Source organism: Pseudomonas atagonensis (genome assembly GCF_011369485.1).
Taxonomy (GTDB): domain Bacteria; phylum Pseudomonadota; class Gammaproteobacteria; order Pseudomonadales; family Pseudomonadaceae; genus Aquipseudomonas; species Aquipseudomonas atagonensis.
Map to the genome: position 1 here is coordinate 4,108 of NZ_VXCA01000031.1, position 55,360 is coordinate 59,467.

The 55,360-nt window shown below is 58.9% G+C and carries 55 protein-coding genes and 2 pseudogenes; 35 read left to right on the forward strand and 22 right to left on the reverse strand.

Features of this window, described 5'->3' with window-relative positions:
* The 5 genes and pseudogenes from F2P67_RS21825 to F2P67_RS21845 all read left to right on the forward strand — a co-directional run.
* Window positions 1-377 (forward strand): annotated as a pseudogene (locus F2P67_RS21825) (hypothetical protein); the annotation flags it as partial.
* Window position 378: 1 nt separating this feature from the next.
* Entirely contained in the window at window positions 379-1,320 is a 942-nt protein-coding gene (locus tag F2P67_RS21830; protein ID WP_166223551.1) for a PoNe immunity protein domain-containing protein, read from the forward strand.
* A gap of 327 nt (window positions 1,321-1,647) precedes the next feature.
* Window positions 1,648-2,382: a YcxB family protein gene (locus F2P67_RS21835; protein WP_166223554.1), complete on the forward strand. Its 735-nt coding sequence runs from the start codon at window positions 1,648-1,650 to the stop codon at window positions 2,380-2,382.
* A gap of 306 nt (window positions 2,383-2,688) precedes the next feature.
* Window positions 2,689-2,958 (forward strand): DUF2790 domain-containing protein, encoded by a 270-nt coding sequence (locus tag F2P67_RS21840; RefSeq protein ID WP_166223557.1) that lies wholly within the window; start codon window positions 2,689-2,691, stop codon window positions 2,956-2,958.
* Between the two features lie 89 nt (window positions 2,959-3,047).
* Entirely contained in the window at window positions 3,048-3,446 is a 399-nt protein-coding gene (locus F2P67_RS21845; protein ID WP_166223560.1) for a hypothetical protein, read from the forward strand.
* On the opposite strand, the gene F2P67_RS21850 is transcribed toward F2P67_RS21845, so the two are convergent.
* Window positions 3,443-3,712, reverse strand: a complete 270-nt coding sequence (locus F2P67_RS21850) for a DUF1652 domain-containing protein (RefSeq protein WP_166223563.1) — start codon at window positions 3,710-3,712, stop codon at window positions 3,443-3,445. The two genes, F2P67_RS21845 and F2P67_RS21850, sit on opposite strands and share 4 nt — an antisense overlap.
* 370 nt (window positions 3,713-4,082) lie before the next feature.
* Between F2P67_RS21850 and eco the strand changes: the two genes are divergently transcribed.
* The gene (gene eco, locus F2P67_RS21855; protein ID WP_166223566.1) at window positions 4,083-4,568 is read left to right on the forward strand and encodes a serine protease inhibitor ecotin; all 486 of its coding nucleotides are present in this window, start codon (window positions 4,083-4,085) and stop codon (window positions 4,566-4,568) included.
* Between the two features lie 21 nt (window positions 4,569-4,589).
* The gene (locus F2P67_RS21860) at window positions 4,590-4,895 is read left to right on the forward strand and encodes an NIPSNAP family protein (RefSeq protein WP_166223569.1); all 306 of its coding nucleotides are present in this window, start codon (window positions 4,590-4,592) and stop codon (window positions 4,893-4,895) included.
* A gap of 24 nt (window positions 4,896-4,919) precedes the next feature.
* On the opposite strand, the pseudogene ilvA reads toward F2P67_RS21860, so the two are convergent.
* Window positions 4,920-5,915, reverse strand: a pseudogene (gene ilvA / locus F2P67_RS21865) (threonine ammonia-lyase, biosynthetic); the annotation flags it as partial.
* Window positions 5,916-6,167: 252 nt separating this feature from the next.
* On the opposite strand from ilvA, the gene F2P67_RS21870 reads away from it, so the two are divergent.
* Window positions 6,168-6,503 (forward strand): DUF2834 domain-containing protein, encoded by a 336-nt coding sequence (locus tag F2P67_RS21870; RefSeq protein ID WP_166223574.1) that lies wholly within the window; start codon window positions 6,168-6,170, stop codon window positions 6,501-6,503.
* A gap of 146 nt (window positions 6,504-6,649) precedes the next feature.
* Here F2P67_RS21870 and F2P67_RS21875 read toward each other — a convergent pair whose 3' ends face one another.
* Both F2P67_RS21875 and F2P67_RS21880 read right to left on the reverse strand, forming a co-directional pair.
* On the reverse strand, window positions 6,650-7,573 hold the full coding sequence (locus F2P67_RS21875) for a magnesium transporter CorA family protein (protein ID WP_166223577.1): 924 nt from the start codon (window positions 7,571-7,573) through the stop codon (window positions 6,650-6,652).
* Window positions 7,574-7,580: 7 nt separating this feature from the next.
* Window positions 7,581-9,155, reverse strand: a complete 1,575-nt coding sequence (locus tag F2P67_RS21880) for a RimK family protein (RefSeq protein WP_166223580.1) — start codon at window positions 9,153-9,155, stop codon at window positions 7,581-7,583.
* 92 nt (window positions 9,156-9,247) lie between these two features.
* On the opposite strand from F2P67_RS21880, the gene rimI reads away from it, so the two are divergent.
* A complete protein-coding gene (gene rimI, locus F2P67_RS21885) occupies window positions 9,248-10,348 on the forward strand; it encodes a ribosomal protein S18-alanine N-acetyltransferase (protein WP_166223583.1) in 1,101 nt (366 codons plus the stop codon).
* Between the two features lie 56 nt (window positions 10,349-10,404).
* On the opposite strand, the gene F2P67_RS21890 is transcribed toward rimI, so the two are convergent.
* Both F2P67_RS21890 and F2P67_RS21895 read right to left on the reverse strand, forming a co-directional pair.
* Complete coding sequence (locus tag F2P67_RS21890) at window positions 10,405-11,556, reverse strand: PQQ-dependent sugar dehydrogenase (RefSeq protein WP_166223586.1); 1,152 nt, start codon at window positions 11,554-11,556, stop codon at window positions 10,405-10,407.
* Between the two features lie 52 nt (window positions 11,557-11,608).
* A complete protein-coding gene (locus F2P67_RS21895) occupies window positions 11,609-11,950 on the reverse strand; it encodes a hypothetical protein (RefSeq protein WP_166223589.1) in 342 nt (113 codons plus the stop codon).
* Window positions 11,951-12,140: 190 nt separating this feature from the next.
* On the opposite strand from F2P67_RS21895, the gene ku reads away from it, so the two are divergent.
* Entirely contained in the window at window positions 12,141-12,989 is an 849-nt protein-coding gene (ku, locus tag F2P67_RS21900) for a non-homologous end joining protein Ku (protein WP_166223592.1), read from the forward strand.
* A gap of 126 nt (window positions 12,990-13,115) precedes the next feature.
* Here the strand turns inward: ku and lpxO are convergent, their stop codons facing one another.
* Window positions 13,116-14,015, reverse strand: coding sequence for a lipid A hydroxylase LpxO (gene lpxO / locus F2P67_RS21905; RefSeq protein WP_166223595.1), 900 nt, complete (start codon window positions 14,013-14,015; stop codon window positions 13,116-13,118).
* A gap of 380 nt (window positions 14,016-14,395) precedes the next feature.
* Here lpxO and F2P67_RS21910 point away from each other — a divergent pair, with 380 nt between their 5' ends.
* Both F2P67_RS21910 and F2P67_RS21915 read left to right on the forward strand, forming a co-directional pair.
* Window positions 14,396-15,982, forward strand: coding sequence for an ABC-F family ATPase (locus tag F2P67_RS21910; RefSeq protein ID WP_166223598.1), 1,587 nt, complete (start codon window positions 14,396-14,398; stop codon window positions 15,980-15,982).
* A gap of 207 nt (window positions 15,983-16,189) precedes the next feature.
* The gene (locus tag F2P67_RS21915; RefSeq protein WP_166223601.1) at window positions 16,190-17,383 is read left to right on the forward strand and encodes an MFS transporter; all 1,194 of its coding nucleotides are present in this window, start codon (window positions 16,190-16,192) and stop codon (window positions 17,381-17,383) included.
* 119 nt (window positions 17,384-17,502) lie between these two features.
* Here F2P67_RS21915 and F2P67_RS21920 read toward each other — a convergent pair whose 3' ends face one another.
* Both F2P67_RS21920 and F2P67_RS21925 read right to left on the reverse strand, forming a co-directional pair.
* Window positions 17,503-18,540, reverse strand: coding sequence for an alpha/beta hydrolase family protein (locus F2P67_RS21920; RefSeq protein WP_166223604.1), 1,038 nt, complete (start codon window positions 18,538-18,540; stop codon window positions 17,503-17,505).
* A gap of 237 nt (window positions 18,541-18,777) precedes the next feature.
* The gene (locus F2P67_RS21925; protein WP_166223607.1) at window positions 18,778-19,389 is read right to left on the reverse strand and encodes an FMN-dependent NADH-azoreductase; all 612 of its coding nucleotides are present in this window, start codon (window positions 19,387-19,389) and stop codon (window positions 18,778-18,780) included.
* 127 nt (window positions 19,390-19,516) lie between these two features.
* On the opposite strand from F2P67_RS21925, the gene F2P67_RS21930 reads away from it, so the two are divergent.
* On the forward strand, window positions 19,517-20,425 hold the full coding sequence (locus tag F2P67_RS21930) for a LysR substrate-binding domain-containing protein (protein ID WP_166223610.1): 909 nt from the start codon (window positions 19,517-19,519) through the stop codon (window positions 20,423-20,425).
* Window positions 20,422-20,781 (forward strand): MmcQ/YjbR family DNA-binding protein, encoded by a 360-nt coding sequence (locus tag F2P67_RS21935; protein WP_166223613.1) that lies wholly within the window; start codon window positions 20,422-20,424, stop codon window positions 20,779-20,781. The genes F2P67_RS21930 and F2P67_RS21935 overlap by 4 nt, the downstream gene beginning before the upstream one ends.
* A gap of 115 nt (window positions 20,782-20,896) precedes the next feature.
* On the opposite strand, the gene F2P67_RS21940 is transcribed toward F2P67_RS21935, so the two are convergent.
* Together F2P67_RS21940 and F2P67_RS21945 are read right to left on the reverse strand one after the other, a co-directional pair.
* Entirely contained in the window at window positions 20,897-21,325 is a 429-nt protein-coding gene (locus F2P67_RS21940; protein WP_166223616.1) for a DUF1294 domain-containing protein, read from the reverse strand.
* A complete protein-coding gene (locus F2P67_RS21945; RefSeq protein ID WP_166223619.1) occupies window positions 21,322-22,152 on the reverse strand; it encodes an undecaprenyl-diphosphate phosphatase in 831 nt (276 codons plus the stop codon). The genes F2P67_RS21940 and F2P67_RS21945 overlap by 4 nt, the downstream gene beginning before the upstream one ends.
* Before the next feature lie 302 nt (window positions 22,153-22,454).
* On the opposite strand from F2P67_RS21945, the gene F2P67_RS21950 reads away from it, so the two are divergent.
* From F2P67_RS21950 to F2P67_RS21990, 9 genes are all read left to right on the forward strand, one after another.
* Window positions 22,455-24,089: a methyl-accepting chemotaxis protein gene (locus tag F2P67_RS21950; RefSeq protein ID WP_166223622.1), complete on the forward strand. Its 1,635-nt coding sequence runs from the start codon at window positions 22,455-22,457 to the stop codon at window positions 24,087-24,089.
* A gap of 242 nt (window positions 24,090-24,331) precedes the next feature.
* Window positions 24,332-24,895, forward strand: coding sequence for a nicotinamide riboside transporter PnuC (gene pnuC, locus F2P67_RS21955; protein ID WP_166223625.1), 564 nt, complete (start codon window positions 24,332-24,334; stop codon window positions 24,893-24,895).
* Window positions 24,892-25,416 carry an AAA family ATPase gene (locus F2P67_RS21960; RefSeq protein ID WP_166223629.1) on the forward strand — a complete coding sequence of 175 codons (525 nt, stop codon included), beginning with the start codon at window positions 24,892-24,894 and terminating at the stop codon, window positions 25,414-25,416. The genes pnuC and F2P67_RS21960 overlap by 4 nt, the downstream gene beginning before the upstream one ends.
* A 345-nt stretch (window positions 25,417-25,761) precedes the next feature.
* On the forward strand, window positions 25,762-26,211 hold the full coding sequence (locus F2P67_RS21965) for a hypothetical protein (RefSeq protein WP_166223632.1): 450 nt from the start codon (window positions 25,762-25,764) through the stop codon (window positions 26,209-26,211).
* 1 nt (window position 26,212) lies between these two features.
* Entirely contained in the window at window positions 26,213-26,785 is a 573-nt protein-coding gene (locus tag F2P67_RS21970) for an adhesin (protein ID WP_166223635.1), read from the forward strand.
* A 71-nt stretch (window positions 26,786-26,856) separates the two neighbouring features.
* A complete protein-coding gene (locus F2P67_RS21975; protein WP_166223637.1) occupies window positions 26,857-27,861 on the forward strand; it encodes a heme utilization protein in 1,005 nt (334 codons plus the stop codon).
* A gap of 63 nt (window positions 27,862-27,924) precedes the next feature.
* The gene (locus F2P67_RS21980; protein ID WP_166223640.1) at window positions 27,925-28,605 is read left to right on the forward strand and encodes a C39 family peptidase; all 681 of its coding nucleotides are present in this window, start codon (window positions 27,925-27,927) and stop codon (window positions 28,603-28,605) included.
* Between the two features lie 44 nt (window positions 28,606-28,649).
* Window positions 28,650-29,396 (forward strand): hypothetical protein, encoded by a 747-nt coding sequence (locus tag F2P67_RS21985; protein WP_166223643.1) that lies wholly within the window; start codon window positions 28,650-28,652, stop codon window positions 29,394-29,396.
* 45 nt (window positions 29,397-29,441) lie between these two features.
* On the forward strand, window positions 29,442-30,749 hold the full coding sequence (locus tag F2P67_RS21990) for a transporter (protein WP_166223646.1): 1,308 nt from the start codon (window positions 29,442-29,444) through the stop codon (window positions 30,747-30,749).
* A gap of 65 nt (window positions 30,750-30,814) precedes the next feature.
* Here F2P67_RS21990 and F2P67_RS21995 read toward each other — a convergent pair whose 3' ends face one another.
* Window positions 30,815-32,140: a sigma-54 dependent transcriptional regulator gene (locus tag F2P67_RS21995; RefSeq protein WP_166223648.1), complete on the reverse strand. Its 1,326-nt coding sequence runs from the start codon at window positions 32,138-32,140 to the stop codon at window positions 30,815-30,817.
* 344 nt (window positions 32,141-32,484) lie between these two features.
* On the opposite strand from F2P67_RS21995, the gene F2P67_RS22000 reads away from it, so the two are divergent.
* The 3 genes from F2P67_RS22000 (at window position 32,485) to nhaB (ending at window position 35,902) form a co-directional block, all read left to right on the forward strand.
* Complete coding sequence (locus F2P67_RS22000) at window positions 32,485-32,751, forward strand: hypothetical protein (protein WP_166223651.1); 267 nt, start codon at window positions 32,485-32,487, stop codon at window positions 32,749-32,751.
* A 284-nt stretch (window positions 32,752-33,035) separates the two neighbouring features.
* Entirely contained in the window at window positions 33,036-34,325 is a 1,290-nt protein-coding gene (locus F2P67_RS22005) for a hypothetical protein (protein ID WP_166223654.1), read from the forward strand.
* 74 nt (window positions 34,326-34,399) lie between these two features.
* Window positions 34,400-35,902: a sodium/proton antiporter NhaB gene (gene nhaB / locus F2P67_RS22010; protein ID WP_166223657.1), complete on the forward strand. Its 1,503-nt coding sequence runs from the start codon at window positions 34,400-34,402 to the stop codon at window positions 35,900-35,902.
* A 138-nt stretch (window positions 35,903-36,040) separates the two neighbouring features.
* Here nhaB and F2P67_RS22015 read toward each other — a convergent pair whose 3' ends face one another.
* The 3 genes from F2P67_RS22015 to gnd are packed head-to-tail and all read right to left on the reverse strand — an operon-like array spanning window position 36,041 to window position 39,359.
* The gene (locus F2P67_RS22015) at window positions 36,041-36,862 is read right to left on the reverse strand and encodes an HAD family hydrolase (RefSeq protein ID WP_166223660.1); all 822 of its coding nucleotides are present in this window, start codon (window positions 36,860-36,862) and stop codon (window positions 36,041-36,043) included.
* The gene (zwf, locus tag F2P67_RS22020; RefSeq protein ID WP_166223663.1) at window positions 36,859-38,382 is read right to left on the reverse strand and encodes a glucose-6-phosphate dehydrogenase; all 1,524 of its coding nucleotides are present in this window, start codon (window positions 38,380-38,382) and stop codon (window positions 36,859-36,861) included. Before zwf ends, F2P67_RS22015 begins: the two co-directional genes overlap by 4 nt.
* Window positions 38,379-39,359, reverse strand: a complete 981-nt coding sequence (gene gnd / locus F2P67_RS22025) for a phosphogluconate dehydrogenase (NAD(+)-dependent, decarboxylating) (RefSeq protein ID WP_166223666.1) — start codon at window positions 39,357-39,359, stop codon at window positions 38,379-38,381. The genes zwf and gnd overlap by 4 nt, the downstream gene beginning before the upstream one ends.
* A gap of 274 nt (window positions 39,360-39,633) precedes the next feature.
* Here gnd and F2P67_RS22030 point away from each other — a divergent pair, with 274 nt between their 5' ends.
* The 4 genes from F2P67_RS22030 (at window position 39,634) to F2P67_RS22045 (ending at window position 44,544) form a co-directional block, all read left to right on the forward strand.
* Window positions 39,634-39,816 carry a DUF6026 family protein gene (locus tag F2P67_RS22030; RefSeq protein ID WP_103302099.1) on the forward strand — a complete coding sequence of 61 codons (183 nt, stop codon included), beginning with the start codon at window positions 39,634-39,636 and terminating at the stop codon, window positions 39,814-39,816.
* A 213-nt stretch (window positions 39,817-40,029) separates the two neighbouring features.
* Window positions 40,030-41,778 carry a phosphoethanolamine transferase CptA gene (locus tag F2P67_RS22035; RefSeq protein ID WP_166223669.1) on the forward strand — a complete coding sequence of 583 codons (1,749 nt, stop codon included), beginning with the start codon at window positions 40,030-40,032 and terminating at the stop codon, window positions 41,776-41,778.
* A 147-nt stretch (window positions 41,779-41,925) separates the two neighbouring features.
* Window positions 41,926-44,172 carry a TonB-dependent siderophore receptor gene (locus F2P67_RS22040; protein WP_166223672.1) on the forward strand — a complete coding sequence of 749 codons (2,247 nt, stop codon included), beginning with the start codon at window positions 41,926-41,928 and terminating at the stop codon, window positions 44,170-44,172.
* 162 nt (window positions 44,173-44,334) lie between these two features.
* Window positions 44,335-44,544 (forward strand): hypothetical protein, encoded by a 210-nt coding sequence (locus F2P67_RS22045; protein WP_166223675.1) that lies wholly within the window; start codon window positions 44,335-44,337, stop codon window positions 44,542-44,544.
* Window positions 44,545-44,630: 86 nt separating this feature from the next.
* Here F2P67_RS22045 and F2P67_RS22050 read toward each other — a convergent pair whose 3' ends face one another.
* From F2P67_RS22050 to F2P67_RS22070, 5 genes are all read right to left on the reverse strand, one after another.
* A complete protein-coding gene (locus F2P67_RS22050; protein ID WP_166223678.1) occupies window positions 44,631-45,128 on the reverse strand; it encodes a GNAT family N-acetyltransferase in 498 nt (165 codons plus the stop codon).
* 121 nt (window positions 45,129-45,249) lie between these two features.
* A complete protein-coding gene (locus tag F2P67_RS22055; protein ID WP_166223681.1) occupies window positions 45,250-45,831 on the reverse strand; it encodes a DinB family protein in 582 nt (193 codons plus the stop codon).
* An 18-nt stretch (window positions 45,832-45,849) separates the two neighbouring features.
* Window positions 45,850-46,968 (reverse strand): cell division protein ZapE, encoded by a 1,119-nt coding sequence (gene zapE, locus F2P67_RS22060; protein ID WP_166223684.1) that lies wholly within the window; start codon window positions 46,966-46,968, stop codon window positions 45,850-45,852.
* Window positions 46,969-47,056: 88 nt separating this feature from the next.
* Window positions 47,057-48,016 (reverse strand): agmatinase, encoded by a 960-nt coding sequence (speB, locus tag F2P67_RS22065; RefSeq protein ID WP_166223687.1) that lies wholly within the window; start codon window positions 48,014-48,016, stop codon window positions 47,057-47,059.
* A gap of 38 nt (window positions 48,017-48,054) precedes the next feature.
* On the reverse strand, window positions 48,055-49,146 hold the full coding sequence (locus tag F2P67_RS22070) for a polyamine ABC transporter substrate-binding protein (protein WP_166223690.1): 1,092 nt from the start codon (window positions 49,144-49,146) through the stop codon (window positions 48,055-48,057).
* A gap of 99 nt (window positions 49,147-49,245) precedes the next feature.
* On the opposite strand from F2P67_RS22070, the gene F2P67_RS22075 reads away from it, so the two are divergent.
* The 4 genes from F2P67_RS22075 to F2P67_RS22090 all read left to right on the forward strand — a co-directional run bounded on the left by F2P67_RS22075 (window position 49,246) and on the right by F2P67_RS22090 (window position 53,027).
* Window positions 49,246-50,139 (forward strand): LysR family transcriptional regulator, encoded by an 894-nt coding sequence (locus F2P67_RS22075; RefSeq protein WP_166223693.1) that lies wholly within the window; start codon window positions 49,246-49,248, stop codon window positions 50,137-50,139.
* Window positions 50,140-50,420: 281 nt separating this feature from the next.
* Window positions 50,421-51,887 (forward strand): nucleobase:cation symporter-2 family protein, encoded by a 1,467-nt coding sequence (locus tag F2P67_RS22080; protein ID WP_166223696.1) that lies wholly within the window; start codon window positions 50,421-50,423, stop codon window positions 51,885-51,887.
* 67 nt (window positions 51,888-51,954) lie between these two features.
* Complete coding sequence (locus tag F2P67_RS22085; RefSeq protein WP_166223699.1) at window positions 51,955-52,428, forward strand: LEA/WHy family protein; 474 nt, start codon at window positions 51,955-51,957, stop codon at window positions 52,426-52,428.
* Between the two features lie 53 nt (window positions 52,429-52,481).
* Window positions 52,482-53,027, forward strand: coding sequence for a GNAT family N-acetyltransferase (locus F2P67_RS22090; RefSeq protein WP_166223702.1), 546 nt, complete (start codon window positions 52,482-52,484; stop codon window positions 53,025-53,027).
* Window positions 53,028-53,159: 132 nt separating this feature from the next.
* On the opposite strand, the gene F2P67_RS22095 is transcribed toward F2P67_RS22090, so the two are convergent.
* Window positions 53,160-54,083, reverse strand: a complete 924-nt coding sequence (locus F2P67_RS22095; protein ID WP_166223705.1) for a carbon-nitrogen hydrolase family protein — start codon at window positions 54,081-54,083, stop codon at window positions 53,160-53,162.
* Between the two features lie 84 nt (window positions 54,084-54,167).
* Between F2P67_RS22095 and F2P67_RS22100 the strand changes: the two genes are divergently transcribed.
* Complete coding sequence (locus F2P67_RS22100; RefSeq protein WP_166223708.1) at window positions 54,168-55,082, forward strand: LysR family transcriptional regulator; 915 nt, start codon at window positions 54,168-54,170, stop codon at window positions 55,080-55,082.
* Window positions 55,083-55,089: 7 nt separating this feature from the next.
* Here the strand turns inward: F2P67_RS22100 and F2P67_RS22105 are convergent, their stop codons facing one another.
* Window positions 55,090-55,344 (reverse strand): hypothetical protein, encoded by a 255-nt coding sequence (locus tag F2P67_RS22105; protein WP_007917411.1) that lies wholly within the window; start codon window positions 55,342-55,344, stop codon window positions 55,090-55,092.
* Window positions 55,345-55,360: the final 16 nt, after the last annotated feature.

The window sequence follows — 55,360 nt, forward strand, 5'->3', positions numbered from 1 at the left end:
CAAAAGCAAAAGCAAAAGCAGATACCACGAAAGACTCAGCAACAAATCAGCCAACTGAAAAGACCGGAAAAGTTGTACTGGTGCAGATGAGCATTGAATGGATTCACCAAAATATAGACAAATCAGTCACTGAAGGACTTTCGTCATTGGTTCTCAATTCATTCAGCCGGCACATATTTTTTACTCCTCTCTATAGCGTTCTAAAAGGCCCCCGCGATCACGCCAAAGCGCGCAAGGAAAGTACTGGGCCAGAAACGCATTTGGAGCACGAAGCCATTCACTACAAAGAGAACAAAGTAAAAGAAGCCGTAAATAAGAAAAAAGAATCACTAACCAAGAAATACGGCAACCTAGACTCCCTCAAGAAAGAGAAATAACATGAATAGACGGCAGCAATTTTTGAGCGAGGCACGCTACAGTAATTTTTTTAAAAACAAGGAAAAAACAACAGTTTTCTTCGAAGAAAATACTTTTCAGGCAGAATCTGATAGCCAAGAAAAGTCTCTGAGAGCTCGTCACTTCCAAAAATTAATACTCAAAGAAATACTTATCCGGTACACAGCCGGAAATGAGATAGAGACTCTAATCCCATTGGTGGAGAGTCTTGTCGACAGCTACGAAACACTTCAAGAAAAACTGGCTATCTATGAAGGCATCCCGAACATAACGCCATTAACGATTGATGACTGGCTAGATCAGTACGAAGAATGCATCCAGGTGTTTAGTTTATGCATACTTCTCCATCGCACCGATTTACTAAAACGCTTTGTTGCACTTATTGATCCTGCAGGGTACGCCGGCGACGATACACTGTACGAAGACCTTCTTTGCAAGCTTCTACCCGATCGATACGATGTTGACCGTTGGTACCACGATGTCTACACCCCGCTCGTCCTTGCCATCTACGAAGAAGATAAAGACGAAGCATCAAATCTATTAAGAAAATACTGCGAAAGTTGGTATCCGGCATTCAAGCAAGCTCCATGGCATGATTCGCACAAACAAGGTGACGAAGGAAGTTACTGTGGTTATTGGGCTCTGGAAGCTGGAGCTGCAGCGTTTCTGTATGGCATTGATGACCAAGGCGTAGACCACATGGTTTACCCGAGGGACTTGGTTGAATACGCACGAAACCATAAACCATCTGATAAGTCTCAGATTGGACGCATTGATTCCGGTCAGCCATGCAGTAAAACAGGATACTGGTTTACTCCGGCTGAAGCAGACTCCCGTCGCCACTTCCTACAAGGTGAAATCATGCCGAGGTATGAAGAGTCCACTTGGGGCGACACGATCTGGTATTGGTCAGGCGAAGAATAAAATGCTTAAACTTTCGCTCAGCACTCACTTTTAAACGCTGAGCGAAAAAACTTTAAGTCTAAGAATGGGCTATCGATCAGCGAAAACCTGGCTGTTTCTGAACTGGACAAAACCTCAGTCATCACCGTGCTAGCCGCCTCCCGCGAAAAAATCCCGGCCATGGTCGGGATTGTTGAAATGGGAAGGCTTGCAACGCAACAGTTCGGCGGCCAGCTCTGGCTCCAGCCAACCAAATCGATCATATGGTTTATCCAAAAGACTTGGTTGAGTACGCCAGACGCAAAGTAAATACGTAAACTCTGCTCTCCCCAGAAAAAGGATTTCGGAATGAGTACGATGGAATTGCAATACACCATCAACCCCGAACACACACAAGCCAGAATCGGCAAACTGATTGAGCAGGAGATTCTTAAGGATGATCAACTGAGGGCTCGGCTACTTGGCAAGGTGGCTCGCGTCGAGGATCGTCTGCTCACGCCGCTATTTTTTCTCTTGGGGCTGGTTGCCGGCATGCTTGCCATCTATTTCCCCGCACGCGAGTTGAGCCCGGAGAAGCTCGTCGCCATGGTGTTCTTCGCGCTGGCATACGCAGTGTGCTGGCGGTTCTACTCTGAACGCCTGCTAAAACGCTTGCGCAAGCGTATCGACGACAGCCGTGCAAAACCGCGCAAGCCTTTTCCAAAGGTAAACCAACGTCTGATCGAATCGACAATACGAGCCAGGCTCAAGGCTACCGAAGGCGGTTATCGCCTGGTGTTTGATGACCATGGTTTTACTTTGATCTTTACCAAGGGCAAAAGCACCAAAGTCACACTTGCCTGGTCTCAGATTGTACGGTTGAAGGTCACACCCGACTTCTACTCCGTTGCGTGCGCCAAACTGGACAGTAAAGGCAAGGCCTATTACATCCCCAGAACTAGCGATGTGATGGACGCGGACTCGTATCAGCAAGGTCTGGAACTGTTTTTGAGCCGGGTGCCTGTTTCCGTATTTGAAGGCAATACCTTAATGGCCTGCAATATGGGTACCGCTCTTGACTCAACAGGGGAACCTCAGCAGTGAATAAGCGCAAACAGTTTTTTACTGTGACCAAACCCGAACCACTGATTTTGCAGCGGTACCTGACGATATCCGCCCCGCGCCACCCGCCGAAAGCAGACAAGGCACCGGCATTTGTAGGAATTCGCCAAACCTTGCAAAGAAAAGCCCCGCACTCCCTGACAGCCGGCGTTCAGCTCGGTTAACCATCGCTTAACGCCGTGGTCAAAAACTCTACTGAACCGCACACCTCAGCCCAGGCTGACGCCCAGTGCGGCAGGTTCGGCTCGCGTGACGCCGAACTCCTTTCCGTCGCACGGGAGTCCTTTCATGAATATTCGTCCTTTGCTGCTGACCACCGCCCTCGCCTGCACCGCGTTTGCCGGGCTTGCCCAGGCCAATGACACGTCGGCCACGTCCAAAGCCGTGCCTTATGAGTACGGCATGCCGCTGCAGGTGGCGAAAGTAGTGTCAATGACCGAACCGCCAACACAGCAGTGCAAGGTCATTACCGCCGACATGAAGTACATCGACAACGCCGGTAAACCCGAAGAAATCAGTTACCGGAAATTGTCTGACGCGTGCAACTTCCAGAACTGACAGAAACGTCTGATTTGCGGCTTTGCGGTAGGCGCGCAGGTTCTGCGGGGTTATGCTCGTGGCCCTCCTCACTGCCGCAAGGATTCGCCATGCAGTTGTCGTTTCGCACGTTGTCGAGCATCACTTCTTTCGTCTGTTTTCTGCTGGCTCTGGTCTGGGGCTTTTTCCCGGAATTGATTCTGGCGATCTGGAGCATTGAATATTCGACCAGCGCGGGTTTTGTCGCACGGCGCAGTGCAGTGCTGTTTGCGGCGTTGGGGCTGATGTTTTATCTGGTGCGCAGGGCGCCGGTGTCGATTGCGCGCAATGCGCTGAGCAACGGCTTTATCGTCGGTAGTTTTGGCCTGGCGGTGTTGGGTTTCGCTGAATGGCTAAACGGCCACGCCGGCCCCGGGATTTTGCTCGCGGTGCTGGTCGAGTTCGCGCTGGGCCTTGGCTTCGTGCAGGCCCGGCGCGTGACAGTCGAACTGGGTGAAACGGTCGGTTAAATAGCTCGGGATCGCGGAATGTAGTGATGCGGCGTTGCTTGTTGAGCCAGATCCGATCGCAGCCCTGCAATCAGTTCATTGATCTCGCGACAGCCGTTGAGGTGACTGGCGTCGATGCCGCTGACGTGCAGATCGACCTGGTCGGTCTGGTGGTCGCCGAACACTTTGACAGTCATCGACAAATCCGGTGACAGCGTGCATTGGCAACGTTTAGGCAGAAAACTGCTTTCAATGATGTTACGAAGTTCCAAGGCAGACAGAAACATGGCAAACCCTCTCCTTACTGTGAGACCGCCAATCAAGTATTCACGTTGACCGCTTTTGCTGCCCCTGCACGGGTGTGTCCCCGCTGTTTCCCTGGGTGCGGCAAGCGGTTGTACTGCGAAATGCCCATTGGAGTGTAGGCGCCCGAACGTGGTGCGCCGCACTAAAAGGACGCATAAAGCGTGCCTTTCATCGGTTCATTTTGGCCCTTTGAAAATCAAGCACTTGGCGCGATGGCCAGTATCTTGCCAGTTGCAAAATGCAAGAAAGCCTCTCCCGGACCCTGCAATTTGCAAGTCGACGCCGGTTTGCATTCGTCGCTCGTGGGGGTAAGAATGCTGTCCACTACCTTACACCCGCCAGGAGGCTTCAATGGGTTCTCTACGCGTTTACGCGACCACCGGGCTGATCATCGCCAGCCTGTCCACCCTCGCCCACGCGGCCAAGCTCGAAGATGTCGCGCCGTACCCCAAGGCTGAAGCCGGTTTTACCCGCCAGGTCATCCATCTGCCCAAACAGGATCAGGAAGAAAACTTCCAGGTGGAAATTCTTGCCGGCAAAACCCTTGAAGTGGATTGCAATCGCCAGCGCCTCGGCGGCGTTCTGGAAGAAAAGAATCTGCAAGGCTGGGGTTATCCGTTCTACCGCCTGGAGAAAGTCATCGGCCCGATGAGCACGATGATGGCCTGCCCTCCCGGCTCTCAGAAGAAACGGGCTTTCGTGCCTGTCGTCGGTGACGGCTTCATGCTGCGCTACAACAGCAAATTGCCGGTTGTGGTGTATGCCCCTTCGGACGTCGAGGTGCGTTATCGCGTCTGGTCGGCCTCGGACAAAGTCGGCACCGCCATTGCGCAATGACCTGAGCAAGGAGCGCTGGATTTGATTACCTGCCACGTCCGATACGTCATCGATCCCTATCAACTGAGCGAATTCGAAGCCTACGCCAAGGCCTGGCTCGGCATTGTCGAGCGCCTCGGCGGTACGCATCACGGGTATTTCCTGCCATCCGAGGGTGCGAGCAACATCGCCTATTGCCTGTTCAGTTTTCCGTCGCTGGCGGATTACGAAAGCTATCGCCACATCGCGATGACCGATCCGGAAAGCACCGCGCTGGTCGAATCGCTGGTCGAGAAGAAGTTCATCATCAGTTACGAGCGCAGCTTTCTGCGCCCGTTGCTGCCCTGAACGTTAACACGCCGGCACGCCGCACAATGCGGCGCGTTCGGCGACGTGACGCAGACTGTCGAAATTGATGTTGGCGCCGGAATCGATGGCGATGAAGGTCTGATCGCGAACTCCGGTCCGGGCGACGTATTGCTTGATACCGGCAACCGCCAACGCGCCGGAAGGCTCGGTGATCGAGCGGGTATCGTCGTAGATATTCTTGATGGCGGCGCAAAGGTCGTCATTGCTGACAGTGATTACTTCGTCAACGCAAAACCTGCACACCTCAAAACCAAACGCGCCGATTTGCGCAACCGCCACGCCGTCGGCGAAGGTTCCAACGTTGGCCAGCACCACGCGCTCGTCCGCTTGCAACGCCGCTTTCAGGCACGCCGAATGCTCAGATTCAACGCCGATGATCCGCACTTCAGGCCGCAAGTATTTGACGTAAGCGGCGATGCCGGCGATCAGGCCACCGCCGCCCACCGGGACGAAGATCGCATCCAGCTCGCCCTGATGCTGGCGAACGATTTCCATGGCCACCGTGCCTTGCCCGGCGATCACCTCGGGATCGTCGAAAGGTGACACGAAGGTGCGTCCGGTCTGCTCGGCCAGTTGCAGCGCATGGGCCAGCGCAAAGGGAAAGCTCTCACCTTGCAGCAAGGCTTCGGCGCCGCGACTGCGCACACCAAGCACTTTCAGTTCCGGCGTGGTGGACGGCATGACGATGGTGGCGGCGATCCCCAGTTCCCGTGCTGCCAACGCGACGCCTTGTGCATGATTGCCGGCGGACGCGGTGATCACCCCACGCCCCTTCTGTTTGTCGTTCAGTTGCACTAGTTTGTTGTAGGCGCCACGGATCTTGAATGAGAACGTCGGTTGCAGATCCTCACGTTTGAGCAGGAGGCGGTTGCCCAGCGCTTCGGACAGCGCCGGTGCCGCTTGCAACGGTGTGCGCACGGCAATGTCGTACACCGGCGCAGCCAGGATTTTTTTCACGTAATGCTCAAGCAGGGCTTGCTGGTCGGGGCTGTGCGGCATGGTCGTCTCCTGACGTTTTGATCAGAACCCCGGAGACAGAAAGTAAAAACCCGCCTCTAGGGCGGGTTGGGTGCTGCAGTCGTGAGCTAGCCCGCCAAATGAGGAATGGCGGTAATAATGCTTGGCTGGCAGCGCAGTACGGTAGAAGTCATGGCCTGAAAATTAGCCCGGGCAGCGCTGGCAAGTCAATGGCCAATTTTAAGTGGGGTCTGTAGGCTGGCGACTCTGCTCATCATCTCAAGGAACGAATACATGATGTCTGTCGCCCTGCCCCTCACGGCTCTGCTCGGGTTCTGCGCTTACACCGTTTCAGTGATGCTCCAGGCTGAGCAGTCGTTGATCGACTTCGGCATCAGCCTGATGTCGCGGCCGGATACCGCGCAGGTGGTGATCGATCTCTATCTGCTGGCAACCCTGGCAGGCATCTGGATGTACAAAGATGCACGCCAGCGCGGGCAGTCGGCCTGGTCGGTGGTGCCTTACCTGTTGCTGACGGCGGTGTTTGTGTCGGTTGGGCCGTTGTTGTATCTGGTGGTGCGTGGGATTCGCGAACGCAAGCAATCAGTAGTGGCGAATCCTGTGAGCTGATCCAGATCTTCGGGTGTTGCCTGGATAGCTTTCGCAAGCAAGCCCGCTCCCACAGGGGATAGATGTCGAACACAATATTTGTGTTCGCTGAAGATCAATTGTGGGAGCGGGCTTGCTCGCGAAGGCGTCAGCTCAAACGCCCCCCATCACCTGGCCAACCGCCGCAGCCCAAACAACATCGCCCCGGCCCCCAACATCATGACCGCCAGAAACGCCGGGTACGATATCCACCACGGGATGCCAGCCGTCATCATGCTGAATTCCGACATGCCGCCGATGCTCGCAATCAGGTTCAACGGCAGGAACACCACGTTGATCAACGTCAGTTTGCGCAGCAGGTTGTTCATGCTGTTGTTCATCAGATTGCCACGCGCATCAATCAGCCCTGAAAAAACTGTGGAGTAGATCTCCGCCTGTTTGTAGCACTGGTTGTTTTCGATGATCAGGTCGTCGATGAGGCCGAGCGCTTCGCTGCTGAAATGCTGCTTTTCAGCGTGATTGCGCAGTCGCGTCAGCACCGCGCCGTTGCTGTGCAGAGCGTTGATGTAATAGATCAGGCTTTCGCTGAGGTTGAACATCTGCACCAGATGCTGGTTCTGCATCGAGGCGTTGAATTTTTGCTGCAACTCGCGGGCGACCAGCTTGATCACCTTCAAATGCCCGAGGTAGTGATGGATGTTGTTGAACAACAGGTCGAGCAGCACATCCAGTGGCGTGTTCAGCGGCTGACGCGTGCCGAGGCCGTGCAGGGGCGTGTCGTCGGTGGCGATCACCAGCAATTGCCCCGGCGCGAACAGCAATCCGCAGGACGACACTTCAAACGCCAGGCTGTCGGCGCCGGAATAGTTCTCCGGGCGCTTCCAGATCAGGAACAAATGATCGGGGTGAAACTCGATCCGCGACACCTCGTCCGGGTCCAGCGCCGAGGCCAGCGCATGTTCATCCACCTTGAAATGACTGTGCAGCAAGTCGCGTTCGGCGGCATCGGGGTTGCTGAACAACATCACCTCGGCGTCCAGCCGTTCCACCCGATGCAGGCCGCCGTGACTGAGCGCAAAACTGTCGATCATCGGCGCGTCACCAGGCCTGGCCGCGACGTTTGAGTTCCAGCCGTCGCACGAACTCTTCCAGTACCAGCGAATACAGATCGTCCTGCAAATAGGCGTCTTCGATGCCGGCATCGAGGTTCGGGTTGTCGTTAACCTCAATGACCACCACTTTGTCGCCCGCCTGTTTCAGGTCAACGCCGTAGAGGCCGTCGCCGATCAGGTTAGCGGTTTTTACTGCCAGTTCAACGACGGCGCGCGGGGCTTCGTGGATCGCCAGCGTGCGGCACTCGCCGTTGACATCCTGGCCCTTGGCCTTGTGGTTATAAATCTGCCAGTGGCCCTTGGACATGAAGTATTGGCAGGCGAAGATCGGTTTGCGGTTGAGGACGCCGATGCGCCAGTCGTACTCCGTGTAGAAGAATTCCTGAGCCAGTAACAGCACCGAGTGTTCGAACAGTTCGGCAGTGGCTTCAAGCAGCGCCTGTTGGCTTTCGACTTTGATGACCCCGCGAGAGAAACAACCGTCGGGAATCTTCAAAACCAGTGGGAAGCCAAGGCGTTCGCCGACGCGTTCGAAGTCTTCCGGTCGTTCCTTGTAGAGGATTTCAGTGGCGGGCATGCCCAGTTGATGGCTGTTGAGCAGGTCGGTGAGGTAAACCTTGTTGGTGCAGCGCAGGATCGACGCCGGGTCGTCCATGACCACTAGCCCTTCGCTTTCGGCTTTCTTGGCAAAACGATAGGTGTGGTTATCGACACTGGTGGTCTCGCGGATCAGCAAGCCGTCGTATTCAGCCAGACGTGCGTAATCCTTACGCTCGATCAATTCGACATCGATGCCCATGCGCTTGCCGACACGCACGAAATTCTCCAGGGCGCGAGCGTTGGACGGAGGCAAGGCTTCCTGCGGATCGTGAAGAATCGCCAGGTCATAACGCGCCACTTGCCGGGAACGCGGCACCCGCCAGACTTTACGGCTGAAGCCGTCCAGCGCATTGGCGAACTGATCTTCCTGATCGTCGCGCAACTTGTGCAAGGCACCGGACTTTATACCTTCAATGTGCCAGCCGTTAGTTCGTCTAAACTCAACTAACAGAATCGGGCACGGAAACACTTCAAACAACTGACGGGCCAGATCCTGTAAGGGTTCAATGTGAGTTCGACCGAAATAAAGGGTCAGGGTGAAGCCTTCGGTATCGCTGTAGAGATGATGACTGAGGGCTTTTTCCAGGGTTTTATCCAGATCGTCGAGGGCCAGACCGTAAAGTGATTTTTTCGTCAGTTCGCTGATGGTGCGCACCGACGGAATCACCTTGTGCCCACGGGCTTCGGCGAGCAGAGAGCAGTAATAACCGTGCCCCAGGTACTTGTAGCTGCGGCACAGGTTGATCACCTGAACCCGCTTGCCTGACTCGCTGCCGCGGGTCTGCTCAAGGTATTCCTGAGCGGTGACAATGTCTTCGCTGGGAAAGTAAGAAGCCCAATCTTCCTTGCGCTCGACAATAATCAGCACTTGACTGGAAGTTCCAGCCGCTGATTGTAAATAAGTTGCCGCCGGCAAACTTTGCTCGGATACTTCGCGCCAATGACCCTGTACCGCTGACATAGAGATTGATCCGTTGGAGAACAAGACCTTTTCTATTAAGCACGAAGTTTTTCGAAAGTCTCGTTTCGTTACGCAACTTTTACGGTGGTCATATGAATGCTGTTTTTCGTTCGGCGTTAGTTGAGGATTTGCCGGCGTTGCTGGCCCTGGAAATGCAATGTTTCACCACGGATCGGCTGACCAGTCGCAGCTTTCAGTGGATGATTACCCGCGCTCATGCACGATTACTGGTCGCCGAGCACAACGGGCAACTGCTGGGTTATGCGCTGGTGTTGTTCCATCGCGGTACGTCCTTGGCGCGCCTGTATTCCATTGCCATTGCCGCCCAGGCGCGGGGCAGCGGCCTGGGTAAACAATTGCTGCAGCGCATTGAAGCAGTGGCGCTGGAACACGATTGCGCCTACCTGCGCTTGGAGGTACGCACCGACAACCCGGCGGCGATTGCGCTGTACGAACGCAACGGCTACCGGCGTTTCGCGTTGATTCACGACTATTACGAAGACCATGCCGATGCGTTGCGCCTGGAAAAACGCATTCTTCAGCACCGTGATTCGCGCAGCATCAAAGTCCCCTATTACGCGCAGACCACCGACTTCACCTGCGGGCCGGCGTGCCTGTTGATGGCCATGAGCGCGTTGCAACCCACACGCTTGCTGGAGCGCCGTGAAGAACTGCAGATCTGGCGCGAGGCAACCACGGTGTTCATGACCTCGGGCCATGGCGGATGCAGCCCGCAAGGCTTGGCGCTGGCGGCCTGGCGTCGGGGTTTTCGTGTAGGTTTACAACTGAGCATGGCCGGGCCGTTGTTTCTGGATGGCGTGCGTGACGCGCATAAAAAAGACGTCATGCGCCTGGTGCACGAAGAATTCTGCGCGCAATTGCAGGAAACGGAGGTGGCACAGGCTGTTGGCGTGCCACTGGATCTGCCACGGGTACTTGATGCCGGTGGCCAGCCGCTGGTGTTGATCAGCAGCTATCGACTGACCCGTTCGAAGTCGCCGCACTGGGTCGTCGTAACCGATTGCGATGAGGATTTTGTGTACCTGCATGATCCCGATGTCGATCACAGCCAGCATCGCCAACCGATGGATTGCCAGCATGTGCCGGTGAGTCATGGCGAATTCGAGAAAATGAGCCGGTTTGGCCGGGGGAAGCTCAGGGCGGCAGTGGTGCTTTACCCTCGAAATCAGTGAGCCGAGTTGTTGTTGTGGCGAGGAAGCTTGCTCCCTCGCCACAGGGACGTCTCTGGTTACTTCAAACCCAGTTTATAAAGCGAACCCTTCTCTTCATCCGTCAGCACATACAGATAACCGTCCGGCCCCTGACGAACATCGCGGATGCGCTGTTTAAGCTCACCCAGCAAACGCTCCTCATGCACCACTTTGTCGCCGTCGAACTGCAAGCGGATCAGCTCCTGACTCACCAACGCGCCGATAAACAGGTTCTGCTGCCACAGTTTGAAGCGATCGGCATCGTAGAACGCCATCCCGGTCACCCCCGGAGATTTTTCCCAGACATGGTGAGGATCAACGGCGCCTTCAACACTTTTACCTTTCGCCTCCGGAATCGGCTGCATCGAATAGTTGATGCCGTGGGTTGCCAGCGGCCAGCCATAGTTTTTTCCGCGTTCGATGATGTTCACTTCATCGCCACCGCGCGGCCCATGCTCGTTTTCCCACAGCGTGCCGTTCCACGGATTGAGCGCGGCGCCCTGCGGGTTGCGGTGGCCGTACGACCAGATTTCCGGACGCACGCCGGACTGGCCGACGAAGGGATTGTCGTCCGGCACCTTGCCATCGGGATAAATCCGCACGACTTTGCCTTGCAGCTTGTCGAGATCCTGCGCGGTGGGCCGGTCGTTGTTTTCACCCAGCGTGATAAACAGGTAGCCGTCTCGGTCGAACACCAGCCGCGAACCGAAGTGATTGCCGACCGAGAGCTTCGGCTCCTGACGGAAGATCACTTTGAAATCGTTCAGGGTTTTCAAATCCTCTGACAATCGCCCGCGCCCGACGGCAGTGCCCGCCTTGTCTCCGGCACCACCGCCCTCGGCATAGGACAGATAAACCAGCCGATCCTGTTTGAAATCCGGCGACAACGCGACGTCGAGCAAACCACCCTGCCCCTTGGCCCAGACTTTGGGCACGCCGCTGATCGGCGCAGACAGAGCGCCATCGGCATTCACCCACCGCAAATTACCTGGCCGTTCCGTCACCAGCATGCCCTGACGATCCGGCAGGAAGGCCAGTGCCCACGGGTGTTCGAGGTTTTGCGCAATGGTGGTGACTTCGAGAGTGCCCTGCTCGCTTTGCAGCTCTTTGGGAGCTGAAGTCGCTGCGAATGCCGGTGCGCTGATCAACGCGCCGGCGCACAGGCTGGCTAAAAGGGTTTTACGCAACATGCACGGTTCCTTCTGTTCGTTTGAATGGCTGACAGAACCTCAGCCCTGCCGTTCAACGGTTGCTGCCGGTGCCCCGTGAGGGCGGGTTGGGAATGAAAGTCGGTGGCGTGCTCGGCACCGAGCGAATCGGTTGACCGTTGCCAATGCCCCGGTTTTCCACGGTGGGCTGACGTGGTGCAGGCACGGTGTTCGGCCCGCGAATCGGCGGCGCACTGGGCTGGGTGCCCTGCATGCTGTTGGGGTTGGCCCGGCGGATCGGGCTGTTATAGGGATTGTTGCTGTTGCCCGTCGGACTTTGTGCCAGCAGCAGTGGTGTCGATAGCGCGACGACATCGGCTTGCGCCAGACCGGCGCTCAGAGCCAGGGCGATGATGCCAAGCAGATATCGATTCATGGAGCGGCCTCTCGATGCGCGTGGGTTAGAGCCTTCGAGTCCACGCTACGCTCAGGGTTCGGATTTGTTAACCCGTCAGCCTTAAACAACATGTAACACGGCTTGACCAGATGCCGTTGCAGGCAGGCAATCCGTGGAAACTTTCGCCACGGCCCACAGGTCACCTGAACATCACTCGGAGAACACGACCATGGCTCGGGCAATCTGGAAAGGCGCGATCAGTTTCGGACTGGTGCACATCCCCGTCGCGCTGGTCTCGGCGACCTCGTCGCAAAGCGTCGACTTCGACTGGCTCGACAGCCGCAGCATGGACCCTGTGGGCTATAAACGTGTCAACAAGAAGACCGGCAAAGAGGTCACCAAGGAAAATATTGTCAAAGGCGTGGCCTATGAAAAGGGTCGTTACGTGGTGCTCAGCGAAGAGGAAATTCGCTCGGCGCACCCCGTTTCCACGCAGACCATCGACATTTTTTCCTTCGTCGATGCCGAACAGATCCCGCTGCAGAACATCGACACGCCCTACTATCTGGCCCCGGACAAACGCGGCGGCAAGGTCTACGCGTTGCTGCGCGAAACCCTGAGCAAAACCAACAAGGTCGCCCTCGCCCGCGTCGTGTTGCATACGCGGCAATATCTGGCGGCATTGATGCCGCTGGAGTCGGCGCTGGTGCTGGTGAAACTGCGCTGGCCTCAGGAAGTGCGTGGCCTCGATCAACTGGAACTGGGCAGCGAAGTGACCAAACCACAGCTGGCCAAAGGCGAGCTGGACATGGCCAAGCGTCTGGTGCAGGACATGAGCGGAGACTGGAGTCCTGACGATTACAAGGACGAATTTGAAGACAAGATCATGGCCCTTGTCGAGAAAAAGGCCCATGAAGGCAAGATTGAGGATGTTGAATCGGTAGGCGGCGAGGAAGAGCGCAAAACTGCCGATGTCATTGATTTGACCGAACTGCTTAAACGCAGTCTGGGAGGCAAGGCACCGGCCAAATCCAAGGCTAAAGCGACGCCGGCGAAGAAGGCCAAAAAGGCATCCTGACAGAACTTGGGCCGCCGTCGTGGCCCCTGCGCGGGCAAGCCCGCTCCCACAAGGATATGAGTTGAACCAGAATCTACTGTGGGAGCGGGCTTGCTCGCGAAGGCATTAGAACGGCTGGCACACCATTCAGATCAGAATGAAGACCGCCAGCAATCCACCGAAGATCGCCCACTTTTCCATGTAGTAGCGTTTGCGATTGCGCTTCTTCAGCTCTTTGCCCCGCAGGCGAATCTTGTAGATCCGGGTAAACAAGCGGTTGATGCCACCGGTGCGGTCACCGGCATCGTTCGGCGCGCCTGCCGCAGACATCACGGTACGGCTGAACCAGCCGTTGAATGCTGCCGCCCAGCGGTATTTCATCGGTCGCTCGACATCGCAGAACAGGATGATGCGGTTTTGATCGGTGGTGTTTTCCGCGTAGTGAATAAACGTCTCGTCGAACATCACCGCTTCGCCGTCACGCCAGTGGTAGTTCTCGCCGTCGACGTTGATGTAACAACCGGCGTCGTTCGGCGTTTCCAGGCCCAGGTGATAGCGATAAGAACCCGCATACGGATCACGATGGCGAACCAGTTTCGAACCTGGTGGTAATTCAGCGAACATCGCCGCTTTGATCGAACCGATGCTCTGCACCAGCTCGGTGGTGCGCGGGCACAGTTTCATGGCCGACGGATGGCTCTCGCCGTACCACTTGAGGTAGAAGCGCTTCCAGCCACTTTTGAAGAACGAGTTGAAGCCGACGTCATCATACTGACTGGAACGTTTGATCTCGCCGGCCCGCAGCAAATTGCGCCCTTCTTCGCGAATTTCCTCCCAATGCGCCTGCAACGGGCTCAGATCAGGAAATTCCGAAGGATCGAGATAAGGCTTGTTAGGCTTTTTCGAGAACAGGTACAGGAAGCAGTTGATCGGCGCGAGAAACGTCGAATGGTCGCTCAGTTGCCGGCCCAGTTTGTGGCGCACACGGCCACGCAGGTGAACGTATGCAATGGAAATGACATAAATAGCAGCAATGATGAGTTTCACGGAAATCGTCACACGTCAAAAGTGAACAAACTGCGCGCCTGAAGGCTCAAGGCCAAGCGTCTGATGCAGTGGTCTGAATACAAAATGGCACGTCCCTGAGCCCGCGCCGTTTACTGAACGCTGGGTGAATGGATGGCATTTTAGCCACAGTTTGTAACCGATAGTGAACCTTCATCTGTGAAAAACTGTCCCGCGATCATGCCAATCGGCGATCGTGGCGTCATCGCCCTATCGTTTAAAGAGCCAGACCAGTACAATCGCCGCCAAACTTTACGCGCCCCCTTGGTTGATGACGGGAAATCCCGCCTCAGCGCACTTCGACTCGGGCCAAGCGCTCCGGCCGCACCCTCGCTTTTCAGATTGCTTCGCAGGAAAAACCTTTGATTTCTACAGCTAACATCACGATGCAGTTCGGCGCCAAGCCGCTCTTCGAAAACGTTTCGGTCAAATTCGGCGCGGGCAACCGTTACGGCCTGATCGGCGCCAACGGTTGCGGCAAGTCGACCTTCATGAAAATCCTCGGCGGCGATCTCGACCCGTCCGGCGGTCAGGTCATGCTCGAGCCGAACGTGCGTCTGGGCAAGCTGCGCCAGGATCAGTTCGCCTACGAAGAATTCACCGTGATCGACACCGTGATCATGGGTCACGAAGAGCTGTGGAAGGTCAAGGCCGAGCGCGACCGCATCTACTCGCTGCCGGAAATGAGCGAAGAAGACGGCATGGCCGTGGCCGAGCTGGAAACCGAGTTCGCCGAGATGGACGGCTACACCGCCGAATCCCGCGCCGGTGAACTGCTGCTGGGTCTGGGTATTGGCATCGAGCAACACTTCGGCCCGATGAGCGAAGTCTCGCCAGGCTGGAAACTGCGCGTATTGCTGGCACAGGCGCTGTTTTCCGATCCGGAAGTGCTGTTGCTCGACGAACCGACCAACCACCTGGACATCAACACCATTCGCTGGCTGGAAAACGTTCTGACCCAGCGTAACAGCCTGATGATCATCATCTCTCACGACCGTCACTTCCTGAACAGCGTGTGCACGCACATGGCTGACCTGGATTACGGTGAACTGCGTCTGTTCCCGGGCAACTACGACGAATACATGACCGTGGCGACCCAGTCCCGCGAGCAGTTGCTGTCGGACAACGCCAAGAAGAAAGCGCAGATCTCGGAACTGCAATCGTTCGTCAGCCGCTTCTCGGCCAACGCCTCGAAAGCCAAGCAGGCCACCTCCCGTGCCAAGGCGATCGACAAGATCCAGTTGGCCGAGGTCAAGCCTTCGAGCCGTGTCAGCCCGTTCATCCGCTTTGATCAGAACAAAAAGCTGCACCGTCAGGCAGTCATGGTCGAGAAAATGGCCAAAGGCTTCGACGGCAAGACGCTGTTCAAGGACTTCAGCTTCCAGGTTGAAGCCGGCGAGCGCGTGGCGATCATCGGCCCGAACGGTATCGGTAAGACCACCCTGCTGCGTACGCTGGTCAACGAGCTGACGCCGGATGCCGGTAGCGTCAAGTGGACCGACGCCGCGGAACTGGGCTACTACGCTCAGGATCACGCGCACGACTTCGAAGACGACGTCACCCTGTTCGACTGGATGGGTCAGTGGACGCAGGGCGAGCAGATGATTCGCGGTACTTTGGGGCGCATGCTGTTCTCCAACGACGAGATCCTCAAATCGGTCAAGGTCATCTCCGGTGGTGAACAAGGTCGCATGCTGTTCGGCAAGCTGATCCTGCAAAAGCCGAACGTGCTGATCATGGACGAACCGACCAACCACCTGGACATGGAATCCATCGAAGCGCTGAACCTGGCGCTGGAAAACTACCCGGGCACGCTGATCTTCGTCAGCCACGACCGTGAATTCGTATCGTCCCTGGCCACGCGCATCATCGAGCTGAGCCCGAACGGCGTGACCGACTTCAGCGGCACTTACGACGACTACCTGCGTAGCCAGGGTGTAGTGTTTTAAAAGCAGCTATTAGTTTTTAGCTGCAAGCTGCAAGCAAGAGCCCTGTCCATGTGACGGGGCTTTTTGCATTCTGGAGTTGGCGCAGTGGTGGTGCGAATACCTTCAGCAGCGATATAAATCCCCAGGAAAATAGTTAGCCTGCTTCCTTTTATTTCAGACCCACGCCATGATGCGAGCTCTCCCACCGCCGCCCGCGAACGAGTCCTCATGTCTGCGCAGCAACAGCCACCGCAAAGCTCTCTGGCGATCACCCTGCAGATCGTCTCCATCGTTTTCTATACCTTTATTGCCTTCCTCTGCATCGGTCTGCCGATTGCGGTGTTGCCCGGTTATGTCCACGAACAATTGGGTTTCAGCGCGATCATTGCCGGACTGGTGATCGGCTCGCAGTATCTGGCCACGCTGCTCAGCCGGCCGATGGCCGGGCGCATGTCGGACACCGTCGGCACCAAACGGGCGATTGTTTATGGCTTGCTGGGGATTGTGCTCAGCGGTGTGTTGACGCTGATTTCAACACTGCTGCAAAGCTTTGCGCTGACCAGCCTGTTGATTCTGATCGCCGGACGCCTGCTGCTCGGCATCGCTCAAGGCCTGATCGGTGTCGGCACCATCAGTTGGTGCATGGGCCAGGTCGGCGCTGAGCACACCGCTCGCTCCATCGGCTGGAACGGCATCGCCTCATATGGCGCGATTGCGATCGGTGCACCGCTGGGCGTGGTGATGGTGGCCGACTATGGTTTTGCCAGTCTGGGCATTGCGCTGACAGCGTTGGCCGCCCTCGCGCTGCTGCTGATCCGCAACAAGCCGTCGGTACCGGTGGTGCGCGGTGAGCGCATGCCGTTCTGGGCGGTGTTCGGGCGGATCGCACCGTTTGGCGCCAGCCTGAGCCTGGCCTCGATCGGTTACGGCACCCTGACCACGTTCATCACCCTGTATTACCTCAATCGCGGCTGGACCGGCGCGGCGTACTGCCTGACGGTGTTCGGCGTGTGCTTCATTCTGTCGCGGCTGATGTTTATCTCGGCGATTGCGCGATTTGGCGGTTTCACTTCGGCGATTGCCTGCATGACCATCGAAACCGTCGGGCTGACGTTGTTGTGGCTCGCACCTTCTACCGCGTATGCGCTGATCGGTGCAGGTCTGGCCGGGTTTGGCCTGTCGCTGGTGTATCCGGCGCTGGGCGTCGAGGCGATCAAGCAAGTGCCCAACGCCAGCCGTGGCGCAGGCTTGAGCGCTTATGCGGTGTTCTTCGATCTGGCACTGGCGGTGGCCGGGCCATTGATGGGCGCGGTGGCGTTGAATCTTGGGTATTCGTGGATTTTCTTTTGCGCGGCAATGCTGTCGGTGACCGGGTTGGGATTGACGCTGCTGCTCAAGCGCCGCGCGAGGATCCAGACTTGAAATACGATCAAATGTGGGAGCGGGCTTGCTCGCGAATGCGGTGTATCAGTCACCTGATGCTCTGACTGACACGACGCTTTCGCGAGCAAGCCCGCTCCCACAGGAGGGAATTGAGTCGTTCACTGATCTGCGGTTTGCATCCCCGCCCGTGTCGGTTTGCCCAGCGCATGCGTAAAGAACCGCCCGGCTTCGGAAATCAGGTTGCGATGGATGTCTTCGCGATCCACGCCATCGGCGTCAGTGCACAGCGCCGGCATGGCCATAATCTGTTCTTCGGTGCACGGTGCCATGAACACAAAGTGCCCTGCCCCGACCAGTAACTTGAAGTCCGGTGCGGTGGGCAGTTTGCGCGCCAGTGCGGCAGCGTTTTTGTCGAACGCAACGAGCTTGTCGCCATCGCCGCTGTAGAGCAGCACCGGCACATGCACATCGGCCAGGGTGTGTCGGCCGAATTTCAGGCTCAGCGGCGCCATCAACAGCAAGGCATGCACGCGAGGGTCGGCGACCGGTTGCAGGTCATCGCGATCAACAATCAGCTCACCTTTAGTGTTGCAAGCGTCGCGGTCGTCCGGGCGCTCCTGGCAATAGCGGCGCAAGCGATCCAGATCCGGTTGCGCGCCCGACAGAATCAACGCCGTCTCGCCCCCCGCCGAATAGCCGATCACGCCGACCTGATCGGCATTGACGAACGGCGCAAGCATGCGGTCGCCGAGGGTCGCGGTAATCGCTTCGGAAATCTGGATCGGACGCCCATACAAATTGCTCAGGGTGCCCAGTCGGCTGTGATCCTTGGAGTTGTCGCCGGGGTGAATCACCGCCACGACGACGAAGCCTTTACGTGCCAGCGAGGTGGCGAGGTCGTGCAGCGCCAGCGGCGTGCCGGTATTGCCGTGGGAAAGCATCAGCATCGGGAAGCGGCCGATCGCGACTTTGGTGTCTTCGCCGGCCTCCACCGAATAGCCTTCGAGCAGGCTCAGGTGTTCGCGGTCGCTGGAGGGATAGAAGGCAATGGCGCGCATCGGTTGCAGGTCGAGCGGGTCAAGGAACGTCATCTCGTGATAGCCGACGCTCCAGCGCGGGTGCAACCCGGGGGCGGCGTGCACTGAATTCAGGCTGCCGAGCAGGCAAATCAGTAACGTTGCACAAAGACGCATCATGGGATGCCCCACCCTGTGTTACTCAATCGAAAGATCCGTTGTGATCCGACGCCCGACATTCCGTGAGTTCGGTGATCCGGCGCGGCGCAGCACTCAGACGTTGATCGTTTGACTGCATAACCCGGGCCAGATTATGCAACAGTCAGAAACAAAAAACTCCGTATCTGGCCCTTGCGAAACCAGAATACAGAGTTTTTTGAGGTGTTACCTGAACAGCAGCTGCTCTTTACGCAAGCCTTACGCAGCGGCGAACAGTTGCTCGCTGATTTTCGCCTGAGCCGCGGACATCGCGTTGTTGCGCACTTCTTCACCGTAGGCCAGACCTTCTGCGCGAACGATTTCAATGTCGGTGATGCCGAGGAAGCCCAGTACCAGTTTCAGATACTCTTCGTGAGCGATGCCGCTGGCCTGACCGGCATGAATACCGCCGGAGGTGGACACGATCACCACTTTCTTGCCGCCGCACAGGCCTTCAGGGCCGGCTTCGGTGTAACGGAACGTCTGGCCGGCAACGGCGACGCGGTCGATCCAGGCCTTGAGTTGGGTCGGCACGGTGAAGTTGTACATCGGTGCGGCGATGACAATGGCGTCGGCGGCAATGAATTCGGCCAGGGTCGAAGCACTCAGTTCGGCTTCGTGCTGTTGGGCAGCGTTGCGCAGTTCAGCGGTGGTGCCGGCAGCAACCAGCGTTGTCGACGAGAAGTGGCTGATGGCGTCAGCGGCCAGGTCGCGGTAGGTCACCACGGCAGTGGGCTCAGCGGCTTGCCAGGCTTTGACGACTTCGCCACTCAACTGACGGGAAGCGGAGTTGTCGCCCAGAATGCTCGAATCGATGTGCAGCAGTTTCATGTGGAATCTCCTGGAATGAATCGCCTGTGGCGACGGAATGGAGACAATCCTACGGAAGAAACCAATGGATGATTAGCTGCCACCAATGCGATAGTTCGTCCCACTGACAGAACAGTTGGAATTCCTCATGCAAGACCTCAACGATCTCTACTATTTCGCCAAGGTGGTCGAGGCCGGCGGATTCGCCGCCGCCGGCCGCTTGCTGGGCATTCCCAAGTCGCGCTTGTCGCGGCGCATCGCGGAACTGGAAGAACGCCTGGGCGCACGCCTGCTGCAACGCACCACCCGGCAACTGAAGCTGACGGCGGTGGGCGAGCGTTATCTGCGCCATTGCCAGGCCATGTTGCTGGAAGCGGAAATGGCCGACGAAGCGGTCGCCAGCATGTCCAGCGAACCGCGCGGGCGTCTGCGCGTGTCATGCCCCACCGGGCTGGCGCACGAGATGCTGCCTGGCGTCATCAGTGACTTTCTGGAGAAGTTTCCTCAGGTGCAACTTGAGGTGGTCTTGCTCAATCGTCGGGTCGATCTGGTCACCGAAGGCATCGATGTCGCCCTGCGCGTGCGCGAACTGGGTGACGAGGATCCGTTGCTGGTCACGCGCCGCTTGCGCCAGGCGCAAATGGTGGTGATCGCCAGCCCGGCGTTTGTCGAGGGGCGCACGATTGATCACCCGCAAGACTTGAAGCATCTGCCGGTACTCGGTGCGCTGGAACCGGATCGGTTGGTGCATGTGCGCTTGCTTGATCAGCAAGGCAAACCCTACGAACTGGCTCTGGAGGCGCGGCTGGGCATTGACGATTTCATTGTGCGCAAGGCCTGCGTGCTGGCCGGTCAGGGCTTCACCCTGCTGCCAATGATGTATTGCGAAACGGAACTGCAAAACGGCACGCTGGTGCAATTGTTGCCGCAATGGTCATTGCCCGGTGGCTGGTTGCAAGCGGTGTACCCGCATCGGCGAGGGGTGATGCCGGCGGTGCGCGCGTGGATTGACCATCTGGTGGAATCGTTCAATGCCTGTGGGGAGCGGTTGTTATGAAAAAGGGAACCATGAACGAGGCGGATGTCGCCGCATTCTGTCTGGCACTGCCCGGTGCCCGGGAGGATTACAAATGGGGCGGCGTGCGAGTGTTTTCGATTGCTGGCAACAAGATGTTTGCCTTGCAGGGGCTGCGCGGTGATTCACTGGCGTTCAAGGTCGACAAGGATCTGTTTCTCGGTCATTGCGACCGTCCGGGCATTCACCCGGCGCCTTATCTGGCGCGGGCACAGTGGATCATCATGCACCCGCCCTACCCGCTGGGGGCCGAAGAGCTGCAAGGGTTGTTGCAACGCTCGCATCAGTTGGTAGTCGGCAAACTGCCGAAGAAGACCCAAATCGGTTTGCTGTTGTAGCGTTTGACTTTGTGGGAGCGGGCTTGCTCGCGAAGGCGGTGGATCAGTCATAGTGAAGTTGAATGACACACCGCATTCGCGAGCAAGCCCGCTCCCACATTGTTCAGTGAAAGGCTTAAAACAGGGGCAGCAGATTCGAGCCAAGGAAAATCTGGTCGATCCAGAACACTTGATGCAATGCCACGATCATCCAGAACAGCACCTGAAACGACACCTTGCGCGTCTTGTGCCGGAACACTTGCTGGGCAATCAATGCGCCCGGCCAGCCGCCCGCCAGTTCCAGCGCATGGAGGATGTTTTCCGGGGTGCGCCAGGCATCGCTGCGGGCCTTGCGTTTGTCGGCCCAGTACACAAAGAACGCCAGCACGCTGACGATGCCGTAAGCCGCCAGCGGCACAATCGATATCCCGCGCAGCCACATCGACAACGAGCCGAACACTGGCAGCGCACAGACGATCAGCAACACCATCAGTTTGAGCTTCAGATGCTGGATGTTGCCGCCTGATGGCCGCCCTTCAGGCCGGCGTGCGCGGGAATCACTCATGGCTTGGCCGCCGACCAGTCAACCCAGCCGAACTGCCACGTCGCCAGAATCACCAGACCGAAAACAATCCGGTACCAGGCGAAGGCTGCGTAACTGTGGCTGGCGATGAACTTGAGCAGGCCACGCACGGCAATCATGGCGAAAATGAATGCGGTGACGAAGCCGATGGCAAACACCGGAAAGTCCGCCGGTACAAACAGATGACGGTATTTGTAACCCGAGTAAACCGCAGCACCGACCATGGTCGGCATGGCCAGAAAGAACGAAAACTCGGTGGCGGTCTTGCGCGACAGGCCGAAGAGCAGGCCGCCAATGATCGTCGAGCCGGAGCGCGAGGTTCCGGGGATCATCGCCAGGCACTGTGCAAAACCCACCTTCAACGCGTCTTTCCAGGTGATGTCATCGACGGTTTCGGCGTGCACTTCATGCTGACGGCGCTCGGCCCACAACATGATGATGCCGCCAATCACCAGCGCCGCTGCAACGGTAATGGGGTTGAACAGGTATTCGTGGATCAGGTCGGCGAAAATCACCCCCAACACCACCGCCGGCAGGAACGCGATCAGCAGGTTGGCGGTGAAACGCCGGGCACTCGGCTGGGTCGGCAAGCCGATCACCACGTCGAGAATCTTGCGCCGGAATTCCCAGACAACTGCGAGTATCGCGCCGAGCTGGATGATGATGTTGAACGCCATGGCCCGTTCGCCGCCGAAATTCAGCAGGTCGGCGACAATGATCTGGTGTCCGGTACTGGAAATGGGCAAAAACTCCGTCAGCCCTTCTACAACTCCTAGTATCAGTGCCTGCAAGGCAGTCCAAAGATCCATCAATCCCCCAAAGAGCGATGCGCGCCGGCATGCCCCGATAGTATTTTTTACGTTCACTGCGATCAGCGTAGCTGGTTTTGCTGTACCGATTCCGCGCGCACAGGATCCACACGAAAGGGTCAAAATTCCGTGAAATATCAACTTGGATTCAGGTTTTCACGCGCGGGGCCGAAATCCTATCAGACAAGCCTTAATAGCGCTGCCGCGTTATACGACTTGGGTCGCGTAGGCACGATCGCGTTATCGTGGTTGGATGCTGGCGGTGGTTTATTACAAGAAAAAGAATCCGGAGTGACAGCGTTATGAACAGCTTGCGCAGTGTGTCGATCAGCCGACGCTTGTGGCTCATTTTGGTGGTGGCGGTGGTCATGTTGCTGACCTTGGGCGTGTTGATGCTCAAGCAGATTCACGACGATCTCTATCGCGCCAAAGCCCAGAAAACCCAACATGTGGTGCAGACCGCCAGCGGTTTGCTGACCTATTACCGCGACCTTGAAGTGGCCGGCACCCTCACCCGCGAGGCCGCGCAAAAGCAAGCAATCACCGCCATTCGTGGCCTGCGTTACGACCAGAGCGATTACTTCTGGATCAACGACCTCACGCCCGTGATGGTCATGCACCCGACCAACCCCAAACTTGAAGGCCAGAACCTGTCGGCCATCCGCGATCCGGACGGTTTTGCGGTATTCAACGAGATGGTCGCCATTGCCAGGGCCAAAGGCGCCGGCATGGTCGACTACCGCTGGCCGAAACCCGGTGCCAGCGAGCCAGTGGCCAAGACGTCGTACGTGAAGCTGTTCGAGCCGTGGGGCTGGGTGATCGGTTCGGGTGTTTACATCGACGACGTGCAGGCCGAGTTCCAGGGGCAAGTGATCAAGGCGTCCGTGATCGGCCTGGTGATTGCCATGATCATGGCGTTGCTGGTGATCCTGATCGCCCGCAGCATCGTGCGCCCGTTGCAGGAAACCGTGAACGCCATGGCCAACATTGCCAGCGGCGAGAGCGACCTGACCCGCAGCCTCGACACCCACGGCAAGGACGAAGTCACCGAACTGGCCCGCCACTTCAACGCGTTTACCGCCAAGTTGCGCCGGGTGATTGGTGATTTGCAGGTGTCGGCCAGTGCACTTGGCCAGTCGTCCAGCGAATTGGGCAACGACGCGTCCCAGGCTCAACAGCGCAGCCAGCAGCAATCTCAGCAGATGGAACTGGTGGCCACCGCGATCAACGAAGTCACTTACGGTGTGCAGGACGTGGCGAAGAACGCCGAGCACGCCGCCAGCGAAATGCGTGATGCCGAGGTTCAGGCGCAGCAGGGCCAGATCAACATCGACGGCAGCCTGCAACAGATCGACAAGCTGTCCGGCACGATTGATCAAGCGGTCGAGGTGATTCGCACACTGGCGGCGGAGAGCACGCAGATCGGCAGCGTGCTGGAAGTGATTCGTTCGATTGCCGAACAGACCAATCTGCTGGCGCTCAACGCCGCCATCGAAGCCGCGCGGGCTGGCGAACAGGGCCGTGGTTTTGCCGTAGTGGCGGATGAAGTGCGCTTGCTCGCCCAACGGACGCAGAAGTCCACGGCGGAAATTCAGGCGATGATCGAGCGTCTGCAAAATCATTCCGAAGCGGCGGTGAAGGTGATCGGCGACAGCAGCAAGGCCTCGCAGTTGACCATCGAACAAGCCGGACTGGCCGGGGCCAGCTTGAGCGCCATTGGCCAGGCCTTGCGCAACCTCAACGGCCTGAATGCCTCGATTGCCAGCGCTACTTTGCAACAGGCGCATGTGGTCGAGGACATCAATCAGAACGTGACGCAGGCGGCCGGGCTTTCCCACAGCACTGCCATCGCAGCCGAGCAGTCAAGTGCGGCGAGTGTGCGACTGGGGCAGTTGAGCGAACAACTCAACGGCCTGCTCCGCCAGTTCCGCGTCTAAGCGCGGTCAACCCTGTCACCACCCTGTGGCGAGGGGATTTATCCCCGTTCGGCGGCGCAGCCGTCGCAAAACCGGCGAATTTGTTCTGCCTGACAGGACACCTTTTGCGGATTTGGGAGCGCTGCGCGCTCCAACGGGGATAAATCCCCTCGCCACAGGTTTTCAGCGTATTCAAGCAGGCTCACGCCTGCAGGTTTTTGGGTACAATCCGCCCCCTTCTCAACTCCCTCCAAGGAACCCACATGTCCGGGCTTGAACTGTTTGCCGCCGCTCTCGGTGTGATCGCCGTGTGGCTGACGGTCAAACAGAATCCGTGGTGCTGGCCGATCGGGCTGGTCATGGTGTTGCTGTACAGCTGGATCTTCTTCGAGGTGAAGCTGTATTCGGACATGTTGCTGCAAGTGATCTACGCCGCGTTGCAAATCTACGGCTGGTGGCAATGGACGCGGGCCGGAACGATGCATGACGGACGTCAGGTCACGCGTCTGGATACCCGATCAATATGGCTGGGGCTTGGCGTGGGGGCCATCGGCAGCTTGTTGCTTGGCGCCGCCATGGCCCATTGGACTGACGCTGCGCAACCGTGGCTGGATGCGGCGCTGACGGGGTTCAGCCTGGTGGCGCAACTGTGGATGGCGCAGAAACGTCTGCAATGCTGGGCACTGTGGTTCGTGCTCGATGTGATCTTTGTCGGTCTGTTTATCTATAAAGGTCTGTACCTTACCGCCGCCCTTTACGCCTTGTTCACGTTGATCGCCGTGCAAGGCTGGCGCGAATGGCGGGCTGATCCGGCGCTGCGCGCATGAAAATCGTCGTGCTCACCGGGCCGGAATCCACCGGCAAGAGCTGGCTCTCGGCCGAACTGCAGCAACGGTTCGGCGGCGTGCGGGTAGATGAATATGTGCGTTGGTTCATCGAGCAGAACCCGCGCGACACCTGCCTGGCCGACATCCCTGAAATCGCTCGGGGCCAGTTGCAGTGGGAAGATGCCGCCCGCGCACAGCATCCTTCACTGCTGGTTCTCGACACGCATCTGTTGAGCAACATGCTCTGGAGCCAGACGCTGTTTGGCGATTGCCCGGCCTGGCTGGAAAGCGAGTTGCTGACAAGGCATTACGATCTGCATCTGCTGTTGTCCCCGGCGCAGATCGACTGGATCGACGACGGCCAGCGTTGCCAGCCCGAACTGAGCGCACGTCAGGCGTTCTTCAACGCCACGCGCGATTGGCTGGAAAAGCATGACCAGCCACTGCAGATCATTGAAGGCAACTGGGATCAGCGTCGTGACAAAGCAATGAAAGCTGTCGAAGCGCTGTTGGCCGACTGACCCGTTTTCAGGGCTGTTTCCACCGCTTTCGGGGATGAAGTGTCCACTTCTGAAACACCCGGCCCGACGCAAAGTGCCCGCCTCAACACACTTCCTTGATTTAACACCCGGCTTGTTACGCGGGTGAAACACATCGCCGCAAACCCTTGTTCCAGAGCATTGTTCAGCCAATAGACAGCTCGACCGCCCTGCGCGTGTTTCAGCGTTGAAACAGCTTGTGTTTCAGGTCTGCACGCTTTTTTCGCAAGTATTTGAAATCACGACAGAATCCAAAAGCGGCACAGCTTTCGCTCTCTCCTTCACAACGCTGACTAGGGCCAGCCCACTGAAGAAGGAATTGCAGCCGTGGGGAACTTCAATAAAACCTTGACCTGCCTCCTGCTGATCGGATCAGCGGCCAGCACCGTTTTCAGTTTCAACGTTCAGGCCGAAGGCAATGGCGTGATCGTCCTCAACCGCGATGTGCAACCGATCCCTATCGGTCGCAGCGGCGGCAAAGACCCCTATCCAACCACTGTCAACGCCAACCCGTCCGGGCGCATCAATCAAGCGATGTCCAGCACCGAACTCAATGACGGTGAATTTGCCAGTGTAGCCAGCGGATCTTCCATTCGCGGCAACATCACTACGCCCACTTCGTCCATGCCCGGCTTGAACACCCTGACTAACCAGAACGGCCTTCCCGGCATGAGCTCCGGCCATGGTGGCGGTGCCGGCGGTTCGATTTCCAACACCGTCAATCGCGCAATGGGTGCCGGCCTCGCCCCGCTGACCCGCATGGCTGGAGGCCAATAAGATGAATCGCTCCCTGCTCCTGCTTGCCCTCTTCGGCTGCGCCAGCGCGATAGCCGATCCCAGCTCAGTGAACAACGCGAACATTCAGGAGACCGGCATCCAGTACCACGGCAACTACAACGTCAACCAGGCCGCCGGCGACCAGATGCAACAGACCAACACCAAAGCCATCGCCATCGGCACCTCGGCCAGCGCGACCACCATTGTCCGGCAGAAGATCGACACTCCGGCCAATCCGTCGACAAATGCCAGCGCCACGATCGGCGGCAACTCTTTCAGTAATGGCAACGGGATCCTCGGTGTGAACCAGGGTGCCGGCGCCAACAACCAGATGGCCAACGTGACGCGCGTCAGCATCAGTGCTGCCCCGCAGAGCGTTGACGACAGCGCCCTGTCGCAACAGAACGTGGCGCTTTTACCGAGCTCAGGAGCAACTGGCACCTCAACCGGCAGTCGCCAGATCACGACAAGTGATCAGGCCTTCACCGGCAGCCGAGGGGTGATTCAGGTGAACCAGAGTGCCGGGGTGGGGAACCGCATGGCTAACACCCTGAGCATCCGGGTCGCAGACTGACCCAAACAAAAAGCAGTGCAATTAGAAAGTACCAACACTTAACCAACTAATAAGCACGATGGAGAAACACCATGAAACCTACAATGGCTCTCAAACCACTGGTTTTCGCACTTGCAGCAGTGATGGCAATCGCAGCACAGGCTGGCGGCCGTGACGACGATCACGGTCATGGTAACGGGCACGGCAACCATGAACCAAAAGGCCCTACCCTGGAACAACTGCTGCAAATCGGCGCTGGCGCCGGGGCTGCCGTACTCGACACGCAAAACAGCGATGGCAACCTGGTCGGCAACCAAGGCACCAAAAATGATGCCTCCGTCCGCGACTCGGCCAACGGCACCAACGGCAACGTTGGCATGAACAACACCGCCGGCGATGGCAACCAGCAGGACAACGCCGCCGCTCTGGCAACAGCCGACGAAAGCTTCATCTTCGGCTCTGCGGTGTCGGTTTCCAGCGCGACTCAGGTCAACAACAACAACGCTGTTGCGAACTACTCCACCACCAACAACGCCAACCTCAACAACGTGGGTAACGGAGGTTCCGGCAACATTGGCGTGAATAACAGTGCCGGTAACTTCAACCAACAGAAAAACAACTTGGCCATTGCTGTATCGGGTGGTCGTGTAGCTAACGCCGCTGCTGCTGCGAACCAAAGCTCCACTGGCCTGACTGTGTCTAACTACGGCACTCAAACCTACAAAAAAGACACCCTTACTGGCACTGTTGCCGCCGTCGGCGTGTTCGGCGCCGTGGGTGAAGCTACCATCAAAGATGACGATCACGGTCACGGCGGTGGCGGTTATGGCAACAACGATCGTGGCCACGGCGGAAGCGGCGGCGGCAAAGATCAAAAAGCTACCTTCGAAGCAGTGGGTGTCTTCGGTCTGGCAGGTGTGACCACTCAACAAGTGATGACTCCTGACGGCTGGAAAAACCCTGTGACCAACAACGCATCGATCTCCAATGTTGGTAACAACTTCTCGGGTAACGCTGGTTACAACAACGCCGCTGGTGTTGGCAACCAACAAAGCAACTCGCTGTCCATCGCTGCAGGTTGCAAAGCCTGCATGTAATCGCGATCGAAACGAAAGCCCCGGAAACGGGGCTTTTCCTCAGTCCGCAAAGGCGTATCGATCATGCGTAAGACTGCCCTTTTCGCTCTGCTTTGCCTGTCTGGCCTGACTCAGGCCGCGCAGATGCCAGTGGCTGCCCTTCCCGGCGGCATACTCGTCTACAAACACGTGCAAAGCATTCGTGAACGCAAGTTTTCCGACATCGTCGAACAGAAAACCGATTTCAGCTGCGGCGCTGCCGCACTGGCCACGGTGTTACGCCAGGCTTATTGGCTCGACGTCGATGAAGAGCACATCATCAAAGGCATGCTGGTCAACGCTGACCAGGACCTTGTTCGTACTCAAGGTTTTTCCATGCTCGACATGAAGCGCTACATAGAAAGCATCGGCATGCGCGCCAGGGGATACAAGATTCCGTCGGAAAAACTCGACGCGGTCACGATCCCGGTGGTGGTACTGATGGAGATTCGCGGCTACAAGCACTTCGTGGTGCTGCAGCGTTCGGACAAGGATTGGGTTTATATCGCTGACCCGGTTTTAGGCCACAAACGCTACGCCCATGATGACTTTGTCAAAGGTTGGAACGGCATTGTCTTCGCCATCGTCGGCCCCGGTTATGACAAAACCAATGCATTGCGCAGCCCGCCGACGCCCCTCACGGCGAAGAACAAGCTGGATACCTTCAACCCGGTCAAAGACGCTGAATTGATGGACTTCGGGTTCATACAGAGCGACTTCTTTTAATCGCCGATTATAAAGAATGGGGCTGGATGTCCCGGGAGCAGCAGATGAAAACCTCATACTGGCTGGCCGCCGCCTGCCTGGCAGCGAGCGTGTCGGGTTATGCCAATGCAGGATTCAAGCCTATTGAAATAAAGGACCAGGAACTGTCCGAACTCCGCGGTCGTTACGTGATGCCGGGGCGAATCATCAGCTTCGGCATTGTCATGAGCAGCACCTGGCGCAACGCCAGTGGCGATCTGATCGGGGCTGCGACCTCGATGCAACTTCAGGCCGCCACGGTCAAACCCGAATTCTACGTGCAAACCATCAAGGAAACCGGCAACGGCAATGCCTTGGCAGCCGGAACCGGCACCATCACCGGTGGTGCAGCACTCAACAGTAGCCAGGGCGTGACTCAAAGCGTACGCGCCGCGGGCGATGCCAACTCGGCTTACAACAACGTCGCCATCAACGTCTCGGAGGCCAGCAAGGCGCCGGCGCTGGTGCCGGCTCAAGGCCAGGCTTTGATGGCCGGGCAAACCATCGGTGGCAGCAACGCCGCCGGCAGCGTCGCCGTGTCGGCCAGCGGCAGCGGCGTGCAAATGGCCATTCAGGCCTCTGGCAATCAGGGTACTTCCCTGCAACAAGTCGCCCAGGGCGGGCTGTTGCAGAACACCCGTTTGCTGGGCAGCGCGAACGTGGTCAACAACATGACCCAACTCAACGTTGTGTTGAACAATAACGGCATGAGTGCCGGCGCACTGGACTGCAACCTGACCCAACTCAGGGCACTACGCAATATCGGATATTGAACTACGCTGAGTCTCGATCATTGGGCTTAAAGGGACGGCTTATTCATGTATCGATCAGTATCACTGCGTGCCGCTGTATGTCTGAGTACTCTTCTACCGGCAGCAATGCTGCAAGCAGCACCTGACGCAGATGTAGAAGCTTTGAAACAGGAACTCTTGGAGCTGAAGCAACGATACGAAGTACAACAAAAAGCCCTGGCGGTCCTCGAACAACGAGTCCGCCAGGTTGAGGATCAACCGGCAGCACCGCAACCCAAGCGTCTGGCCAAGTCGCCAGCCGATCTCAAAGGCAATCCCAAAGTGGCCACCGGTACCGGGGCCGCAGCAGCGTCGGGGGGCGCAGCCGGGGGCAGTGGAGCTTCTTATGGCCAGTCTCTGGCCGACGATTCACAACCGGCGCAGAGTGTGTCCAACCTGTACGACGAGGCCAGCGGCTTCTTCGGCGGGGGCAAATTCAGCTTTGAAACCGGCATCACTTACTCGCGTTACGACACGCGCCAGCTGATCCTCAACGGTTTCCTGGCGCTGGACTCGATCTTCCTCGGCAACATCAACCTTGACCGGATCAAGGCTGATACCTGGACTCTGGATCTGACCGGACGCTACAACTTTGACAATCGCTGGCAGTTCGACCTGAACGTGCCGGTGGTCTACCGCGACTCGACTTACCAGTCGGGCGGCGGCAACGGCGGTGCGTCCAACGTCACCACCGAGCAGGACGTGACTCGCGATCCGACCATTGGCGACGTCAACTTCGGCATTGCCTACAAGTTCCTCGACGAATCGGTCAACACACCGGACGCCGTGGTCACGTTGCGGGTCAAGGCGCCAACCGGCAAGGATCCGTTCGGCATCAAGCTGCGCCAGACTGACGCCAACTCCAACCTGTTCGTGCCTGACACCCTGCCAACCGGCAACGGCGTCTGGTCGATCACGCCGGGGATCTCGCTGGTCAAGACGTATGACCCGGCCGTGCTGTTCGGCAGCCTGTCGTACACCCACAACCTTGAAGAATCGTTCGACGACATCAGTTCGACCGTCAACCAGAAGAACCCGGGCAAAGTACGCATCGGCGACAGCTTCCAGATTGGCGCCGGTATCGCTTTCGCCCTGAACGAGAAGATGAGTATGTCGTTCTCGATGTCTGACCTGGTGCAGCGCAAAAGCAAGCTGAAGCAGGACGGTGGCGATTGGCAATCGGTGGTGTCCAGCGACGCCAACGCCGGTTACTTCAACGTCGGCATGACCATTGCGGCCACCGACAACCTGACCATCGTGCCCAACCTGTCGATCGGTCTGACCGACGACGCGCCGGACTTTTCCTTCAGCCTGAAATTCCCGTACTACTTCTAACCATCGGGAAAACAAAAGGCCCGCTGCGATCCCCTCGCAGCGGGCCTTTTGCATATCGCCGCGCCCTAGCGGATCTGGTGCTTGTGCAGCAATCGGTAAAACGTCGGCCGGGAAACGCCGAGAACTTTCGCGGCGACGCTGAGGTTATCGCTGTGCCGGTTCAACACATCGCACAGCGCCTGACGTTCGGCGCGGGTTTTGTAATCCTCAAGGGTGCCCATGGGCGCAGCGATCGAATGTTGACTGATCAGGCCCAGATCCCGCGCTTCAATCTGCCGTCCTTCGGCCAGCACCAGGCCGCGTCGTACGCGGTTGGCCAGTTCTCGCACGTTGCCCGGCCAGTCGTGCTTGCCCATCGCAATCAGCGCATCTTCACTGAAACTGCGCGGACGACGCCCGGTTTCATGGCTGTAGAAGTGGGAAAAATGGTTGGCCAGCATCGACAGATCGCCGTGGCGCTCGCGCAATGGCGCGGTCACTACTTGCAAGACATTGAGCCGGTAATACAAGTCTTCACGAAAGCGTTTCTTCTCGATGGCGGCTTCAAGATCAACGTGAGTCGCCGCCAATACCCGCACATCAACGGGAATCGGCTGACTGCCGCCCACCCGCTCAATGTGTTTTTCCTGAAGAAAGCGCAGCAGATTGGCTTGCAGCTCCAGCGGCAAATCACCGATTTCATCGAGAAACAGCGTGCCGCCGTTGGCCGCTTCAATCCGCCCGACCTTGCGTTGGTGGGCGCCGGTAAACGCACCTTTCTCATGCCCGAACAGTTCGGACTGGATCAGATGTTCAGGGATTGCCCCGCAATTGATCGCGACGAACGGTTTGCTGTGGCGTTGGGACTGGCGGTGCAACGTGCGCGCCACCAGTTCTTTACCGGTGCCGCTTTCACCGCGAATCAGCACCGGTGATTCGGTCGGCGCCAATTTGCTCAGCAGTTTGCGCAGCTCACGGATCGGTTTGCTATCGCCCAACAGTTCGTGCTCGGGCTGGTCGACGTGAATCGTGCCCTGGCCACGCAGGCGCGCCATGCCGAACGCCCGCCCGAGGGTGACTTGCACCCGCGAGACGTCGAACGGCAAGGTGTGAAAATCGAAAAACCATTCGCAGACGAAGTCACCGACGTTCTGCAGGCGCAAGACTTCCTGATTGAGCACGGCAATCCATTCGGTGCCGCTGCGACTGATCAGTTCCTTGACGGCTTCGGGGCGCTCAAGGTGAAAAGGCTGCAAACGCAGCAAGCCGACGTCACAAGAACGGTCGGCGGCGTTTTCCAGGGTACAGCTGTCGACATCCCAGCCGACTGCGCGCAAACCGGGCAGCAGGCGGTGACAGTCGTCACACGGGTCGACGACCAATAAACGTCTTAACGCAGGCGCTTCGCTCATGACTGTTCCTTGGCGCCAAATTATAGGAAATGATCGTAAAAACAGTCATTTGGCAGACCTGGCTGTAACATTAGCAAGAATTTGACGGCGCCTTGTATCAATTGCTTATAGGTATACAAGTGAACAAGTTATAAGAAACGAAGTTGTTAGTAAGCTATCGACTATTTTCTTTCACCAAGCTTTCACAACCTCTCGAAAAAACCGCTATTTGAAAGAAAACAGAAATTTCTTTGTTTCGTGTGTGACCTGTATCGGGGTTGCGTGCATCAGTACAAGTAACCAGCCGAACGGTAAGCCCAACCGACGGTACATCACTTGATTGGGCACTATAGAGAGAAGACCCCATGACCGCCCCGCTCCGTATCAACGAAGCTCTTTTGATTGCCAACCACGCCTTTAAACCCTTTCAATGCGTGGCCTGGGCGCCACAAGACGGCAATGGCGAACTGAACCTCACCGTGATCGACCGGACCAATAGCCACATTGGCCGCAAACAGATTCCAAGCAGCACCTATTCCGATCCGGCGCAACTTGAACAAGTGCTGCAACAGGCTCGCGCCGAACTGAGCGAAGAAGGTCACGCGCTGCAAAACTGGTCGATGCCGCACTGATAAGCCGGGCCATGCGGACGACATTAACGTCGTCCGCCCTATCCAGCTTAGTTGCTCCGTCTGTTATATCTTCCAAACTTTTGTACAACTTTCAGCAAGGCATTCAAGCCTAAGTGCTTGGCAGGCTTGCGACTGGTTCAAAAAGACACTGTTGTGGCACGGTGTGACCCTCCGCCTGTTAGTTCTAACAGTTGTACTTCCCGTCTTTCAGGGATTGAATGTTCCGCTCATGCAGTTACCCGCCCGGCTTCCCGGGTTCTGGTTACTCGCAAGGAGACGCGTGCATGCTCAGCCCGAATGCCCTGGCACTTGGAAAGCCGTTCAAGTGCAGCGCACAACTCGATAAAACCTTCGCCCGCACCGGCATCGCACAGGTGTACTTCGCCGGCAGTCTGTCGAGCATGGCGCAAGATGTCGCCCTCGATCACCAAGGGCGCGTGTTGGTCGCCGCCAAAGTCGGCACTGCCAAGGGCAGTCGTTTTGGCCTGGCACGATTGCTCGCCGACGGTTCCGCCGATCTTGGTTTCGGTGATCAGGGCAGCGTGATCGGCACCTTTGCTGGCGGGTTCGAAGCTTCGGGCGGCAAGGTCTCGGTACTGGCCGATGGCAATATTCTGCTGGCCGGCCTGCATTATGAAAGCGCCCATCACACCCTGCCCGCCCTCGCCCGCTTCGATCCTCAAGGACGGCCAGATCTGACATTTGGCGACAATGGCCGGCAAGTCGTGCGCCTGCCGGGCCATCTGTCCGTGGGCAGGCGCGATACGTGGCTGCCACCGGGTGTGCCGGGTGCCGAAGCCTGTGCCTTCGCCGTGCAGGAGGACGCAAGCATCCTGTTGATCGCCAACCACCAATTCGAACTGGCCGATCACGTCGGCATGCTGATCCGCCTCAAACCCGATGGCCGTCTCGATGAGACATTCAACGGCCGCGGCTTTGTCATGGTTCGCCATCTGCTGCTCAACACCTGGCTCAGCACCTTGTTGTTGCAAGAGGACGGGCGGATTGTCGTCGGCGGTTCCATCGACTTTCCGCAGGAAGGCCTGCTGGCGCGCTACCTGCCGGACGGCCGTCTCGACGAGCGCTTCGCGGTGGACGGGTTCATGGCCTTCAAAGCCGATGGCAAAAGTACGCAGGTCAGCCAGGTCGTCGAATCTTCAGGGAACCTGCATTGTTTCGGCAGCAGCCGCGACCCGATTCGCTGCATGACGTTCAACGTGCACGGCAACGGTCGACCCGACTTGCACAGCCATCAGGGCCTGGCACAACGGCTGGAAATCGGCCCCAGCGGTTGCCAGTGGAGCGCCGCCCAACGAATGACGGACGGGCGCATGATCGCCGTGGGCGCCACCATTGGCGGGGTCGAGGCGGACTTTATCGTCGCTCGCTACTTGCACAATGGTGGTCTCGACCATGGTTTCGGCGATGGCAACGGCTGGCTGCGCACCCGCCTGGGCCGCAGCCTCGACACTGCCAACTCTGTCGCCCTGCAAGCGGATGGCGCGATTCTGGTGGGTGGTTTTTCACTGGATGGTAATTACCGGGCGATGGTGGCGCGGTATCTGAACCCCTGAAGTTCCGCGCCCGACACTTGATCTTCCTCCACGCTTGCGGCAACTTGCGCGCTTCTTAAGACAAGGAGCAACCGATGTCCGGTTCAATGGCGCAGGCGTTCGCGCACAACTTTCTCGGAAACTCCCCGCGCTGGTACAAGGCGTGCATTATCGGTTTTCTTATACTCAATGCGGTGGTGCTGCTCACTGTCGGCCCGGTCGCGGCCGGCTGGTTACTGGTGATCGAGTTCATCTTCACTCTGGCCATGGCCCTCAAATGCTACCCGCTGATGCCCGGCGGCCTGCTGCTGATCGAAGCGCTGTTGCTGAAGATGACCACGCCGCAAGCGCTCTACGATGAGTTGGTGCACAACTTCCCGGTGATTTTGCTGCTGATGTTCATGGTCGCCGGCATCTACTTCATGAAGGACTTGCTGCTGTTCCTGTTCTCGCGCCTGCTGCTCGGCGTCCGGTCAAAGGCCATTCTGGCGCTGATGTTCTGCTTTCTGTCGGCGTTTCTGTCGGCGTTTCTCGATGCCCTGACCGTGACAGCGGTGATCATCAGCGCGGCCGTCGGTTTCTACTCGGTGTATCACCGCGTCGCCTCGGGCAACGATCCGCGCCAGGACAGCGAATATGGCGACGACCAGCATCTGCCGACGCTGCACCATGATGATCTGGAAAAATTCCGCGCCTTTTTGCGCAGCCTGCTGATGCACGGTGCCGTGGGCACAGCGCTCGGCGGCGTGTGCACGCTGGTAGGCGAACCGCAAAACCTGTTGATCGGACATGAAATGGGCTGGCATTTCGGCGAGTTTTTCCAGAAAGTCGCGCCGGTTTCGCTGCCGGTACTCGCGGCTGGTCTGGTCACTTGTGTGCTGCTGGAGAAACTGCGCTGGTTCGGCTACGGCACGCTGCTGCCGGACAACGTCCGCGCCGTGCTGGCCAACTACGCCGATGAAGACAGCGCCGAACGAACCCCGCGTCAACGCGCCGCGCTGCTGGTGCAAGGGGCCGCTGCGCTGATCCTGATTGGTTGCCTGGCGTTTCACCTCGCCGAAGTAGGCCTGATCGGTCTGATGGTGATTGTGCTGATTACCGCGTTTACCGGGATCACCGACGAACATCGCCTCGGCAGCGCCTTCAAGGACGCCATGCCCTTCACCGCCCTACTGGTGGTGTTCTTCGCGGTGGTGGCGGTAATTCATGACCAGCAATTGTTCGCGCCGCTGATCCAGTGGGTGCTGGCGCTGCCGGTCGAGCAACAACCGGGCATGTTGTTCATCGCCAATGGCCTGCTGTCGGCGATCAGCGACAACGTCTTCGTTGCGACGATTTACATCACCGAAGTGAAGCAGGCGTTCCTCGCCGGGCACATGAGCCGCGAACACTTCGAAACCCTGGCCATCGCAATCAACACCGGCACCAACCTGCCTAGCGTAGCGACGCCCAATGGTCAGGCGGCGTTTCTGTTTCTGCTGACCTCGGCGATTGCACCGCTGGTGCGCCTGTCGTACGGACGGATGGTGTGGATGGCGTTGCCGTACACCTTTGTGATGGGATTGTTGGGCTGGTATGCGGTGAGTTACTGGCTCTGATCAACACCGTGTAAAAAAGTGGGAGGGGCGGTGCGACGATTCGACTTGCTCCCGAATGGGGTGTGCTATTGACAAATATGTTGTCTGACACCCTGCATTCGGGAGCAAGCCCCCTCCCACATTTCGTTCCGGGCCTGATCAACGCGGCAGGATGTATTTCTCGATGGCCTGCGCCACCCCATCCTCGGTGTTAGGCGTGGTCACTACGTCGGCCTGCCGCTTCACCGCCTCTTCCGCCTGCCCCATGGCAATTGAAAACCCCGCGCAACGGAACATTGCCGGGTCGTTGCCGCCATCGCCAATCGCCGCCGTCTGCTCCAGCGCAATGCCCAGATGCGCAGCGATGGTCGACAGTGCCGTGCCTTTGTTGGCCTCCAGCGCCGTTACGTCGAGGTACACCGGTTGCGAGCGTGAAACCTGCGCCATGCCGTTGACCTTGGTCAGCAGACGCGCCTCCAGTTCGATCAGCAGATCGGTGTTGTTGCTGGTCGCGACAATCTTGTCGATGCGTTCGAGGTACGGTTCGAAACTCTCCACTACCACCGGCGGGTAACCGAGGCCGTGCTGCTCGCGTGGAACCATCGGCCCGTGTGGATCCTTGAGCAGCCAGTCACCGCCGCTAAACACCCAGATTTCCACGTCAGGCTGATCGGCAAAGGTTGCCAACGCTATCAGCGCCGTCGTTGCCGGCAGGTAATGCGCCACCAGCAAACTACCGTCCGGATTGACGATGGTGCCGCCATTGAACGCCGCCGTCGGCAAATCGACGCCCAGGGCTTCGATCTGCTGCAGCATGGCTTTGGGCGGACGCCCGGTGGCGAGGCTGAACAGTACGCCCGCCTCGCGCAGTGCACGCACCGCGTCGAGGGTGCGCTGACTCAGCGTGTGATCGGGCAGTAACAGCGTGCCGTCCATGTCGCTCAGCACAAAACGGATGGGTTGTTTCGGCAGGTCACTCATCCGAGACCATGCCAGACGCGGCCATCGCGAGTCAGCAGATCATCGGCGGCTTGCGGGCCATCTTCACCGGCGGCATAGCTCTGCACGCTCGCGTCCTGTTGCCAGGCGTCGAGGAACGGCTGCACCGCACGCCAGCCGTTCTCGATGTTGTCGGCGCGCTGGAACAGCGTTTGATCGCCCGTCAGGCAGTCGTAGATCAGCGTCTCGTAGCCGGTCGATGGCTGCATCTCGAAGAAATCCTTGTAGGCAAACCCCAGCTCGATGTTGGCCATGTTCAACGCCGGCCCCGGCCGTTTGGCCAGCAGGTCGAACCACATGCCCTCGTTCGGCTGAATCTGGATTCGCAGGTAAGTCGGTTGCAACTCGTCGACTTCGGTGTCGCGGAACTGCGCGTACGGCGCCGGTTTGAAGCAGATGACAATCTCGGTGTCGCGCACGCTCATGCGTTTGCCGGTGCGCAGGTAGAACGGCACGCCGACCCAGCGCCAGTTGTCGATCATGACCTTCAGCGCGACGTAAGTTTCCGTGGTGCTGTCCGGCGCGACGTTGGCTTCTTCGCGATAACCGGCGAGCGACTTGCCACCGACTTCACCGGCGCCGTACTGACCGCGCACCGAGTTGGCCCGCGCCTCTTCCACCGTCCAGGGGCGAATCGCGCCGACCACTTTGGCCTTCTCGCCGCGCACCGCATCGGCGCCGAACGCGGCCGGCGGTTCCATCGCAACCATCGCCAGCAACTGGAACAGGTGGTTTGGCACCATGTCACGCAGTGCACCGGTGTGCTCGTAAAAACTGCCACGGGTTTCGACGCCGACGGTTTCGGCGGCGGTGATCTGTACGTGGTCGATGTAGTGATTGTTCCAGAAGGCCTCGAAGAGGCTGTTGGAGAACCGGCTGACCAGAATGTTCTGCACGGTTTCCTTGCCCAGGTAATGGTCGATCCGATAGATCTGCTTCTCGGACATCACCTTGAGCAAACAGGCGTTCAGGGCTTCGGCGGTTTGCAGATCGGAGCCGAACGGCTTCTCGATCACCACCCTTCTGAACGCTTCTGGCGTTTCTTCAAGCAGTTTGGCGGCGCCCAGCCGGCGCACCACTTCACTGAAGAAACGCGGCGCGGTGGCCAGGTAGAACACCGCATTGCCAGTGCCGCTGTCGGCGATTTTCGCCGCCAGCGCTGAATACGTGCTGTCGTCCAGAAAGTCGCCCTGGACGTAGCTGATACCTTTGGCGAGCTTGGCCCACAAGGCCGGATCAAGCATCTGATCGCCCTTGCCGACCTTCGCCGCCACTTCGGTGCGGATGAAGTCTTCGAGTTTTTGCGCGAAGGCTTCATCGGTAATGGCGTTGTGGTCAACGCCAACGATCCGCAGGTTCTCGTCAAGCAAGCCGTCGCGACTGAGGTTGTACAGCGCCGGCATCAGCAAGCGCTTGACCAGGTCGCCGTGGGCACCGAACAGGAACAGCGTGGTCGGTGGTGCGGGTTCTGCCTTGGATTTCCTGCGGATCGTATGGGTCATTTCTTCGGTGTCTCCACATGGCCGCCGAAGCCGAAGCGCTGGGCCGAAAGAATCTTGTCACCGAACGTGCCCTGACCGCGCGAGCGGTAGCGCGAGAACAGCGAGTTGGACAGCACCGGCACCGGCACCGCTTGTTCCATGGCCGCTTCGATGGTCCATTGGCCTTCGCCGCTGTCGGCGACGGAACCGGAGAAGCCGTCGAGTTTCGGATCGCTGGCCAGCGCGTCGGCGGTCAGGTCGAGCAGCCAGGACGACACCACGCTGCCACGACGCCAGACTTCGGCGATGTCAGCCACGTTGAGGTCGAAACGCTGGTCTTCCGGAAGGCGCTCGCTGGACTTGGTCTTGAGGATGTCGAAGCCCTCGGCGAACGCGGCCATCATGCCGTACTCGATGCCGTTGTGGATCATCTTGACGAAGTGACCGGCACCGGCGGGACCTGCGTGAATGTAGCCGTGTTCAGCGCGGTGGTCGTCGGACTTGCGATCCTTGGTGCGCGGGATGTCGCCCATGCCCGGCGCGAGCGCGGCGAACAGCGGGTCCAGACGTTTAACGGTCTCGGCATCGCCGCCGATCATCATGCAATAGCCACGCTCAAGACCCCAGACACCACCGGAGGTGCCGACGTCGATGTAGTGCAGGCCTTTCTCGGCCAGAGACTTCGCCCGGCGAATGTCGTCCTTATAGTTGGTGTTGCCGCCGTCGATGATGGTATCGCCGGCTTCAAGCAAGGTGCTCAGGGTTTCGATCGTGTCTTCGGTCGGCGCGCCGGCCGGCAGCATGACCCACACGGCACGCGGCTTGGTCAGGCCTGCAACCAGTGCCGGCAGGTCGGCGACGCCTGTGGAGCCCTCGGCTGCCAGGGTGTCGACAAAAGCGGTATTGCGGTCATAAACAACGGTGGTGTGCCCGTTGAGCATCAGGCGCCGCGCAATATTGCCGCCCATGCGGCCCAGTCCAATAATCCCGAGTTGCATGTGCTGATGCTCCTTACTACAAATAAATGTGTGTCAAAGGTTATAGCCCAACGCGACTAATGGAGGTTAGTCCAGAGCGTCGGGATGAAGTTTCCGGGCATTGTGCCCGATCCAGACTGATAACGCCTTGAATCGTGCCGAAGACACACCGACCATGAAAAATAAAAAAGTTCCATTCACAGGCAAAAGAAATCAAAATCGGCGCCGATAGTAAGTCTGCACCTCAGACAGAGGTGCGATTTACAGTTGAGACACGCCATTTGCGAGGTGAGCAATGGGCACAGTACACACAGCAATGCCGCCACAAACCCTGTACGTGACAATCCGTCGCGATGAATTGCGCCAGTTGAAAGACGAACGCGACCAATTGAAACAGGAGCTGGCGCAACTGCGCGCGATGACTCTGGGCGCTCAGCCCAAGCCGCTGCCGGTTGTTCAGCGTCACCCGCACGCCTGATCTCCCCCGCCTGATTCGGGAACGGCACACGCGGTTCCCGACACGCAGTACTTCTGACCGCGTCCTGACGGACAAAAGCGGTAACTAACGAAACTTTCACATTCTCTTCGTAATACTCCGCCTCCATTCTGGCCGTACCTGCGCGTGCGGCCTCTGTTCGTCGGCTTCATGGATGTTCCGGCGGTGGTTGTAACGAGACAGCTGGAGCGCCGAATGGCATTGTTCAAACGCAGCAAAACGACTGCGGCAGGTTTCGACTGGGCCGGTCTACTCTGGCTTTTTGTGTTCTTCTGGTACTTTTCCGGCATCACCCAACTGCTGATTCAGATCACCGGCACCTCCGGTTTCAGCGGGTTCCGCCAGGCGTTCTTCATGAGCGCACTGTGGCTGGCGCCGATGCTGCTGTTCCCCAAGCGCACTAAAGTGCTGGCCGCGGTGATCGGCATCGTGTTGTGGGCCTGCTCGATGGCCAGCCTGGGTTACTTCTTCATTTATCAGCAGGAATTCTCCCAGAGCGTCATCTTCATCATGTTCGAGTCGAACGTGTCCGAAGCCGGCGAGTACATGACTCAGTACTTTGCCTGGTGGATGGTGCCGGCGTTCCTCGCGCATACCGCTTTCGCCTACTTCCTGTGGACCCGCCTGCGCCCGGTGTACATGCCGCGCGGCCGCGCCATGGTCGCTGCCGCCGCCATCGTGATTGCCGTGGTCGGTTATCCGCTGGTCAAGCAGACGCTACGCATGGGCACCTTCGCGCAAGGCTTCGAGAAGTTCGAAACCCGCATCGAGCCGGCCGTGCCTTGGCAAATGGCGGTGGCCTACCACCGTTATCTCGAGACGCTGGCCGACATGCAGGACATGCTGCACAGCGCGAGCAAGATCCCGCCGCTGCATAACCTGAAAAGCGCGTCAGCCAATGAACCTTCAACGCTGGTGCTGGTGATCGGTGAGTCGACCAACCGTCAGCGCATGAGCCTGTACGGCTATCAGCGCAACACCACGCCGGAACTGGACAAGCTCAAGGATCAGCTCGCGGTGTTCGACAACGTCGTCACCCCTCGCCCGTACACCATCGAGGCGTTGCAGCAGGTCTTGACCTTCGCCGACGAAGAAAACCCGGATCTGTACCTGTCGACGCCGTCGCTGGTCAGCATGATGAAACAGGCAGGCTACAAGACCTTCTGGATTACCAATCAGCAGACCATGACCAAGCGCAACACCATGCTCACGACCTTTTCCGAGCAGGCTGACGAGCAGGTTTACCTGAACAACAACCGCAACCAGAACGCCGCGCAATACGACGGCGACGTGATCGAGCCGTTCAACAAGGCGCTGGCTGATGCCGCACCACGCAAGTTGATCGTTGTACATTTGCTCGGCACGCACATGAGCTACCAGTACCGCTATCCGCCGACTTTCGACAAGTTCCAGGATCGCAACGGCGTACCGGCCGGCGTGCGTGATGACCAGGTACCGACCTACAACAGCTACGACAACGCGGTGCTGTACAACGACTTCGTGGTGTCGAGCCTGATCAAGGATTACGCCAAGTCCGATCCGAACGGCTTCCTGCTGTACCTCTCCGACCACGGTGAAGACGTGTTTGACTCGGTCGGCCACAGCACACTGGGCCGCAACGAAAACAAGCCGACGGCGCCGATGTATACCATCCCGTTCATGGCCTGGGCCTCGCCGAAATGGAAGGAGAACCATGACTGGAACTTCGCCGGCGACCTCGACCGTCCGTACAGCAGCTCGCACCTGATTCACACGTGGGCTGACATGGCCGGTTTGAGTTTCGACGAGCTGGACCGCAGCAAGAGCGTGGTCAGCGACAGCTTCAAGCAACGTCCATTGCTGATCGGTGATCCGTACAAGACCGAACAGCGTGCGCTGATCGACTTCAGTCTGATGAAGCCGAAGAAGCCTGACCCCGCACCCGCTGGCGTCGCGCAGCAGTAACACCCTGAAGGGGCCGAAACCGGCCCCTTTTTCATGCCCGGCAATTTCTCCAAATAATAATATTTCTCGTTTGTTACTAAATCGATTCGCCTCCCTTCGTCTTTGAAGCAAAGGATTTTTCCCCTCGAAGACAAGGAGTCGGCTGCGATGTTCGCGCCCATCACCCGTTCCATGACCCTCACCCTTGGCCTGTGCAGCGCGGCGTTCAGTGCTGATCTGCTGGCCGAAAACGACGCCGAGACCCAGCCGGAGCCTGCCGCCCCGGCGCTGGAACTGGCCTCGACCAACGTCACCGCCCAAGGGTTGGGCAACACCACCGAAAACACCGCGGCCTACACCACTGGCGCCATGAGCACCGCGACGCGGCTCAACCTCTCCATCAAGGAAACCCCGCAATCGGCGTCCGTGGTGACGCGTCAGCAGATGGATGATTTCAAGCTCGGTACATTGTCCGAGGCCATGAGCCAGACCACCGGCGTGGTCGTGCAGCATATGGACTCGGACCGGGTTGGTTATTCGGCGCGCGGTTATTCGATCAACAATTTCCAGATCGACGGAATGCTCAATACCTTCGATCGCATGAAGTCCGATTCCGACACCATCATCTATGACCGCATTGAAGTGGTACGCGGCGCCACCGGCCTGACCACCGGCGCGGGCGATCCGTCGGCGACCATCAACATGGTGCGCAAGCGCCCGACCGCGCAATGGCAAGCGCTGGCCGGTGTCAGCGGCGGCAGCTACGACGATTACTACAGTTACGTGGACGTTGGCGGCCCGCTGGCCTTCGACGGGCGATTGCGCGGACGCACGGTGCTGGCCTATCGCGACAGTCAGTCGATCCGCGACAAGTACGCGCTGCAACGTGAAGTCGGCTACGGCATTCTTGAGGCGGATCTGAGCGACTCCACCGTGCTGGCGGTCGGTTATGACTACCAGGACAAGCAGGTTCAGGGCTCCTCATGGGGCACTGTGCCCTACTGGAACGCCGAGGGTGGCAAGGCCGGTCTCGGTCGCTCGACCAACATGGCGACCTCGTGGAGTTCATGGCCACTGAAGGACAAAACCGCGTTTGCCACACTCGACCAGCAACTGGCCGGTGGCTGGCGGTTGAAAGCGGCCTACACGCACCGGCAAAGCGACATCGACGGCAAGGTCTACTACGGGGGCGAGGGTTTTCCCGCGGCGGATCGCAGCGGCATGGTCGCCTACACGTCACACATGATCGGCACGCAGAAAATGGATGCCTACGACTTCAACGTCTCGGGCTCCTACTCGCTGCTCGGTCGTGAGCACGAAATGATGTTCGGTTACGGGGAGGCCGAACACCGCACCTGGTCGCCAAAAACCGTCAACGGCCCGCGTGCGGCCAACTACGGGACCATTCGCGACTGGAAATACATGGGCGATATCGCCAAGTTCCCGGACACCGTCACCGGGCTGACCGCCTCTCGCGGCAACACCCTGCAGAAGGCCGGCTACATCGCCACCCGACTGAGCCTGACAGACGAACTGCACGCCATACTCGGCAGTCGTTATGGCAGCTGGGAAGGCAAAAATGAAGACCGCTACTTCAACAAAAGCCTGCAGCTGACCAGCATCGAAACTACCCGCCAGCAGCAAAACGATGTGTGGACACCCTACGCCGGCCTGCTCTACGACTTGACGCCGGAGTACACGGCGTATGTCAGCTACACCGACATTTTCAAACCCCAAAGCGCGCGGGACAAAAACCGCAAATACATTGATCCGGTGGTGGGCAGCAACTACGAAATAGGCCTGAAAGGCAGCCTGCTGGAAGAACGGCTCAACGTCGCCACAGCGGTGTTCTGGAGCAAGCAGGACAACGTTGCCGAAGTCGACAACTCCGTGCCGGCGGATCCTGTCACCCGCGAGCAGTTCTACAAGAGCAGCGGCAAGGGCAACAAGGTCAATGGCTTCGAAGCCGAAGTTTCCGGCGAAGTGCTCAGCGGCTGGAACCTGACGGCCGGATACACCTATACCCACTCGGTCGATGGTGAAAGTGAACGCACCAACGCCAACCAGCCGATGAACCTGCTGCGGGTGTCGACGGCGTATCGCTTGCCGGGTGAATGGCAGGCGCTGACCGTGGGCGGCGCGGTGAATTGGCAAAGCGCGGTGTTCGGCGATTCCGACCGCCCGGTCGGTCGTGATGCGCAAGGTGAGTTCATCACCGAGAACAGCAAAATCCATCAAGGCGCCTACACGGTGGTCAAGTTGATGTCGCGTTACGCCATCGACAAGAATCTTTCGGCTTCGCTGAACGTCGACAACCTGTTCGACAAGAAATATTACGAAAATGTCGGGTTCTATAACGGCGTGTATTGGGGCGACCCACGCACGGTGACGTTGAGCCTGGACTGGAAGCTCTGACCGTTTAACAACACAAAACCTGTGGTGAGCGATTTGCCTCGCCACAGGGAATGCGCGCCCCCCTTCAAGCGTGTTAACCCCGAGTTAATGCCCGCCGCACAGACTTTTCCCCGAGATCTGCTTCATGGACGAACGGCTCCGACTTGTTCAGTAGGAGGCACCATGAAAATCATTACCGTACTTTTCACCGGGCTACTTGCCCTGGGTTCCGCCAGCGCTTTCGCCGAAGGCGGCGCCGAGCGGATGCAGTATTACTTCGCTAACTTCCCGGTACATCACGCGCAAAGCGAGCAAGGCAACGATACCCAGGCGAAAGAGATTCGCGTCCCGACCGACCAGACCGCGCAAGTGACCGAGTCTTATCGCAACTAGCATTTTGCAGAGCAACCGATGCACCTCCAGTGGCTCCGCTCTGGCCCTGGAGACGACAGTTGGGCGCCCTTTTCGGGCGCCTTTTTTTACGCCTGCAGATCCTTGATCCAGAACAGCATGCGCCCGTGATCCGGGTCGAACATGCCCGGTGCAAAGCCGAATTTGCTGTAGGCGTTTTGCGCCACCGCGTTGCCTTCCAGCACTTCCAGGGTAATTTTGCAGCAGCCGCGCTGGCGGGCGATTTCTTCGACCTTGCGCAGCATTTTCTGGCTCAGCCCGAGTCCGCGAAACTTGCCCACCACTGACACGTCGTGGACGTTGACCAGCGGTTTGCAGGCGAACGTCGAAAAGCCTTCAAAACAATTCACCAGCCCCGCCGGCTCACCGCCGACAAACGCCAGCACACTGAAGGCGAATGACCGTCGGGCCAGTTCTTCCGGTAGCCGACGGAGCAGTTCAGGATCGATGGGGTGACCGCCACCCATCGGGTCTTCTGCGTAATGATTGAGCACCACGCCGATCGCTTCGGCGTGCACTGGATTTGTGTAACTGGCCTGAAGCACAAGAATTTCTGCGGAATCCATTTCCATCCCCAAACATACAAAAACCCCGGCGCGCAAAGTGCGCACTGAAAGGCTGCCCCGACCTTAACGCGACCTACCCCGGCTGGGCAAATTCCACAATCAGATTTCCGTCAGGGGTTTCTCAGTGCCCCCAGATCAGCTCTTCGGTCCAGCCGAGCTCGGCGAAGTCTTCCGCACGCAAAACGCATTCACCCGCGCAGAAAAACTCGTCCAGTTGCGGCGGCGCCACCGAGGTACCGCTGAGCATCGCGTGCACTTGGCCGCGATGATGGATCTGGTGTTCGAACAGGTGCGACAACATGCGCAGACGACTGTCGTGCTGCGGCGTGTCGCGGGCGATGGTGACGATACGGCCCAGATCGCCATCGCGCAGTTGTTCGCAATAGGCGATCAGCCGCCGATCGACATGTGCCTGCTCTTCGCGCAGCGGTTCGGCCTCAGTGAACGGCTCGTCCTGCTGGAAAAACACGTAGCAATCGGGATGTGGTTCAACACCGCGCAGCTCGCGCTCCAGTGCATCGACGTAGAACCAGTCGCAGGTCAGGATGTGATTGAGGGTCAGGCGAATGGCGGGGAAAAAACTCACCCGTGGCGCCGCCAGTTGCGTGGCGTCCAGCTGAGTCCAGGCCTTGGCCAGGCGATGATTGGCCCAGGCATTTTGATAGGCCATGGTCAGCAAATGATGGGACAGCGGTTGGCGCATGGTATCGCCCTCCTCGTTTCAGACCTCGGCGAAGCGTTGCAACTGCATCTCCTGCAGGCGGCTCAAGGTGCGACGGAACGGGAATTCCAGATAACCCTCGGTGTACAGCGCGTCCATCGGCACCAGCGCCTCGATGTACAGCGGCACCTTGCGGTCATAACACTCGTCCACCAGCGCAATAAAACGCCGTACGCCGTCGTCATGCACCGACAACTGCGGCAACTCGCGATCACCGGCGTCCACGCGCACGGCGCCGTCCTCGGTGCCGCGAGCAATGCGCCCTTCTCGCTTCTGCGCACTCAGATTGGGCACGTCGCTCAACAGAATAGCCCGGTAGGTGTCGCACAGCGCGATGAAATCCATGGCGGCGAACGGTTGCTCGCACAGGTCGGCGTAGCGGCACCACAACACGGTTTCACTGGCGCGCACCACGTTCAGTGTCCGGTGGCCGACCGGCACGGGTTCAGCGCTGGAATGTTCATTGTTGGTCAGACGCGCAAACACCTCGCGCAACGCACTGACCGAATCCGGCGCAGTGACAAAGTAGCGTTGCTGACCGACACCCGGATGCAGTCGATGATCCTCGGCGCCGTTCACCGCCACCACCTGCATGTGCGCCTTGATCGCGGCAATCGCCGGGACGAAGCGATCACGGTTGAAGCCGTCGGCGTATAACTGATCCGGCGGCAGATTGGAGGTGCAGACCACCACCACGCCCTCGTCGAACATCACCTGAAACAGCCGGCCGAGAACGATCGCGTCCCCGATATCGTTGACGAACAGCTCATCGAAACACAGCACCCGCACCTCGGCGGCCAATTCACGGGCCAACGCGCGCAGCGGATCGGCGATCCCGGTCAACTGGAAGGAGCGCTGGTGCACCCAGCCCATGAAATGATGAAAGTGCTGACGCCGGGCCGGCACCCGCAGGCTCTGATAGAACTGGTCCATCAGCCACGTCTTGCCGCGCCCCACCGGGCCCCATAAATAAACGCCGGTGACCGAACGGGCACCGGCGTGCAAGGCTTCGTGACACTTTTGCAGCGCCCAGACCGCATGTTCCTGGGCTTCGTCCTGGACGAAACCGTCGTGTTCGATGGCGTGCTGCCAGGCGCTGAGGGGGGAGTCGAAAGTCATGCGCGGCAGTATGCCACGATGCCCCCGGCCGACACACAGCCCACACCGCATCTGCCTGAAAAGCAGATCCCTTGTGGGAGCGATTGTGTCAGACGTCGACTTTGTGTCGGGCCGCGTAGAGGCAGAGCATTTCCATGGCCAGTGTCGCGGCTGCCAGCGACGTCACTTCCGCATGATCGTAAGCCGGGGCGACTTCCACCACGTCCATCCCCACCAGATTGATGCCGCGCAAACCGCCGAGAATCTCCAGCGCCTGCACCGTGCTCAAGCCGCCACACACCGGCGTCCCTGTACCCGGAGCGAATGCCGGGTCGAGGCAGTCGATGTCGAACGTCAGGTACACCGGGTTATCCCCGACCCGCGCCCGGATCGACTCGACAATGGCTTCGCAGCCGCGCCGATGCACCTGCCGCGCGTCGAGCACCTGAAAGCCCTGGTGATCGTCATTGGTGGTGCGCAGGCCGATCTGCACCGAGCGTGCCGGATCCACCAGCCCTTCCCGTGCCGCGTGCCAGAACATGGTGCCGTGATCGACCCGTTTGCCGTCCTCGTCCGGCCAGGTGTCGCTGTGCGCATCGAAGTGGATCAGCGACAGCGCGCCGTGCTTGCGCGCATGGGCCTTAAGCAGCGGATAGGTGATGAAGTGGTCGCCACCGAAGGTCAGCATGGCGCTGCCGGCATTGAGAATGTGCTCGGCATGGGCCTCGATGCTTTCCGGGACGATGTGCGGCGAGCCGTAATCGAAATCGCAGTCGCCGTAGTCGATCACCGCCAGATGATCGAAGGGGTCGAACGTCCACGGCCAGTGACGCTCCCAGGCAATGCCGGTGGACGCCGCGCGAATCCCCCGAGGCCCGAAGCGTGCGCCGGGACGGTTGCTGGTGGCCGTGTCGAACGGCACGCCGCTGACCGCCACATCGACCCCACGCAAGTCTCGGCTGTAACGGCGACGCATGAAACTGGTGATCCCGGCGTAGGTGCTTTCGGCGGCAGTCCCGTAAAGGCTGTCACGGGTGATCGCTTGATCGTTGGTCATTGGCACGTCCATCGGTGTGCTCCTTGTTATGGTTCAGGCGGTTTTGACGGTTATTGATGGCTGCGAAACGTCGTCCACAGACGGGTGCGCTGGCGCATGTCCTTGAGGCTCATGCTGCGATCGGCGTAGAGACGTTCGCGCACGTCGGTCGGCGGATAGATGTCGGGGTCGTTACGCACGGCTTCGTCCACCAGCGGCGTCGCGGCCTGGTTGGCGGTGGCGAAAAACAGCGTGTTGGTCAGTTCGGCCACCGAGTCGGGGCGCAGCATGAACTCGATGAAGGCCCGCGCCGCTTCGGGGTGCGGTGCATCTTTGGGGATGGCGAGGTTGTCCTGCCAGATCAGCGTGCCCTCTTTGGGAATGCGATAGGCCACTTCGTAAGGTTTGTTGGCCTTGCGCGCCTGGTCGGCGGCCATGCTCGCGTCGCCGTTGTAGGTCAGCGCAAGGCAGACGTTGCCGCTGGCCAGGTCGTTGATCTGCCGCCCGGTAGCGACGTAGAGCACCGACGGCTGCAGTTTCTGCAGCAAGGCTTCGGCGGCAGCGAGGTCATTCTTGTCCGTGCTGTAGGGATCTTTGCCGAGGTAATGCAGCGCCAGACCAATGACTTCCTGCGGCGAATCGAGAATCGCGATCCCGCAGTCCTTGAGCTTGCTCGCGTATTGCGGTTTGAACAGCAGATCGAGGCTGTTCAGCGGCACGTCCGGCAATCGTTGCCTGACCGCTTCAACGTTCATCCCCAGCCCCAGCGTGCCCCAGGTGTACGGCACGCCGTAACGGTTGCCGGGGTCGACGGCGGCGAGCTTTTCCAGCAGATCGGGGTCAAGGTTGCCGTAGCCCTTGAGGCCGTCGTGAGCAATTTCTTTCAGCGCACCGGCGGCCAGCCCTCGGGCGAGTACGCTGGACGATGGCACCACCACGTCGTAACCACTGCCGCCGGTGAGCAGCTTGGTTTCCAGTACTTCGGACGTATCGAACGTGTCGTAGCGCACGTGAATGCCGGTTTCCTGCTCGAAACGTTGCAGGGTTTGCGGCGGCACGTAATCGGCCCAACTGTAGAGATTGAGGGTTTTGTCTTCGGCCTGGGCATTGATGGCCACGGACAACAACAGCGCGGGAAAACACAGCTTGAACACGGGAGCCATGACGAACACCTGACCGGAGGAAGTGACGGCAGGATGCGCGCTCGGATACATTGGAAAAATCTCAAGATTGTTAACCTGACTTTATCCCGGAGTAATGTGATGCTCGGCCAGCTCCATGACGTGGATTTGCAGTTGCTGCGCCTGTTCGCTCGCGTGGTCGAATGCGGTGGTTTCAGTGCGGCCCAAGGTGAACTGGGCCTGAGCCAGTCCAGCATCAGCCAGCAAATGGCCAAGCTGGAAACCCGCCTCGGGTATCGCCTGTGCAGCCGTGGCAAAGGCGGTTTCAGTGTCACGCCCAAGGGCGAGCAATTGCTGATCGCGGTTCGCACGCTGTTCGAGTCGATCGAGACCTTTCGCCACCAGTCCAACGGCGTCGCCGGACGCTTGATCGGTGAGGTTCGCCTGGGCATTTCCGAGGCCGTCGATCAGTCGGTGCTGCAACAGGTGGCCGAGGCAATCCGCTGTTTTCGCGAGCGCGACGAATCGGTGCGCATCGAGTTGATCAGTGCGATGCCCGGGGAAATGGAACGGCTGCTGTTGCAGCAAAGGCTGGATCTGGCGATCGGTTACTTTTCCCAGGTGCAGAGCGCCTTCGATTACCGCCAGTTGTTCAGCGAAACCCAGCATCTGTACTGCGCGCCGGGCCATCCGCTGTTCAATGACGATGCGCCGAGCGACGTAGCCATCGAAGCCTGCGACCGGGTCGACCATCCTTATCGGTTTTTGCGCAGTGACGAGCCGTTTCAGGGCAAGGTCTGTTCGGCGCGGTCGGAGCAGGTGGAAGGCACGCTGACGTTCATTCTGTCGGGCAAGCACGTGGGTTATCTGCCGGAACACTATGCCCGCAGCTGGCAGGACAAAGGCTTGCTGCGCGCGGTGCGCCCGGGGCAACTGAGTTTTGAAGTGGCGTTTCATCTGGCCCGGCACCGGGCACAGGTGCCGGGGGATGCGCAGATGGCGTTTGAAGAGGATTTGCTCAGCGCGTTTGCCTGAAGCTCAGACTGAATACTTGTGGCGATGGGATTTATCCCCGTTGGGGCGTGCAGCGGCCCTGCTTTTTTGCCTGCAGGATTGTCAGGGACTGCTGCGCAGTCCAACGGGGATAAATCCCCTCGCCACAGGTTTTCCGTAGGCCAGTGGTTTGAGTCCAAGCCGTAGGACCCAATAAAACCTGACCTTTCAGGCAATTTTATTGCGTTGCCCTCGCCGTCCTCTTCCGGCATCCTGCGCCTCCATTTTCTGACCCGGCCCCGCCTCACGGCGCGCAAAACACCATGACCGCCTCTGAAAAAGCCCCGCGCAACAACGACCTGATCTACGGCCTCAACGACCGCCCGCACCTCACGGCGACGGTGTTTGCCGCCCTGCAACACGTGCTGGCGAGCTTCGTCGGCATCATCACTCCGACTCTGATCATGGGCGGCGCCCTCGGCTTGCACAGCGAAATCCCCTACCTGATCAGCATGGCGCTGTTCGTCTCCGGCCTCGGCACGTTCGTCCAGGCCAAACGATTCGGACCGGTGGGTTCGGGGCTTTTATGCCTGCAGGGCACCAGTTTTTCCTTCATCAGCGTGATTCTCAGCGCCGGTTTCATGGTCAAGGCCAGGGGTGGCGGCACCGATGAAATCCTCTCGACGATTTTTGGCGTGTGCTTTTTCGCCGCGTTCATCGAGGTCGTGCTGAGCCAGTTCATTGGCAAATTGCGCATGCTGATCACGCCCGTGGTCACCGGCACGATCATCACGCTGATGGGCCTGTCGCTGATCAAAGTGGCGATGACCGACATTGCCGGCGGCTTCGGCGCGGCGGATCTGGGCGCGGCCAGCCATGTATTTCTGGCCGCACTGGTGATCGGCACCATCGTTGTGCTGAACCGCGTTGACGTGCCGTTCCTGCGGCTGGGCGCGATTGTCATCGGCCTGACCCTGGGCTATGTGGTGGCGTGGCTGATGGGCACTGTCGATTTCGCTTCGATGCCCGAAGTGCCGCTGGTCAGCGTGCCAGTGCCGTTCAAGTACGGCTTTAACTTCGACTGGGTGGCGTTCGTGCCGGTGGCGGTGATTTTCCTCGTGTCACCGCTGGAAGCTGCCGGAGACCTGACCGCCAACTCGATGATTTCCCGGCAACCGGTCAAAGGCCCGCTGTACATCCGCCGGATCAAATCCGGTTTGTTGGCCGATGGCCTCAACTCGGCGATGGCGGCGGTGTTCAACAGCATGCCAATGGTCACCTTCGCGCAAAACAATGGCGTGATTCAGCTCACCGGTGTAGCCAGCCGTTACGTGGCCTTCTTCATCGCCGGTCTGTTGGTGCTGCTGGGGCTGTTCCCGATGATCGGCGCGGTGCTGCAACTGATGCCGAAACCGGTGCTGGGCGGCGCCGAACTGGTGATGTTCGGTACGGTGGCCGTGGCCGGGATCAAGATCCTCGCCGAGGCCGGTCTGCATCGGCGCAACATGCTCATCGTCGCCATCTCGCTCGGCATGGGCCTGGGCATCGCCGCCGTGCCGGAAGTGCTGCGCGAGCTGCCGCAAGCGCTGCGCAACATCTTCGAATCGCCGATCACCGTCGGTGCCTTGTGCGCTATCGTGCTGAATATCTTCTTGCCGGAAGAATTCATCGAGCTTGAAGAAGACGATTTCGACCCTGAAGCTTCTATTCTTCAGGTCATGGAAAACCCCGATGTGCCGGCCAAAGCTGAACCTGCCACAGCGGCGGCGGTCGCACAGTTGAACCGTTAAAACGCTGCGCCTGCAAAAAAGGGCTGCACCGGCAACGGTTCAGCCCTTTTTTGTCGAGAGCCTGTTTATGCGCCGCGTCCACGCCGTCATCCTGTCCCTGCTCCTGCTGTCCCTCAGCGCCTGCGCGCTGTTTCCCAATCGCGATCCGGTCAACATCAACGTGGTCGGCCTCGAACCATTGCCCAGCCAGGATCTGGAAGTGCGCTTCGCCATCAAGCTCCGCGTGCAGAACCCCAACGAAACCGCCATTGACTACAACGGCATTGCCCTGGACCTTGAGGTCAACGGCCACTCACTGGCCTCGGGCGTGAGCGATCAGAGCGGCTCGATCCCGCGTTTTTCCGAAACCATTGTCAGCGTGCCGGTCAGCGTTTCCGCGTTCTCGGTGCTGCGCCAGACCCTCGGCCTGGGCCAGACCCAAACCCTCGACAACCTGCCTTACGTGCTGCGCGGCAAACTCGCCGGCGGCCTGTTCGGCACCATGCGCTTCGTCGACAGCGGCAAACTGAGCCTGCCCAAAGCCAGTGCCGCGACCTGGTAAAAATGCGTTAGCCTGCCTCGTTTATCTAAGACATTCATGGAGGCTGCAGGTTTATGGAAGACACACCCACGCTGTACACCGAACGGCTGATCCTGCGCGCGTTGGAGCTGGCCGATGCCGAGGCCGTCCAGCAACAGTTCGCACACTGGGAAGTGGTGCGTTATCTGAATGCCGCCGTGCCGTGGCCATATCCGGAGGATGGCGCCCTCACCTACCTGCGTGATGTGGCGTTGCCGGCGGTGGCGGCCGGCAAGGAATGGCACTGGTCGATTCGCCTGAAAACCGCGCCGCAGCAATTGATCGGCAATATCAGCCTGATGGATCAACCGGACAACAACCGAGGGCTCTGGCTCGCGCCGGCCTGGCAAGGCCAAGGGTTGATGAGCGAAGCCTGCGCGGTGGTGACAGACTACTGGTTTGTAACATTGGCCCGCCCGGTGATGCGCGTACCGAAAGCGGCGCCGAATATTGGCTCGCGCCGCCTCTCCGAACGCGCCGGGATGCGCCTGATTCGCAGCGATGATGACGATTTTGTGGGTGGGCGCTTCGCCCGGGACATTTGGGAAATCACCCGCGAGGAATGGCTGCAACGCGGCTGATCCCTGACAGCATAAATCCCTTGTGGGATCGGGCTTGCTTGCGAAGGCGGTGTGTCAGTCAACATCATCGTCAACTGCGCCAGCGCTTTCGCGAGCAAGCCCGCTCCCACAGGTTCTATGTCAGTCCACACATCATGCGCTGAAGCGCACACCCGGTTTCGCCCGCTCATCTACGCTCAGCTCGAACACATCCGGCCGCGCATAGTGGCCGACCACGTCGTAGTCATACCGCGCGCGCACCAGTTCATCCGTGTCGATTTCAGCCGTGAGCAAACCCGCCTCGCCACGCAGCGGCCCGGCAAGGACGTCGCCCATCGGGCCGACAATTACGCTGCCACCGGCAATCAACGGCCGATCTCCCGGCCAGTTGGCAATCTCCACACCCAGTTCATTCGGCGAGGCCTGCACCTGACAGGCGCTGACGACGAAACAGCGACCTTCGTGCGCAATGTGGCGCATCGTCACCTGCCACATCTCGCGCTCATCCACTGTCGGCGCGCACCAAACCTCGATGCCCTTGGCGTACATCGCCGTGCGCAGCAGCGGCATCATGTTTTCCCAGCAGACCACTGCGCCGAGTTTGCCGACCTGTGTGTCCAGCACTGGCAGCGTCGAACCATCGCCCTTGCCCCAGATCAGCCGTTCGGTGCCGGTCGGCATCAGCTTGCGGTGCCTGGCGACCAGTCCGGCCTGCGGATCGAAATACAGCGCCGTGCAATACAGCGTGCTGCCTGAGCGCTCGATGACGCCGATGACCAGATTGGCTCCGGTGCGGGCCGACAACCCGGCCAGCGCCTCGGTCTCCGCGCCCGGCACATCAATGGCGTTGGCAAAATAACGCGCAAACGCCTCGCGGCCTTCCGGCAAGCGATAACCCAGTTGCGTGCCAAAGCTCTCGCCTTTCGGGTAACCACCGAGCAAGGCCTCGGGCATCACCACCAGCGCTGCGCCGGATGCGCTGATCGCCGCTTCCCAGCTGAGGATCTGCTCCAGGGTTTCACCTTTGCCGCCGGGCAAGGCACCGATTTGCAGGGCAGCAACAATTGATTTAGGCATCGTGATCACTCCTTCAGGTTTCGAGGTTGCTGATTCTCCGGTGCCACGCGATCATGAATAAAGCCCTGATCACTGCTGAATGATATGAACCAAATGAATATCGCCACGGTCGACCTCAACCTGTTGAAAGTCTTCGAAGCCCTGCACGAAGAGTCCAGCGCCAGCCGCGCGGCGCTGCGTCTGGGCTTGACCCAATCGGCAGTCAGCGCGGCGTTGCGCCGTTTGCGCGAGGTGTATGGCGATCAATTGTTCGTGCGTACGGGCCGTGGACTCGCGCCAACGCTCAAGGCAAACCAGCTTAAACCGGTGGTGAGCGAAGCCTTGAACAAGTGCCGGCAGAGTCTGGCCATGGTCGACCCGGCGGCTCAGCTGTATGACGGCCGCTCGGTGACGGTGGGCATGTCGGATGATTTCGAGATTGCCTACGGCCGGCGCCTGATCGAGCAGATCGCCGAAACTGCGCCCAAGCTGCGGCTGATTTTCCGCCAGACCCACAGTCAGATCGTCGCCCGCGCATTGATGGAACGCAGCATTGATCTGGCGATTACCGCCGGCGGTTTTGCCGAACGCCTGCTCAGCCGTCAGGTGTTGGGTGAAGGGGGTTACGCCTGCCTGGTCGATCCGGCGAGCCTTGTGCCGGGTCAGCAGCAGATCAGCCTTGAGGCGTTTGTCGCGCGGGAACACATTCTGGTGTCGTCCGGGGGATTTATCGGGATCACCGATGAAGGGTTGGCCGCGCTGGGCCTGAGCCGCCGGGTATGTGCCTCGACCACGCATTTTGCGGCGCTGCCGTATCTGCTCAAGGGCAGTCAGGCAGTGGCGACCATTCCGGCGCATGCCGCCGAAAGCATCGCCGCGCTCAGCGGTCTGGCCCTGCTGCCCTGCCCGCTGGCGCTGCCGCGTTACCCGATCGAACTGGGTTGGCGCACCAGCACGCAACTCGACCCGGTAGTGGTAAAAGTCCGCGAAGCGATTGCCGCGAGTTTCACCCGCGACTAACGAGGATTTACTTGTTCGCTGCCATCAGGCGATTGACTTCACTGCGCACCATGTTGGCGAACTCCGGCGGTGACATGCCGTCCAGCTCGGCGCGAACCCATTCAGCCCACTTGCCTTTGCGCTTGCCGCGCTCGCCGAACAGACGCGCGGCTTCACCTTTGGCTTTGCCCAGATTGTTCTGCCAGAGTTCGAACAGACGGGATTTCTCGTCTTCCAGCGCGGCGCGCTCTGCGAGGGATTTGTCGGCCAGATTGAAACTCATGGGGAATTATCCTGCT

Coding starts and splice junctions, on each gene's coding strand:
- F2P67_RS21830 (WP_166223551.1), top strand. CDS start 379: ATGAATAGACGGCAGCAATTTTTGAGCGAGGCACGCTACAGTAATTTT.
- F2P67_RS21835 (WP_166223554.1), top strand. CDS start 1,648: ATGAGTACGATGGAATTGCAATACACCATCAACCCCGAACACACACAA.
- F2P67_RS21840 (WP_166223557.1), top strand. CDS start 2,689: ATGAATATTCGTCCTTTGCTGCTGACCACCGCCCTCGCCTGCACCGCG.
- F2P67_RS21845 (WP_166223560.1), top strand. CDS start 3,048: ATGCAGTTGTCGTTTCGCACGTTGTCGAGCATCACTTCTTTCGTCTGT.
- F2P67_RS21850 (WP_166223563.1), bottom strand. CDS start 3,712: ATGTTTCTGTCTGCCTTGGAACTTCGTAACATCATTGAAAGCAGTTTT.
- eco (WP_166223566.1), top strand. CDS start 4,083: ATGGGTTCTCTACGCGTTTACGCGACCACCGGGCTGATCATCGCCAGC.
- F2P67_RS21870 (WP_166223574.1), top strand. CDS start 6,168: ATGATGTCTGTCGCCCTGCCCCTCACGGCTCTGCTCGGGTTCTGCGCT.
- F2P67_RS21875 (WP_166223577.1), bottom strand. CDS start 7,573: ATGATCGACAGTTTTGCGCTCAGTCACGGCGGCCTGCATCGGGTGGAA.
- F2P67_RS21880 (WP_166223580.1), bottom strand. CDS start 9,155: ATGTCAGCGGTACAGGGTCATTGGCGCGAAGTATCCGAGCAAAGTTTG.
- rimI (WP_166223583.1), top strand. CDS start 9,248: ATGAATGCTGTTTTTCGTTCGGCGTTAGTTGAGGATTTGCCGGCGTTG.
- F2P67_RS21890 (WP_166223586.1), bottom strand. CDS start 11,556: ATGTTGCGTAAAACCCTTTTAGCCAGCCTGTGCGCCGGCGCGTTGATC.
- F2P67_RS21895 (WP_166223589.1), bottom strand. CDS start 11,950: ATGAATCGATATCTGCTTGGCATCATCGCCCTGGCTCTGAGCGCCGGT.
- ku (WP_166223592.1), top strand. CDS start 12,141: ATGGCTCGGGCAATCTGGAAAGGCGCGATCAGTTTCGGACTGGTGCAC.
- F2P67_RS21915 (WP_166223601.1), top strand. CDS start 16,190: ATGTCTGCGCAGCAACAGCCACCGCAAAGCTCTCTGGCGATCACCCTG.
- F2P67_RS21920 (WP_166223604.1), bottom strand. CDS start 18,540: ATGATGCGTCTTTGTGCAACGTTACTGATTTGCCTGCTCGGCAGCCTG.
- F2P67_RS21925 (WP_166223607.1), bottom strand. CDS start 19,389: ATGAAACTGCTGCACATCGATTCGAGCATTCTGGGCGACAACTCCGCT.
- F2P67_RS21930 (WP_166223610.1), top strand. CDS start 19,517: ATGCAAGACCTCAACGATCTCTACTATTTCGCCAAGGTGGTCGAGGCC.
- F2P67_RS21935 (WP_166223613.1), top strand. CDS start 20,422: ATGAAAAAGGGAACCATGAACGAGGCGGATGTCGCCGCATTCTGTCTG.
- F2P67_RS21940 (WP_166223616.1), bottom strand. CDS start 21,325: ATGAGTGATTCCCGCGCACGCCGGCCTGAAGGGCGGCCATCAGGCGGC.
- F2P67_RS21945 (WP_166223619.1), bottom strand. CDS start 22,152: ATGGATCTTTGGACTGCCTTGCAGGCACTGATACTAGGAGTTGTAGAA.
- F2P67_RS21950 (WP_166223622.1), top strand. CDS start 22,455: ATGAACAGCTTGCGCAGTGTGTCGATCAGCCGACGCTTGTGGCTCATT.
- pnuC (WP_166223625.1), top strand. CDS start 24,332: ATGTCCGGGCTTGAACTGTTTGCCGCCGCTCTCGGTGTGATCGCCGTG.
- F2P67_RS21960 (WP_166223629.1), top strand. CDS start 24,892: ATGAAAATCGTCGTGCTCACCGGGCCGGAATCCACCGGCAAGAGCTGG.
- F2P67_RS21970 (WP_166223635.1), top strand. CDS start 26,213: ATGAATCGCTCCCTGCTCCTGCTTGCCCTCTTCGGCTGCGCCAGCGCG.
- F2P67_RS21975 (WP_166223637.1), top strand. CDS start 26,857: ATGAAACCTACAATGGCTCTCAAACCACTGGTTTTCGCACTTGCAGCA.
- F2P67_RS21980 (WP_166223640.1), top strand. CDS start 27,925: ATGCGTAAGACTGCCCTTTTCGCTCTGCTTTGCCTGTCTGGCCTGACT.
- F2P67_RS21985 (WP_166223643.1), top strand. CDS start 28,650: ATGAAAACCTCATACTGGCTGGCCGCCGCCTGCCTGGCAGCGAGCGTG.
- F2P67_RS21990 (WP_166223646.1), top strand. CDS start 29,442: ATGTATCGATCAGTATCACTGCGTGCCGCTGTATGTCTGAGTACTCTT.
- F2P67_RS21995 (WP_166223648.1), bottom strand. CDS start 32,140: ATGAGCGAAGCGCCTGCGTTAAGACGTTTATTGGTCGTCGACCCGTGT.
- F2P67_RS22000 (WP_166223651.1), top strand. CDS start 32,485: ATGACCGCCCCGCTCCGTATCAACGAAGCTCTTTTGATTGCCAACCAC.
- F2P67_RS22005 (WP_166223654.1), top strand. CDS start 33,036: ATGCTCAGCCCGAATGCCCTGGCACTTGGAAAGCCGTTCAAGTGCAGC.
- nhaB (WP_166223657.1), top strand. CDS start 34,400: ATGTCCGGTTCAATGGCGCAGGCGTTCGCGCACAACTTTCTCGGAAAC.
- F2P67_RS22015 (WP_166223660.1), bottom strand. CDS start 36,862: ATGAGTGACCTGCCGAAACAACCCATCCGTTTTGTGCTGAGCGACATG.
- zwf (WP_166223663.1), bottom strand. CDS start 38,382: ATGACCCATACGATCCGCAGGAAATCCAAGGCAGAACCCGCACCACCG.
- gnd (WP_166223666.1), bottom strand. CDS start 39,359: ATGCAACTCGGGATTATTGGACTGGGCCGCATGGGCGGCAATATTGCG.
- F2P67_RS22030 (WP_103302099.1), top strand. CDS start 39,634: ATGGGCACAGTACACACAGCAATGCCGCCACAAACCCTGTACGTGACA.
- F2P67_RS22035 (WP_166223669.1), top strand. CDS start 40,030: ATGGCATTGTTCAAACGCAGCAAAACGACTGCGGCAGGTTTCGACTGG.
- F2P67_RS22040 (WP_166223672.1), top strand. CDS start 41,926: ATGTTCGCGCCCATCACCCGTTCCATGACCCTCACCCTTGGCCTGTGC.
- F2P67_RS22045 (WP_166223675.1), top strand. CDS start 44,335: ATGAAAATCATTACCGTACTTTTCACCGGGCTACTTGCCCTGGGTTCC.
- F2P67_RS22050 (WP_166223678.1), bottom strand. CDS start 45,128: ATGGATTCCGCAGAAATTCTTGTGCTTCAGGCCAGTTACACAAATCCA.
- F2P67_RS22055 (WP_166223681.1), bottom strand. CDS start 45,831: ATGCGCCAACCGCTGTCCCATCATTTGCTGACCATGGCCTATCAAAAT.
- zapE (WP_166223684.1), bottom strand. CDS start 46,968: ATGACTTTCGACTCCCCCCTCAGCGCCTGGCAGCACGCCATCGAACAC.
- speB (WP_166223687.1), bottom strand. CDS start 48,016: ATGGACGTGCCAATGACCAACGATCAAGCGATCACCCGTGACAGCCTT.
- F2P67_RS22070 (WP_166223690.1), bottom strand. CDS start 49,146: ATGGCTCCCGTGTTCAAGCTGTGTTTTCCCGCGCTGTTGTTGTCCGTG.
- F2P67_RS22075 (WP_166223693.1), top strand. CDS start 49,246: ATGCTCGGCCAGCTCCATGACGTGGATTTGCAGTTGCTGCGCCTGTTC.
- F2P67_RS22080 (WP_166223696.1), top strand. CDS start 50,421: ATGACCGCCTCTGAAAAAGCCCCGCGCAACAACGACCTGATCTACGGC.
- F2P67_RS22085 (WP_166223699.1), top strand. CDS start 51,955: ATGCGCCGCGTCCACGCCGTCATCCTGTCCCTGCTCCTGCTGTCCCTC.
- F2P67_RS22090 (WP_166223702.1), top strand. CDS start 52,482: ATGGAAGACACACCCACGCTGTACACCGAACGGCTGATCCTGCGCGCG.
- F2P67_RS22095 (WP_166223705.1), bottom strand. CDS start 54,083: ATGCCTAAATCAATTGTTGCTGCCCTGCAAATCGGTGCCTTGCCCGGC.
- F2P67_RS22100 (WP_166223708.1), top strand. CDS start 54,168: ATGAACCAAATGAATATCGCCACGGTCGACCTCAACCTGTTGAAAGTC.
- F2P67_RS22105 (WP_007917411.1), bottom strand. CDS start 55,344: ATGAGTTTCAATCTGGCCGACAAATCCCTCGCAGAGCGCGCCGCGCTG.